The organism is Lentzea miocenica, assembly GCF_033949945.1.
Taxonomy (GTDB): domain Bacteria; phylum Actinomycetota; class Actinomycetes; order Mycobacteriales; family Pseudonocardiaceae; genus Lentzea; species Lentzea miocenica.
On the sequence record NZ_JAXAVW010000011.1, the window covers coordinates 57672 to 113637 of the forward strand.

The window sequence follows — 55966 nt, forward strand, 5'->3', positions numbered from 1 at the left end:
GACCGTCGCCTCGGTGAAGCAGTTCAAGGGCTGCGGCAAGAACTGGGGCTACATCTACGTCTGGGACTCGTGGAAGGCAAGTCACGGCAACTTCATCGCCGCCGTCACCATCACCAGGGGTGACGGCGGCATCGACGAGAACAGCGGCTCACGCGGACAGCAGGAGGTGTGGTCCAACGGCGCGAACACGCTGCAGTTCTGCACCATGGCGTATGGCACGGTGTCCGGCGGGGGTGCGGGCTTCACCAACGAGGTCTGCTGACGTGAGGAGGCGGAGGGCGGTCGCCGCAAGATCGCCCTCCGCGGGCCTGTCAGTCGCGGTCCAGCACCGAGTCCTTCGACGTCTCGCGCATGAACCCGTACACCAGCAACGAGATCAGCACGCACCCGGCGACGTAGTAGAAGAACACCGACTCCATACCGGCCTGCTTGAACCACAACGCCACGTACTCGGCAGTGCCACCGAAGATCGCCACGGTCAGCGCGTACGGCAGGCCCACCCCGAGAGCTCGGATGTTCGTCGGGAACAGCTCTGCCTTCACGATCGCGTTGATCGACGTGTAGCCGGTGACGATCACCAGCCCGCCGAGCATCAGCAGGAACGCCGGGAACGCCTCGGAGGTCTTCGCCAGAGTCGACAGCAGCGGCACCGTGGCCAGCGTGCCAAGCACCCCGAACCCGAGCAGCAGCGGACGGCGGCCGATCCGGTCGGACAGCGCGCCCGCGACCGGTTGCAGCACCACGAACACCAGCAGCGCGGCGAAGTTGATCCAGCTGACCGTCGCGGCGTCGATCTTGCTGGTGTTCACCATGAACTTCTGCAGGTAGGTCGTGAACGTGTAGAACGCGACCGTGCCACCCAGCGTCAGGCCGACCACGAGCAGGCATTCCTTGGGGTGCTTCAGCAACGCCCTGAAGGTGCCCTTCTCCGGGTTCTCCTTCTGCTTCTCGAAGTTCTCCGACTCGTCCATCCCGCGGCGCAGCCACATCACGATGATCGCGCCGGTCGCCCCGATGACGAACGCGATCCGCCAGCCCCACTCCATCATCTCGGTCCTGGAGAGGAACTGCTGCAACACGATCTGCACGCCCAGCGCCACCAGCTGACCGGCCGTCAGCGTCACGTACTGGAAACTGGAGTAGAAACCGCGGCGCGCGGGAGAGGCCACTTCGGACAGATAGGTCGCCGACGTCGCGTACTCACCGCCGACCGACAGCCCCTGCAGCAGCCGCGCGAGCACCAGCAACACCGGCGCCGCAACACCGATCGTCGCGTACGACGGCGTCAACGCGATGATCAGCGAACCGAAAGCCATCAACGTGACCGACAACGTCAGCGCGGCGCGGCGGCCGTGCCGGTCGGCGTAGCGGCCGAGCAGCCAGCCGCCCAGCGGTCGCATGAGGAAGCCGACGGCGAACACGGCCGCGGTGTTGAGCAGCTGCGCGGTCTGGTCACCCTTCGGGAAGAACGCGGCCGCGAAGTAGATGCTGAACGCGGTGTACGCGTACCAGTCGTACCACTCGATCAAGTTCCCGACTGATCCGCGCAGCACGTTCGCCACCACTCGGCGTTCGGCGCGTTTCTCCTGAACCACTGTCATGCCCGACACCATCTCGGCGCGACGACACCCCTCACAACCTGGGCAGAGGCATCTTTACAGTCACTTAGGCGCGTCGCCACGCGCAGGAAACAGTCGTCATGGCCGATACTGCTCGAATGCGGGTGCTGCTGGTCGAAGACGACGACGGCGTCGCGGACGCCCTGGTGGAGGCACTGCGGGCGAACGGGCACCGGCCTTCCCGCGTGCGCCGGGGCGCCGACGCGTTGATCGCCCACCGCGACGCCGACGTGGTGCTGCTGGACCTCGGCCTGCCCGACCAGGACGGCCTGGAGGTGCTGCGCAAGCTCCGCAAGATCGACCCGGTGCCTGTGCTCGTGCTGACCGCTCGTGGCGACGAACGGACCGTCGTGCGCGGGTTGCGGCTGGGCGCGGACGACTACCTGGTCAAGCCGGTGCGGCTGGCCGAACTCCTCGCCAGGATCGACGCGGTGGCGCGCAGGAGTGCGGCGCGGTCGCAGGAGCCGGACGACGTCGTGCGGGTGTCCGATGTGGAGATCGACCTGCAGAGCCGTCAGGTCGTGGTCGGCGGGCGCGAGATCTCGTTGACCACCAAGGAGTTCGACGTGCTGGCGGTGCTCGCGCGCAGGCCTGGCACGGCGGTCAGCCGGCAGCAGCTGATGGACGAGGTGTGGGGCAACGCGTTCGTGGCGGTGTCACGGACGCTTGACGTGCATCTCACGCAGTTGCGCGCCAAGCTCGACCGGCCGGGGCTGCTGCACACGATCCGCGGTTTCGGCTACCGGCTCGGTGAATAGATGCGGCAACGGCTTCTGTTGGTGCTGCTGCTCTTCTCACTGTCGGCTGTCACCGCGTTCGCCTTCCCACTGCTGATGAGCACCGCGTCCGAGCGCACCCAGCAGTTCGTGATCAGCCGCACGGCCGACATGGACCGCTTCGCCACCCTGCCCGCCGACGTCGTGGTGTCGGAGGCGTTGCGGCACAACGAGGTCTACGGCGAGGAGGTCGTGGTCGTCAACGCGGCGGGCGAGCCCGTCGTCGAGGCCGGCATGAAGATCGCCGAGGTGTCCGCGCAGATCGACGCCGCGCTGCGCAACCAGCCCGCCGCGCCCGTGCCGACCGTGATGCCCTGGAGCGGCGGCGACGTCCTGTTCGCCCGCCCCGTCGGCACCGGCACCAAGGTGGCGGGCGCCGTGGTCATGCGAGCCTCGACGCGGGTCGCCGCTCTGGACGTGGCACGGCGGTGGGCGATCGTGCTGGCAGGTGCTCTGCTGGCGGCCTGCGCGTGCGTCCTGCTCGCCCTGGTCGTCGCCCGCTGGCTGCTGCGCCCCCTCAAGGAACTCGACCGGGGCGTCCGTGCGGTCGCCGAGGGCCAACGGCGCACGCACGTCGCCGACACCGCGGGACCGGCCGAACTGCGGGCGTTGTCGGAGTCGTTCAACCGCATGTCCGACGCCGTGGCCGAAGCCGCCGACCAGCAACGACGCCTGATCGCCGACGCCTCGCACCAGCTGCGCAACCCGATGGCGGCACTGCGTCTTCGAGTGGACATGCTGCCGCAGAACGGTTCCCTGCTCACCGAGGTCGAACGCCTGGAGTCGCTGCTGGACGGGCTTCTGGCTTTGGCCTCAGCCGAGAGCACCGCCACCGAACGCGCGGCGGGCGGCGTGGAACCCGAACTCGCGGATCTCCAGGTCGTGGCGCACGACCGCGTCGACGCGTGGCGAGCCGCCGCCAGCTCGGCGGGCGTGACCATCACCGTCGACGACTGGACGCCGGGCCTGGTGCGATGCGCCGTGTCGGACCTGGCCCAGGTGCTGGACGTGTTGCTGGACAACGCCATCAAGTACGGCGGCTCCGAGATCACGGTGATCTGCGACCGGGCGACGCTGACCGTGCGGGACAACGGCCCAGGTCTGTCCAAAAAGGATATCGACCGCGCCACCGAACGGTTCTGGCGCGGCGACGACTCACAACGCGGGACCGGCCTGGGGCTGGCGATCGCGGACCGGATCGTCACGGCGCACGACGGCACGCTGACGTTGCACACGGACGGCGGCCTGGTGGTGACGGTGGAACTGCCGAGGGAGCCGCTGCTGTGAAACGACGAACGTTCGTGGTAGGCCTTCTCGCGCTGACCGCCTGCAGCGGTCCCGAACCCAGCGGCACCATCAAGATCGCCGGCGGCGAACCCGGCGGCTTCTACAACGACTTCGCCGCCCTGCTCTCCCGCCTCTCCCCCAGCCCGCTGACCATCACCCCGATCCAGACCGGCGGCAGCGCCGACAACCTCAAACACCTCCGCGAAGGCACCGCCGACATCGGCCTGACCCTGAGCGACAGCGCCCACATGGAGTCCGGCCTCGTAGCGCTGGGCCGCGTCTACGAGAACTATTTACAGCTCGTCGTGCTGGCCTCCTCGCCCTACCGCTCCGCCGCCGACCTCATCGGCAAACCGGTGTCCCTCGGCGCCGCCGGATCCGGTGCCGCGCTCCAAGGTGAACGCCTCGCGCTGGGCGTGCAGGAAGAGCACTATCCGCTGCGCAACGCCGTCGACGCCCTGAAAGCAGGCGAGATCGCCGCACTGCTGTGGTCCGGCGGCGTCCCCACCCCCGAACTCGACAAGGCGAGCGGCATCAGGCTGCTGCCGCTCGACACCTTCCTGCCGCGCCTGCGCCAGGACTACGGCAAGGTCTACGAACGCGTCGACGTCCGCATGGGCGTGTACGGCTCGCCGGTCGACGTCCCGACGATCGGCACGCCGAACCTGCTGGTGTGCCGGCCGGACCTCAGCGACGACTACGCGAGCGCCGTGGTGCGGCTGCTGGTCGCCAAGGCCGCGGAACTCGTGCCGGAGCAGGCCCTCGGCACGCAGTATCTCGACGTGCGCAGTCTCATCGACACGGGCAAAGTGCCACTGCACCCAGGCGCCGCAACGGAATACCGGAGGCTCCACGGATGATCATCACGATGGCGTCGATCTCCTTGGACGGGTTCATGGAAGGGCCCGATCACGACATCAGCTGGCACCTCGTCGACGACGAGATGCACGAGTACTTCAACACCGAGCTCGCGCGGATGAGCCGGTTCATCGACGGCCGCCGCAACCACGAGACGATGCTCGAAGCGTGGCCGCACACCGACGACCACCCGGAGTGGCCGAAACCCATGCACGACTTCGGCCGGATCTGGCGGGAGATGCCCAAGATCGTCTACTCGCGGACGCTGGAGACAACGGCGTGGAACACCACCGTCAAGCGCGAGATCGACCCGGACGAGCTGAGGGCGCTGCCCGGCGACAGCATGGCCGGCGGCGCGCAGCTGGTCGGGTCGTTCTTCGAGCACGACCTGATCGACGAGGTCCGGCTCTACCTGAACCCGGTCGCGATCGGCGGGGGCACGCCGTTCTTCACAAAGCCGATCGCCCTGGCACTCAAGAGCACCAGGGCGTTCGGAACGGGTGTGGTCGAGCTGATCTACGGCAGGCGCTGACCGAGCAACAGAGCCGCGGCGGCCGCGAACATCGCTGTCATCGTGCCGAGCAACAGCCACGGTTTCGACGCGTCCGCCTGCTTCTTCTCGTAGCCGATCTGCTCGCCGAGCGTGTCGTAGACCCGGCGCAGCTCCTCGGCCGACGCCGCCTTGAAGAACTCGCCGCCGGAGATCTTCGCGATCTCCTTCATCGCGTCGTCGTCGACCGGCACGGACTGCTGCCGGCCCTCGATGTCGACCACGCCGTCCTCGGTGCCGAACGAGATCGTGGAGATCGGGATCCCGGCCTTCTTGGAGTCCTCGGCCACGTCGAACGCCTTCCGGGTGCCGACCGTCTCCTTGCCGTCCGTCATCAGCACGATGCGGGCGGGCGGCGGTCCCTCGGCGCCACCGACGACCTTGCCGAACGAGTCGATCGACGCGATCGCGGCCGCCAGCGCGTCACCGGTCGCGGTCGACTGGGCGAGCTTGAGCCCGTCGATCGACTGCGTGACCGCGGCCCGGTCGGTCGTCGGCGCGACCAGCACGGTGGCCGAGCCGGCGAACGAGATCAGGCCCAGGTTGATGCCCGGTGTGAGGCCCTCGGCGAACGACTTGGCGGCCACCTGCGCGGCCTCCAGCCGTGACGGCTTCACGTCCGTCGCCTTCATCGACAGCGACACGTCGACCACGAGCATCACCGTCGCCCTGTTGCGCGGCACCCGCTGCTCGGACGTCGGGCCGGCCAGCGCCACGGTCAGCAACGCCAGGGCGGCCAGCAGGAACGCCGCCGGAACGTGCCGCGACCAGCGTTCCCGCTTGGGCGCGACCTTCTCCAGCAGCTCCAGGTTCGTGAACCGCAGCACCCTCTTGCGCCGCATCCGTTGCGCCACCACGTAACCAGCGGCCAGCAGCGCGACGGCGACCAGCAGCAGGAACCACCACGGGGCGACGAAGTTCGAGAAGCTCACGCGACACCCCCAGACCAGCGGCGCTTGCGCGCCACCACGAAACGAACCGTGTCCGCGATCCAGTCCGAGTCGGTCCGCAGCACCAGGTGCCCGGCGCCCGCGCGCCGCAGCCCCGACGCCACCTCGGCCCGGTGTTCCGCGGCCGCCGCGTTGAACTCCTTGCGCAGCAACGCGGACGCGGTCACCTCGCGCTGCCGCCCGGTCTCCGGGTCGGACAGCACGACGGTGCCGACCTCCGGCAGGTCGACGTCACGCGGGTCGACGACCTCGATGGCCACGAGCTCGTGCCGTGCGGACAGGGCACGCAACGGCCGCTGCCACTCCACGCCGCCGAGGAAGTCCGAGACCACCACGATCAGTCCACGCCGGCGCGGCGGGCGGCGCAGCTGCTCCAGCAGTGCGGCCAGGTCACCGCGCGTGCCCTCGGCGGCGCGCGGGATCTCGGCGATCTTGCGGATCATCCCGCGGGCGTGGGCGAGTCCACCGCGGGCCGGGATCCGCAGGTTGTCCGCGCCCGTCGACACGGCCGCGCCGATGCGGTTGCCGCCGCCGCGCGTCAGGTGTGCGACCGCCGCCGTGGCGGCGATGACCAGGTCGCGCTTCTCGCAGGCCGCGGTGCCGAAGTCGAGTGACGGCGACAGGTCGATCGCCATCCACGTCTCCAGCTCGCGGTCGGCGACCGTCTCCCGGATGTGCGGCACGGTGGTGCGGGCGGTGACCGCCCAGTCCATCCGCCGCACGTCGTCGCCGGGCTGGTAGGCCCGCGCCTCACCCGGCTCGGAACCCGGCCCCGGCACCAGGCCGAGGTGGTTGCCCTGCAACAGGCCGTCGAGGCGCCGCCGGACGTCGAGCTCCAGCATGCGCAGCGCGGCCTCCATGCGGACGCCGGACAGCACGGGCGGCGCCCACGACGGGCGCTCCTCGGCGGTCTTGTCCCTGCTCACTGCCTACCAGCCGGAACCGGCTGCTGCGGGCGGGCCGACACCTGCGGCAACGGCACGATCTGCAGCACGCGGGTGATGATGTGGTCGATCGGCACACCGTCGGCCAGCGCGTCGTACGAGAGCACCAGGCGGTGTCGCAGCACGTCCGGAACGACGTCCACGACGTCCTGCGGCAGCACGTAGTCACGGCCGCGCACGAGCGCGAGGCCACGCGCGGCGGCGATGATGCCCAGCGACGCACGCGGCGAGGCACCGTAGGCGACCCAGCCGGCGACGTCGGTGAGGCCGTGCTCGCCCGGCGCGCGGGTGGCGATCACCAGGCGCACCACGTAGTCGACCAACGCGTGGTGGACGAAGACGCGCGACGCCACGCCCTGCAGGCGCACCAGTTCCTCGGGCGAGAGGACCTGGCTCGGCACCGGCGCCTCGACGCCCATGCGGTAGACGATCTCGCGCTCTTCCTCGGCGGTCGGGTACTCGACCTGGATCTTGAACAGGAACCTGTCGCGCTGCGCTTCCGGCAGCGGGTACACGCCCTCGTTCTCGATCGGGTTCTGCGTCGCCAGCACCAGGAACGGGTTCGGCATCGGGAACGTCCTGCCACCGATGGACACGTGCCGTTCGGCCATGACCTCGAGCATCGCCGACTGCACCTTGGCGGGCGCGCGGTTGATCTCGTCGGCCAGCACGAAGTTCGCGACGACCGGGCCGAGCTCGGTGTCGAAAGCCTCGCTGGACTGGCGGTAGATGCGGGTGCCGAGGATGTCGGCGGGCACCAGGTCCGGCGTGAACTGCACGCGCGAGAACGAGCCGCCCACAACGCGGGCGAACGTCTCGACGGCGAGCGTCTTCGCGACACCCGGCACACCTTCGAGCAGCAGATGGCCCTTGGCCAGCAGACCCACGAGCATCCGCTCGACGAGCCGGTCCTGGCCGACGATCACCCGCTTCACCTCGAACACGGTGCGTTCGAGCAGCTGGGCGTCACGAGCCGGGGTGACGGGCGCCGATGCGTTCGGCGTTGCCTCGGCGGCGGGCTCGGTCACGTGCGGGCCTCCATGCAAAACAGGGTTTTACCGATAGTGGAACAGTCTTGCTCGTCGCCTGTTCAACCGCTGTGAAGGGTGTCCAGGTCGGCGGGGGTGTCGACGTCGCGCGCCTCACCGGGCAAAGCGGACACCTCCACCGGGTCGAGCCGCTGGAGAGTCTTGCGCAACGGCAGGTCGCGTGGGTCTTCGGGGAGGGCTTCGCGCAGTTCAGCGGTGTTCCAGACGCCGATCAGCCACTGCGTGCGGTCGTCTTTGAGCACCGCGTTGGCACCCGCTGCCCTGAGCCTCGCGATGGTGTCGCTGGTGAGGCCGGGTTGATCGACGGCGAGGACCGCCACCCAGTCCTCGGTGATCTTCGCGAGACCCGCGGCCAGTCCGGCGAGCGGACCGCCGCCGGGCGGGTCCTCGCGGGCCCAGATGACGTTCGGGAGGTCCTTCTCCGGTCCCACCACGACGATCTGCGCCGCATCATCCACAACGGACAACACGTGGTCGAGCAGGGTCGCTTCCCGATAGGACAGTGCGGCCTTGTCGACGCCGCCGAGCCGCTCGCCCTTGCCGCCGGTGAGGATGATCGCCGCGTAGGTCACTCGCGCCCCCTGATGTGTCCCGCGACGCCTTCCAGGAACAACCGCAGGCCGAAGTCGAAGTCCGCCCCGATGTCCCCGACGTCGAGGACGTCGTCCAGGTCGAACACGCCGGCCTCGATGACCGCGGCGAGCGAGGGCATTTCGCGCGGGTCGACCACCTCGCGCAGCGTCTGCCCGTACTGGTGGTTGAACTGGGCCGGGTTCTCCTCGAAGCCCTGGGACAGTGTGAAGCTCAGCCGCGCCTCCCCCTGCACGAAGGTCGACAGGCCCATCACGACGCCGATCTTCTCCCCCGGCCCCAGCGGCGTGCCTTCGAGGGCGCTGAGAGCACTGTCGAGCCAGGCGAGGTTCTTCGGGCCGACCGGCGGGCCGCTGATCGGGATCTGCAGGAACCACGGGCGCCTGCGGATGGCCGTGAGCACCGCTTTCGCCCAGAACCCGAGCTTGTCGCGCCACTCGCCGTCCGGCAGCGGAGGCGGTTCCTCCATCGCCGAGTCCCACATCAACGCGAGCAGTTCGTCCTTGCTCTTCACGTGCCGGTAGAGGGCCATCGTCGCGTTGCCCAGCTCCTGCGCGACGCGTGCCATGGACACCGCGGCGAGCCCCTCGGCGTCCGCGACCGCGATGGCGGCCCGCGTGATGTCGGCGGCGTCGATGGACGGTTTGCGCCCCCTCTTCATGCCCGTCCAGATCTCATACCTCTAGTCAAACAGATGCGTATGTCATACGCTAATTCAGGTTTTGCGTATGAGGTACGCATAAAGGGGGTTTCCATGATCGTCGAGACAGAGGGCCTGACGAAGAGATACGGCTCGAACACCGTGCTCAGCGGGCTCGACCTGAAAGTCGCCGAAGGCTCGGTGCTCGCGCTGCTCGGCCCGAACGGAGCGGGCAAGACCACCACGATCCGCATCCTGAGCACGCTGACCAGGCCTGATGGCGGTTCCGCGCGGGTCTGCGGGTTCGACGTGGTGCGCGAGGCCGCCGCCGTTCGCGGGGTGATCAGCCTGACCGGGCAGTACGCGGCCGTGGACGAGGAGCAGACGGGCCGCGAGAACCTGGTCATGATCGCGCGGCTGCGCCGGTTCGCCCGTGGTTCCGCCCGCGCCAGGGCCGTTGAGCTGCTGGAACGGTTCGACCTGGTCGACGCGGCGGATCGGCGGGTGCGCACCTACTCCGGTGGCATGCGACGGCGGCTCGACCTGGCGATGAGCCTGGTCGCACGGCCACGACTGCTGTTCCTGGACGAGCCGACGACCGGCCTCGACCCGGTGAGCCGCACGACGATGTGGGACGCGATCGGCGACCTGGTGCGCGACGGCGTGACGATCTTCCTCACCACCCAGTACCTGGAGGAGGCCGACCGCCTCGCCGACCGGATCGTGGTGCTGCACAACGGGGACGTCGTAGCGGACGGCACCGCGGACGCGTTGAAGAACTCGGTCGGCGGCACCCGGCTGGACCTCTCGTTCGGGTCTGCCGAGGACGCTTCGCGCGCACAGGCCGTGGTCGGCGGCGCCGTCGACGAGTTGATGCTGAGCGTGCCGTCCGACGGCAGCGCGACCCATCTGCATCGAGTGCTGGACGACCTGCTGGCGGCACGGGTGAGCGTGTTGCGGGTGTCCACGCACCGGCCGACCTTGGACGACGTCTTCACCTCACTGACGGCGGTGGCCGCATGACCGCGTCGCTGACCATGGCCGGCCGCAGCATCCGGCTGAGCCGCCGCAACCTCGACCTCGTGATCATGGCCATCATGCTGCCGGTGCTGATGATGGCGCTGTTCGTGTACGTCTTCGGCGGCGCGATCGGGCACGTGGAGTCCTATGTGGACTACGTGGTGCCCGGCATCCTGGTGCTGTGCACCGGTTACGGCGCCAGCTCCACCTCCATGGCCGTCGCCGACGACATGAAGAAGGGCGTGATCGACCGCTTCCGCTCCATGCCGGTCAGCAGCTTCGCCGTGCTCACCGGCCACGTCACCGCGTCCGTCGCCCGCAACGCCGTGGCCACGTCCGCCGTCGTGCTGGTCGCCCTGCTGATGGGCTTCCGGCCGTCGGTTTCGATCGTCTCTTGGGTCCTGGCGTTGGGACTGCTGCTGCTCTACGTGCTGGCGCTGTCGTGGCTCGCGGCGGGCTTCGGCGTGATCGCGCGGACCGTCGAGTCCGCCAGCCTGCTGGGCTTCTTCATGCTGTTCATTCCGTACCTCAGCAGCGCTTTCGTGCCCGTCGACACGATGCCCGCGGTGCTGCGGGTGGTCAGCGAGCACCAGCCGATCACGCCGGTCATCGAGACCGTGCGGGCGTTGCTGACCGGGCAGCCCGCCACCTCCGGCTGGCTCGCGCTGGCGTGGTCGGGCGGGCTGCTGGTGGCGGCTTTCGGCTGGGCCACCTGGTTGTTCAGCCGGATCAACCGCCGTTGAGGTGCAGCGCGTCGAGGCGGGTGAGCTCCTCGGGGGTGAGCCGGAGCTCGCCCGCCCTGACGTTCTGCTCCAGGTGTTCCGGGTCGCCGGTGCCGGGGATGACCAGCACGTGCGGCCCTCTGGCGAGCGTCCAGGCCAGCCTGACCTGCGCGGGTGAGGCGTCGTGGGCGTGCGCGATCTCGGTGACCTCGTCGTCCTCCTGCTGGCCGCCGGCCTCCTTCGCGGCCCCGGTGAGCGCGAAGAACGGCACGTACGCGACTCCGCGTTCACCGCACACGCCAACGAACTCGTCCTGCTCCGGGTGATGCCCCAGCCCGTACGAGTTCTGCACGCACACGACCTCCGCGATCCGTTGCGCCTGGTCGAGGTGGTGCGGCCGGACGTTGGACAGCCCGAGGTGCCGGATCAGCCCGTCCTGCTGGAGCCACGCGAGCTGCTCGAAGTGGCCTGAGATGTCGTCCAGCCCGCTGACCCGCAGGTTCACCACGTCGAGGTGGTCGCGGCCGAGCTGCCGCAGGTTCTCCTCGACCTGCCCCCTCAGCTGGGCCGGCGTCGCGAGCGGCAGCCACTCCCCCTGCGGCGTGCGGCTCGGGCCGACCTTGGTGACGATCACCAGGTCCCGCGGGTACGGCGAGAGCGCGCTGTTGATCAGCTCGTTCGCGGACCTCGTGGCGGAGAAGTAGAACGCGGCGGTGTCGATGTGGTTGACGCCGAGTTCGACCGCCCTCTGAAGCACCTCGATCGCCTGCGCGCGGTCCCGCGGTTCGGCCTTCGGGTCCAGCGCGGCTCCCAGCTGCGGCAGACGCATCGCGCCGAAGCCGATCCGGTTCACGGTCAGGTCACCCAGTCGCCACGTCATTCCCGCCACTGTGCCAGCCTTGGCGGCGTGGATCTGTTCACCGTCGACGAAGCCAAGGCCGAACTCGCCCGGCTCCTGCCGGTCCTGGACGAGATCGTCCGCCTGCGCGCCGACGCGGCCGAACTCGCCGCCGGTTCCTCGTCGCTGGGCGGCCTGCCGGAGTTCAAGGCCGCGCAGGCCCGGCTGGACGAGCTGATGGAGTCCGTCCAGCAGACCGGTGCCGAGCTGAAGGGCTTCGCGCCGTTGCTGGTCGACTTCCCGTCGTCGATGGACGGTGTCTCGGTGCTGTTGTGCTGGCTGGAGGGCGATCGCGAACTCGGCTGGTACCACCGGGCCGATCTGGGGTTCGCGGGCCGTCGTCCGCTCTGAGGCGCGCGGAAACCCGCGACGGACAAGATCGTCACAGTTCCCACGTCTCGATCTTGTCACGGTGACCGGATCCGTCCGTTGTACGTCCTGGTCGTGCCTGTCCGCCCGCCCCGGTTCCGGCGAGGCTGGTGGTCATGAAGCGAGCATTGATCGTCATCGACGTGCAGGAGTCGTTCCGCCAGCGCCCCAACTGGGCGGAGACGTCCAACCCGGACATCGTCGGCAAGGTGAACCAGCTGGTCGACATGTCCCGTGACGCCGGCGACCTCGTGGTGTGGGTGCTGCACTCCGAGCCCGGTACCGGCGGCGTGTTCGACCCCGCGCTCGGGCACGTGCGGCTGATCGACGGCCTCAAGCCGCTGGACGACGAGCAGATCCTGACCAAGACGTCGCACAACGCGTTCACCACGACGAACCTGCAGCAGACGCTGACCCAGCACGGCGTGCGCGAGCTGCTGATCAGCGGCATCAGGACCGAGCAGTGCTGCGAGACGACCACCCGCGTCGGCTCGGACCTCGGGTTCGACATGACGTTCGTGACGGACGCGACCGCCACCACGCCGTTGCCGCACTGGCAGACCGGCAAGGTGCTCGGCGTCGAGGAGATCATCGAGCGCACGGAGTACGTGCTGGCGGGCCGGTTCGCGCGGATCTCGGATGTCGCTACGCTGACCGGATCGTGACCAGAGTCGTCTTCCTGCTCGTACCTGGAGTGCACCTGCTCGACCTCGCGGGGCCGGCGCAGGTGTTCTCCAGCGCGGCCGACCTCGTGGACGGCTACGAGCTGTCCTACGTGGGCGACTCGGACTCCGTGCTCAGCCATCAGGGCGTGCCGCTGGGCACGTCGCCGTCGTTGCCCTCTCTAGACGTGCACGACCTCGTGTTCGTGCCGGGCTGGCGTTCGCCGAAAATCGTCGGAACCGGCCCGCTGAGCACACGCGCGTTGGAGTGGTTGCGCACGCACCACGCCAGCGGCGGCACGGTGGCGAGTGTGTGTGCCGGTGCAGAGATTTTGGGGCGTGCCGGTCTGCTCGATGGCCGCCGTTGCACCACACACCACGAACTGCAGGACGAACTGGCACGCCGCTACCCAGCCGCACGAGTCGTGCGCGATGTCCTGTTCGTGGAAGACAACCGCGTCGTGACGTCCGCCGGCATCGCAAGCGGCATCGACCTGGCGCTGCATCTGGTGGCCGTGCGCCACGGCCCGTTGGTCGCCGCCGCCATCGCACGCACGATGGTCGTCTACGCGCGCAGGAACGGTGACGACCAACAAGCCAGCGTGCTGCTGCGACACCGCTCGCACATCAACGAAACCGTGCACCGCATCCAAGACGTCATCGAGTCGCGCCTGACGGACCGCCTGTCGCTGGCCGAACTCGCCGTGGCCGCCGGGTGCAGCGAACGAACCGTGACGCGCCTGTTCGGCCGTGCCACGGGCATGACGCCGTTGAAGTACCAGCAAGCGCTGCGAGTCGAACGCGCCGAACACCTGATCGGCCAAGGCGCCACCGTCGAGACGGCAGCGCGCAACGTCGGCTTCGAAGACGCCAGAATGCTGCGCCGCCTGCGTTCCCGCTGAGCCGCACGCGTGCGGCCGTCCACACCCGACTTCAGCGCCCTTGCACACCCGATGACGAGGCTTAAGCTGGCCCGCGTGACGACTCTGGCGAACCGCCCCAACACCGCGTTGCTCGTGATCGACGTGCAGAACGGCGTGGTGAACCACGCCCACAACCGCGACGAGGTCGTCGCCAACGTGGCGACCCTCGTCGACAAGGCCCGCGCGGCCGGCGTCGACGTCGTGTGGGTGCAGCACAGCAACCCCGAGCACATGCCGAAGGAGTCCGACGGCTGGCAGTTCGTGCCCGAGCTCAAGCTCGCGGACGGCGAACCGGTGGTGCACAAGATCTACGCCGACTCGTTCGAGGCGACCGACCTGGAGGAAGTGCTGGCGGGCAAGGGCATCGGCAGCCTCGTGGTGTCCGGCGCGCAGACCGACGAGTGCATCCGCTCGACCCTGCACGGCGCGATCGTGCGCGGCTACGACGCCAAGCTGGTGAGCGACGCACACACCACCGAGGACCTGTCCGAGTGGGGCGCGCCCACCCCGGACAAGGTCATCGCGCACACGAACCTCTATTGGGAGAACCACACGGCGCCGGGCCGCTCGGCGGGCGTGGTGAAGACCGAGGACGCGTTCAAGCCCGCGTGAGCGGGTGCCGGCTCGGCACGTGGTCGAGCTGCCCGAGTGCGGCGGCGGCGAACTCCTCGCCGCCGCACGTCACCCCGCCACCCGGTTGATCTCGTCGCTGCGCAACAACCTCGGCGCGTGCGCACCCTTGGCCAGCGCCACCATCGCGCGGCCGAGGTGCTCGGTGGTCGTGACGAACTTCGGCGCCACCTTCTTCAGCACCGGGAAGAGCCACGCGGACCACGAGTAGAGGTACCGGTAGATCCGGGTGCGCGACGTGATCCCGTGCCGCGGCTGGATGAACCCAGGCCGCACCACGAACACCGGCCGGTCCAGCGCCAGCAACTCGTTCTCCGTGCGCCCCTTCACCCGCGCCCACATGGTGTTGCTCTCGGCGTTGGCTCCTTCGCCCGATACGTACACATACGTGCCACCAACAACACGCGCCGCCTCAAGCGCGTAGTCGTGCGTCACGGGCGTGTACTCGGCCTCGCTCAAACCCGCGGACGTCACACCCATGCAGTAGAAGCACGCATCGGCGTCGGCCAACTCGCCCGCAATCGCGGACAGGTCACCGAAGTCGGCGTGCAGGACGTGCCGCAGCTTGGGGTCGCTGACGGACAGCGGCGACCGCCCCACCGTCACGACCGATGTCACGGCGGGGTCCGGCAGGCTCTCCCGCAGCGCACCCTGACCGACCATTCCGGACGCACCGAAAATCACTACCTTCACGCCGCCAACCTAGTCGCGGGCGCTGAGGGCCGCCGTCACCCGTTCGACCTCCCCCGTCGCGAGCAAGTCGAGCAACGCACCGCGCAACAACGCGAGGTCGCGCGTGCGCTGTACAAGCCCCGCTGATGTCTCACGCACATCCGCGGGCTGTGAGGCTTTGAGCACCTCCAGCCAGTCCTCCACCGTCGCGCGCGCGAACCCCGCCCACGGCCCGTCAGGCTCCACGAGAGAGCGTGCGTACGCCTCCAGCCACAACGTCAGCAACGGCCGATGTGCCGGCGCGGCCAGCCACTCCCACAACCGCGCCACCATCCCCGGCCCGGCCCCGATGTCGGCGAGCAGCGCCAGTTCGTCCGCACGAGCCCGCGCCAGCAACGCCCGCACCAGCCCGTCCTTGCTGCCGAACAGGTAGAGCAGCACGCGCGTGCTCGACCCGATCGCCGCCGCCAACGGCCGCAACGACACGTCGGCCAGCCCGTGCGTGAGCACGTACCGGTAGGCGGCTTCCAGCAGTTCGGTCTCCCGTGCGGACGGCATGGCACTATTGTCGCATTACTGAAACAGTCGTGTCAGTGGAGGCAACCATGCGGATCCGCCCCCTCGACCAGCCCGGTGACCTGGGCTGGGTCGTGCAGGCCCACGGCGAGCTCTACGCCGCCGAACACGGCTGGGACACGAGTTTCGAGGCCATGGTCGCCAAGATCGTCGGTGACTACGCGGCGGACCACGACCCGGCGAGAGAGAGTGCGTGGATCGCCGAACTCGACGGCCAACGCGTCGGATGCGTGTTCTGCGTTCGTGAGGACGACACAACTGCGAAGTTGCGTGTGCTGCTTGTGCACCCGGACGCGCGTGGCCACGGCGCCGGCAACAAGCTCGTCAGCACGTGCGTCGAGTTCGCCCAGAGTGCGGACTACGAACGCATGGTGTTGTGGACGGTCGAAGGTCTCGCGTCCGCCAGGAAGATCTACGAGGCGCACGGGTTCGAGCTCCGGGAGGAAACCCCGCAGCACAACTTCGGCCACGACGTGACCGGCCAGCTCTGGGCGCGAGGCCTTTGAACTGCGGATTTCATGATGACCGCACAGTCCCGCAATCGCCGGCCGACACCTTTCCCCCAGCAACACCCAAGAGAGGGGAACGAGCATGAAGGTGGCAACCACCGCGATCGTCGGCGTACTCGCCGCGGCGTTCGCCGGCACCCTGGCCATGGGCACCGCCCAGGCCGCGCCGGGGCAGTACCGGATCGAGGTCCGGACCTGCAACGTGGACAAGGCCGGCACGGACTCCCGCGTCGAGGTGCGCCTGAACGGCACCACCTCGTCCGACTGGATCAACCTCGACAACCCCGGCGACGACCGCGAGCGCGGCAAGACCGACGTCTACGACTTCACGCTGTCCGAGGTCGGTCCGCTCACGTCGTTCGACATCGCGTTCGACAACAAGGGCGACAGCTCGCACTGGTGCCTGGAAGAGGTCGTCGTCCGCGGCCCGCAGGGCGTGACGATCCACCCGCGCCACAACTGGCTGCGCAGCGCCACCACCAAGGCGAACCCGCTCCGTCTCGGCGCCGCCTGAGCACTGCCCCGGTGGTCCGCTCAAGCGGGCCACCGGGCTCTCGCCGTGATGACATGCTGGACGCCATGTCGGACGAGTGGGTGCGCAACGAGGTTTCGGGAAGTGTTGCCGGCCCGGTGACTCAGGTCGGCGCGGTGCACATCCACGCGGCGCCGGCACCTCCCGAGCCACTCGTCGACCTGGCAGTGCGAATCACGAACCTCGTCAGCGACGACAACAAGAAGACGAACACCCTGCTCGAAATCGTCAGGGAGATCTTCGAGGCCGACCCCAAACGCGCTGCGCAGGTCCTCGCACTCGCACCGGACGTCGCCGAGGACGCGGAGGTCATCGTGACGATGGCCGTCATGATCGCCCCTCGCGATCCAGAACGCGCGAGCCGAATGGCCGAGCCGTACCTGGACGAGCGCACCGACGACGATCTCTGGTTGTTCGCCGTGCTTGCCCTCGCGCTGTCCGGTACTTCTCCCGACCGCACCGCTCTCCTCGTGCGCAAGATCGTCGAAGAGGGGCCGCCATCCGACACCGACACCCTGGCCTGGCTCGCGGCCGCCCGTCATCCCGACGATCCGCGAGACTTCGCGCGACTGGCCGACCTCGCCGAGCGCGCCGCACTGAAGTTCACCGATGAGCACGTGCGGGGCCGAGCACCGTGCCGCGTCGCGGAGAAGCTGGCCACCGTCGACCTGGACCGCGCCATCGCCACTCTCAGGAAGGTCTCTGCCGATTACTGGGCCTCCGCCTGCATCTCGTCCGGAGATTTCCAAAGCCTGAACCGCGACTACGCGCTCGTCCTGTTCGACCACCACTACCGGGCCCTCCGCGTCAGCGACAGCAATCTGGACCACCAGCGCGAGAACCTCGCCGTCGCGGCAGCCGCCGTGGACCTGTACCGGGCCGAGGCAATAGCGGCCAGGATCTGCAAACCCGCTCAGCGGGTCGCCGCTCTCACCTCCATGGCCCAGCAGATCGCCGCGACCGACCGTGGTCAGGCGCTGCGATGGCTGGAGGACGCGATGCTCGCCGCGGACGCCGACCGGGCCAGCTCACCCCAGTCGTATGAACTGCTCGGCGTGATCTCGGGCGCTTCAGCGAACCTGGATCCGGCGCTGAGCAGGCGAACCGCTCGCATCGTCTTCGACGCGGCTTCGGAGCACCGCGCGTTGGGGGACCTGATCAACTTCGCCAACTGGCTGGCGGAAGCTGACCCTGCCATGGCGTTGCAGCTCATCGACCGGGTACTCGCGCGGGGCAAGGCGTACACGTCCTCCGCCGAGACCACCCTCCTGCGAGTGGCCCGCTCGTTTGCCGAGATTGATCCGGCGACGGCCATGAAGACGCTGGACCGAGTCGAGATCGAACCAGACGACGATTGGAGGCGCATCGAGGTCGTTCACATTCTGATCAAGATCGCCACCAACCTGGCGATCTGGGATCCCGCCGACGCGAAAGCTGTGCTGAACCGGGCGCAACGGGAGCTGCGCGCCGTCCGGCCAGGCGCATACCCCTACCAGGCATGGCAGGGCCTTGCCGCAGCGTTGGTTCGGCTCGACCCGAGCGTGCTGGAGCGGCTGGCCGGTCAGATGTCCGGCCAGGACGACGTGGTCAGTGCGATGGCGATCGGTGTGGTCAGAGCATCCGAGTCACGTACGGCATGATGCCGCCGTACCGCACGGGCGAAATCCGCACCACAGCACCGGAATGCGGCGCCTCGACCATCATCCCGCCGCCCAGGTACAACGCCACGTGCGTGCCGCCGCCCGGACCCCAGAAGATCATGTCGCCCGGCGCCATCTGCGACAGCGGCACCTTGCGGCCGGAGTTGTACTGGTAGCCGCTGTAGTGCGGCAAATACACGCCCGCGCCCGCGAAGGCGTACATCATCAGGCCGGAGCAGTCGAAGCCGATCTTGCGGAAGTCGCCGTACGAGTCGGCCACGCCACCGTCGCGCACGCCGTACGTCGGGCCGTTGTAGTTGCCGCCGCCCCACGCGTAGATGACGCCGCGTTGTGCCAACGCGCGGTTGATGACGGTCTGCACGCGGTTGCCGGACGGGGCCGGAGCGGCGGCAGGGGCGGGACGGCGAGGGGCCGGTGCGGCCGCGGCCGCGGCGGCTGCCGCTTCGGCGGCGGCACGGCGGGCGTTCTCTTCTTCTTCGCGCTTCTTCGCGTCGACCCACTGGTCGTACTGCTGGCGTTGCGCTTCCAGTCCGTTGACCTGGCCGCGCGCGGCGTTCAGTTCGCGTTCGACGGCGTCCTTGTCGGACTGGAGCTGCGTGGTCGCGGCGGCCTGCGCGGTGTGCGCGTCCACGGCGACCTGCTGGGCCTGTTCTGCGACCTTCTTGGCCTCGTCGGCGGCCGCCTGCTTGGCCTCGGCCCTGTTCAGCGCGGCGCGGGCGGCGGAGTCGAGGTTCGCGGCGGTGCCCTGGTCGCGGGTCACCTGGTCCAGCCGGTTCAGGCTGGACGACGACACCGCCTCCAGCATCTGGGCGCGGGCCAGCAGGTCCTCGGGCGACTTGGCGCCGATGTACGCGGAGAACGAACCGACGGTGGTGCCCTGTGCGTACGAGGCCGCGGCGAACTCGTCGAGCTCGCGGCGACTCCGTTCGACGGCAGCGGAAGCAGCGTCGGCCTCGACGCGCGCCGCGGCGGCCTCACGACGGGCGGCTTCGGCCTCCGAGATCGCGGTTTCGAGGTCCACACGGGCCTTGTTGGCGAGCTCGCGTTTGTACGAGACCTCGTCCATCAGCTCCTGCAGGCGTGACTCCGCCTGCGTCAGCCGGCCCGTCAGCTCGCCCACGCGGGCCGCCTTCGCGTCTGCCTCTGCCCGCGACGCCGAGATCTCGGCGTCGCTCGGGTTCGGCGGAGGCGGCGGCACAGCGTTGGCCGTCCCCGTGAGGACAGCGGACATCAGCACCACCACGGCGGAGAATCGTGTCAACACCGGACATCACCTCCGACCGCATTAGACCAATCAGACTCATTCGGCGCATCCGGAACTAACGCACCGTCAGCCACACGTGTCACAGTGGAACACGCGTGGTAGTCCTTTTGGGATGATCGAAGTCCGGCGTGTCGCCGGGATGGCCTAGTGCCGTGGCTCAGTTGACGCCGCGGTCCCTGCCCGCCCAGTACGGCTCGCGGAGCTTGAACTTCTGGATCTTGCCGGTCGCCGTGCGCGGGATCGAGTCGCGGAACTCGATCGACGTCGGCGCCTTGTACCCGGCGAGCCGCTCCTTGCAGTGCTTGATCAGCTCGGCCTCCGTGACCTCCGCCGACGTCACGACCAACGCCTTGATCGTTTCACCCCACTTCTCGTGGGGCACGCCGATGACCGCCACCTCGGCGACGGCCGGGTGCGAGAACAGGCAGTCCTCGACCTCGATGGACGAGACGTTCTCGCCGCCGGTGATGATCACGTCCTTCTTGCGGTCCGAGATCGTCAGGTAGCCGTCGTCGTCGAAGTAGCCGCCGTCGCCGGTGCGGAACCAGCCGTCCTCGATGGCGTCCGCGGTGGACTCCGGGTTCTCCCAGTAGCCCTCCATGACCACGTTCGACCGCGCGAGCACCTCACCGGTGTCGGAGATCCGGAGCTGTGCGCCCAACGCCGGCGCGCCCGCCCGTGACTGCTTCTTCGCCTTCTCCTCACCGGAAGGTCCTGGCTGGGCCCGGTTGAAGGTGAGCAGCGGTGCCGTCTCGGTCAGGCCGTAGATCTGCAGGAACTCCCACCCGAGCTCCTCGGTCACCCGCTGGATCGTGCGCGAGGGCGGCGGCGCACCAGCGCACACGATCCGTACGCGGTCACGGCCGGGGATCTCGCCGTCCCACTCAGCGGCGGCGTCCAGCACGGCGTTCCACACGGCAGGTGCGCCACACATCAGCGTCACGCCGTGGTCGCGCACACGGCGGAGGATCTCGGTGCCGTCCACCTTGCGCAGCACCACTTGCGGCACACCCAGACCGGCCAGACCGAACGGCATTCCCCAGCCGTTGCAGTGGAACATCGGCAGGACGTGCATGTAGACATCGCCCTCCCACGCACGTGTGTGCATGGCGAACGTGACGGCGTTCAGCCAGATGTTGCGGTGCGTCAGCTGCACGCCCTTAGGGCGCGCGGTGGTGCCGGACGTGTAGTTGATGGTCGCCGTCGCGTCCTCCGAGGGCGCGCTCCACGGCCGTGGCTCCACATCGAACCGAAGGAGCGACTCCGACTCCTCGCCCAGCGTGAACCGGTGCCGCGCCGTCACGTCGTCCAGCGACAGTTCCGGATCGACGAACAACGCCGACGCACCGCTGTGCTCGACGATGAACTTCACCTCGTCGGGCCGCAGGCGGAAGTTCACCGGCACGCAGATGCGCCCGCTGCCGGGCAGCGCGTGCAGCAGTTCCAGCATCCGCGCCGAGTTGTGGCTGACGACGGCGACCCGCTCGCCCTCGCCGATGCCCAGAGCGTCGAACCCCGCCTGCCACGCGCGCACGCGGGTCGCCATCTCCGCGTACGTCGTGGTGTCGACCGGTTTGGCCGGCTGGTCGGGTTCGTCGATGGTCGCGGTCGTCGCCCCGAACGCGAACGACGCCCGGTCCAGGAAGTCCGTGGTGATCAGCGGTACGCGCATGGACCGACCCTACGACCAGGTGCTCGGATCTCCCCAGGACGAGAATCGGCCTCCCCCGGATGGAGGAACGGCGCTGAGGTCGGGCAGCACCTCGCCGACGGGTTCGTGCAGCACAACGGCCGCCAACGAGTCGTACGGCGTCGGTTCGGCGTTGCAGATGATCACCTCGGCGCCGGCGCGGGCGGCCAGCGGCACGAGCCCGGAGGCGGGTTGTACCGAGAGCGACGTACCGGCTACCAGAAGCACATCGCAGTCCAGAGCCGCGAGCCGGGCGCGCCGCAGGATCTCGGCGTCGAGCTCCTGCCCGAACGAGATCGTGGCGGACTTGAGGATTCCCCGGCAGCGCGGGCAGTCCGGCTCCGGCTCACCGTCGGCGACCCGCTTCAGCGCGTCCCGCATCGGGCCCGTGGCACCACATCCGAGGCACACCGTCGCGTGCAACGTGCCGTGCAGTTCCAGCACGCGATGCGGATCGGAGCCGGCTTTCTGGTGCAGGCCGTCGATGTTCTGGGTGACGACGGTGCGCAACCGGCCGGACCGTTCCAGTTCCACCAACGCCCTGTGCGCCGCGTTGGGCTTGGCCGTCCACACGGGACTGTCCAGCCGCGTCCGCCAGGCGAGCCTGCGCAGTTCGGGATCGGTCAGATAGGCGTCCAGGGAAGCGGCCTTGCCCGCGTCGGCGTCGCGGGTCCACAGCCCGTCCGGTCCCCGGAAGTCCGGGATGCCCGAATCGGTGGAGACTCCAGCGCCCGTCAGCACCGTGATCCGGTGCGCGGACGCGACCAGGGCCCGTGCCGCTTTGCACGCGTCGGAGGGCATCGGTTCACACTAGCCCGGTGCGCAGTGCAGTGGGAGCCGCGATCGCGGCAGTGGGCCTCGTCACTTCCATCGCCGGGACTTTCCTTCCCTGGCTGAAATCCGGATCGACCACGAGGGACAGTTACGAAGTGCTTTCGCTGCGTGATCTCGCCGGGTTGGACGGGGTGGCGGGCAGCGTCGTGACGTCGATCTGGGTGGGTCTGACACCCCTCGCCATGATCGCGGTGGCCTTGTTCGTGGTCCGATTTCGTCGGTTTGCCGCATGCGTTGGACTTCTCTTTGGCACGATCAGTGGAACCGTGGCGCTACTAGCCGCAGTCCAAGGGGATAGCAAGGGTGCATTGGTCGGAATCAGCATCGCCGGACCAGTGACGACTCTTGCCGGTGCCGTACTGACGATCGTGGGGGCGATCACGGTGCTCACCGCCAAAAGGCGCAGCGCAGTGATACTTCCAGGAGGGAATCCGTGAGCTACCCAGGTGGTGGCGGCGGCCAGTGGCAGCCGCAGAACAACCCGTACGGGCAGCAGCCCCAGCAGGGCGGCTACCCGCAGCAACAGGGCGGCTACCAGCAGGGCGGGCCGCAGGGTTACCCGCAGCAGCAGCCGGGCGGATACCCGCAGCAGGGTGGCTACCCGCAGACCGGACCGCAGGGCTTCCCCCAGCAGGGCTACCCGCAGACCGGACCCCAGGGCTTTCCGCAGCAGGGCTTCGAGCAGCAGCCGTTCGGCTACGCCCCGATGGGCGGCGAGCCGCCGAAGAAGAAGCGCACCGGCCTGGTCGTCACGGCCGTGGTCGCCGTGCTGCTCCTCATCGGTGGCGGTGTCACGTTCTTCGCGCTGAAGAAGTCCGACCCGGCGGCGAACGCGGGCCAGGACACCCCTGCCGTCGCGGCGAAGAACCTCATCGAGCAGCTCGGCAGCGGTGACGTCGTCGGCATCATGGCGTCGCTGGCGCCGGCCGAGGCCGCGTTGTCGAAGGACTACATGGACTCGATGACGAAGGAGATGAAGCGTCTCGAGATCCTGAAGCCCGACGCCGACCCGAACAAGATGTCGGGCGTCGAGTTCAAGAGCGAGAACATCAAGTTCGACGAGGCCAAGGCCGAGAAGATCAACGATCACCTCACCATCAACAAGCTGGTCGAGGGCAAGATCACGGTCACCTCGGACATCTCGAAGGTCCCGCTGACCGACAAGCTGATGGACGCGATCGGCGACAAGGTCAGCCTGACCAAGTCCGAGACGAAGACCTGGGACATCACCGCCGAGGTCCAGAAGCGCGGCACCCCGATCGGCATCGCGTCGATCAAGGTCGGCGACAAGTGGTACCCGAGCGCCTTCTACACGATCGCCAACGTCGGTCTGGAGGAGGAGAAGCTCAAGTGGCCGCAGCAGGGCTTCGCGCCGCAGGGGGCAGGCTCCGCGGAGGCCGCGGCGAAGGAGCTCGTCAACGCCGCGCTGGACGGCGACCTGAAGAAGGTCATCTCGCTGCTGCCGCCGGACGAGGCCGGTGTGCTGCAGGACCTCGGCCCGCTGCTGCTGGAGCAGGCGGGCACGATGAAGCCGACCGGCGCCAAGCTGAACGCGCTGGAGACCGACGTCAAGGACGTCACCGGCGGCAAGCTGGTCACGGTCAAGAAGCTGTCGGTGACCGCCGAGGGCGAGACCGTCACCATCACTCGTGAGGGTGACTGCTACGCGGCCGACGTGCCCGGCCAGGGTTCGCAGAAGCTGTGCGCGGACGAGATCACGCAGCTCCTGCAGCAGCAGGGCAAGAGCAAGATCCCGACCGCGGCGGTCGAGGTCATCGGCCGGGTGGCGGCGTCGGTCATGAAGACCGGTGTCGGCGTGGTCTCCACCGAGGTCGACGGCAAGTGGTACGTGAGCCCGATCCGCTCGTACTACGAGCTGGCGCTGACGGTGTTCCGCGGCTTCGAACCCAAGGACGTCGACGCGCTGATCGAGCTGCTCAAGAAGTAGTTTCCGCACGTCAAACGGCCCTGTCACCGCGCAACAGCGCGGTGACAGGGCCGTGGCAGTTCACGGCTCGACTCTCCGGGTCATGGACACTCAGGTTCTGATCATCGGCGCCGGCCCGACCGGCCTCACCCTCGCACTCGACCTCTCCCGCCGCGGCGTGCCGTTCCGCATCGTCGACGCCTCGCCCGCGCCGTTCGCCGGCTCGCGCGGCAAGGGCCTGCAACCGCGCAGCATGGAGGTCTTCCACGACCTCGGCGTCATCGAGCCCGTTCTGGCGTCCGGCCGGTTCCACATGACCATGCGCGCCTACAACGGCCGCGAGGTGCTGAAGGAGTGGGACGTCCACGAGGGTCGCCACCCCACGGTCGAACGCCCGTACGCGAGCACCATGCTCATCCCGCAGTTCCGGGTCGAACAGATCCTGCGGGACGCGCTGCCGGCCGGGACCGTCGAGTACGGCACGCCGCTGACGTCGTTCTTCCAGGACGACGACGGCATCACCGCGGTGGTCGGCTCGGAAACCGTGCGGGTGAAGTACCTCGTCGGCTGCGACGGCGGGAAATCGTTCGTGCGCAAGCATCTCGGCGTGCGGTTCGTCGGCGAGACCCACGAGGACCAGCGGATGCTCGTCGGTGACGTCCGGGTCTCCGGGCTGGACCGCGATCACTGGCACAGCTGGGGAGGCCGCGCCGACCAGTGGCTGGCCCTGTGCCCGTTGCCCGGCACCGACCTCTTCCAGTTCCAGGCGACCGGCGCCGGCGAACCCTCTTTCGAGCTGTACCGGCAGATCGTCCGCGAACGCACCGGCCTGGACGACGTCGTGCTGCGCGACGCGGCGTGGATGTCGTTGTACCGCACCAACATCCGCATGGTGGACAGGTTCCGGGTCGGCCGGGTGTTCCTCGCGGGCGACGCGGCGCACGTGCACTCCCCCGCCGGGGCGCAGGGCATGAACACCGGCATCCAGGACGCCTACAACCTGGGCTGGAAGCTCGCGATGGAGACGTTGCTCGACACCTACGAGTCCGAGCGCAAGCCCGTCGCGGAGTGGCTGCTCGGGATGACGACCGCGATCATGATGTCCGGCGACCCGTTCGAACGTCGGGGAGACGAGACGCTGCAGCTCTCGTTGTCGTACCGGACCGAGGACGGGCCGGGGCTGCGGGCGGGTGACCGGATGCCCGACGGGCTCACCGACCAGGGCCGTGTGTTCGACCTGCTGCGCGGACCCGGCTTCGTGACGCTTGACTTCCCTGACGGCCCGGTGCTGGTCCGCCCGGACGGCTACGTCGCCGCGATCGGCCGGTCAGCGATCGACGCCTACTTCGGCGCGAATCCGGTCACGCAACTGCACCACCATCGGGTCGCTGCTCGGACAGCCGCGTAGCCTCTGTGCCTCGTCCAGGGCGTTCCCGGCACTCGTCGGGTCGCCCTGGGCGAGCAGCCAGTCCGCGTACCACTCCAGCACCATCGCGCGGGCGGGCCCGTCCGCGCTCTGCTTGACGGTGTCCAGCGCTTTCTCGTGCTCCTCGCCCGCCTGGTGCAGCCGTCCGAGGCGGGTGAGCGCCAGCCCGAGTCCGGCGTGGACAGTCGCCTTGAACTGGCTCGCTGGCGAGCCCTCCGTGCCGGTGAGGGCCTGCTGGTAGAGCTTGACCGCTTCTTCGAAGTCGCCGTCGAAGTACGCCACCTCGCCGTGGGCCTGCGCGATCCGCGCCCGGTCCAGTTCGAGCTGCGGCGGCGGCACCAGCTCCAGGTCGGCACGGGCCCCGGCCAGATCTCCCAGCCTGAGCTTGATCCGCGCGGTCTGCATCAGCACCGACATCGGCACCAGCACGGTCTCCGGCTCGCCCAGTTCGGCGGCCACCTGCCTGGCCTCGGAGACGGCCTGGAACCCCTCGGCGAACGCACCGCGGTTCATCAGCACCATGACCAGGCACGACAGCCCGAACACCACGGCCCACCGATCGCCCACCGCCCGGAACCCGTCCAGCGCCTCCCGGTAGGCCGCCTCCGCCCGCGGCGCCGCGCCGTCGCTGAACTCGCCCGCCACCACGCCCCGGATGAGCGCGGAGAAAGCCCGCATCCACTCGTCCCGCGACTGCTCCAGCCGATCCGCGAGCCGCGTGAGCCGAAGCCCCAGCTCGGCCTCACCCCACACCGTCCCGCTGGTCAGCATCAACGCGCACAGCGCCGTGGGCACGTCCTCCTGCCAGAGCCGTTCGGCCGCGGCGAGGGCGTTCGACGTGCCGAGCGAGGCCAGCACCTGCGACAACGGGTCGCCCGGCGTGAGCGGCGCCCACCGGCGGATCTCCTCGAACCGCTTGGTCATCACCAGCCAGTGCCACGTGCGGGCGGCCATCATCCGGCGAGCGAGCCCCACATCGTTCGTGATCGCCCACGCCTGCGCCGCGTCGAGGTTGGCACGTTCCGCGTCGAAAACCCTGAGCGCGTCCAACTGCCGCGGCCCACGCAACAACGGTTCGTTCAGCTCGGCCAACGCCACGTAGTAGGCCGCGTGCCTCGCAGAGTCCGCCTCCCCTTGCTCCAGCGCGTACTCACGAACGGTCTCCAGCAGCCGGTACCGCTCCCCCGTCCGCACGACCAGCGACTTCTCGACGAGCGCCGACAGCAGGTCCTCGGTGTCCCAGAGATCCTGATCTTGTCGGGGGTCCTGAGTACGTTGAAACGCAGGGGTTCCCAGCAAGGGGGTACCCCTGCGCGAGCCTGCCCCGCACACGGAATGCACCGCCGCGGCCGTCGCCCCGCCCACGAAAACGGCCAGCCGCGCCAGCAGCGCCCGCTCGGCGTCGTCCAGCAGCTCCCAGCTCCAGTCGATCACCGCCCGCAGCGTCCGATGCCGCGCCGGCCCGGTCCGCGCACCCCGGTCCAGCAGCCGCAGCCGGCTGTCCACCCGCGCCTCGAGCTGCGCCGCCGACAACGACCGGGCCCGCGCCGCCGCCAGCTCGACCGCGAGCGGAATCCCGTCCAGCGCAGCACAAACCCGCCGCACCACATCACCGTCGAACGCCACACCGACCCGCGCGGCGAACAACCGCACCGCGTGATCCAGGTCCAGTGGCGCCACCGGGAACACGACCTCGCCGGGAATCCCCAGCGGCTCCCGCGAGGTGGCCAGCACGGACGCGGAAGGCGCCGAAGCCAGCAACCGCTCGCACAAAGAAGCCGCGGCCGACACCACGTGCTCGCAGTTGTCCAGCACCACCAACGACGACCCCAACCGCGAGAACACCGGTGTCGCCAACGGATTCGGTCCCAGCGCGGCATCCAGAGCGGCCAGCGGATCAGCGGCGGAGTCCAGCTCGACGAACCACGCCTCGGGTACCGCGGCCGCACAGGTCAGCGCCAGGCGGGTCTTCCCCACCCCGCCGAACCCGGTCAACGTCACCAACCGGTTGTCCCGCAACAACTCGGCCAACCGGGCCAGATCCGCATCGCGCCCGACGAACGACCCCACCACCGCCGGCAGGTTCCCGCGAGCCGAACGCTCCCGCAACACCGTCAGGTGAGCGGAAGCCAGCGCCTCCCCGGGATCCACGCCCAGCTCGTCGGCCAACGCGCCCCGGACCCGTTCGAAAACGCCCAACGCGTCCGACCGGCGACCAGCCGCGTGCAGGGCCAGCATCAACCGCGCCTGCACGTCCTCCCGCAACGGATGCGCGGACGCCAAAGCCTCCAGCCCGGCCAGATCGTCGCGCAACAACGCCAGCCGCACCGCCTCGTCCACCGCGAACGGCGCGTCCTCGAACGCCGCCGCGCGCCACAACGCCGCGTCGCGCGTCCGCGAGAACTCCTCGACGTCGGTCGAGGCCTCCAGCCGATATCCCAACGCGTGCGACGAGATCGCCGAAGCACCCACCGTCCGCCGCAGCCGGGACACCAGCGACTGCAGGGAAGCAGGCCCGTCGACAGGTGGTTCGTCAGCCCACAGATCCGCGATCAACCGCTCGGCGGCGACCACCCGGCCGGGCTCCATCGCCAGCCGGATCAGCAACCACCGCAGCCGTTTCCCGCGCACCTCGACCGGCGCGCCGTCGACGAGGACCTGAAGCGGCCCGAGAACGTTGACACGCATCAAGCCCGCCGCACGCCCACCACGACAGCAGCCGCCACCAGCACGACCCCGACGACTCCGGCCCACAGCACGGACAGCGAGAACTGGTTGTGCCCCAACGCGTCCAGCACCCATCCGAGCGGAGTACCCCGCCCGAGCGGATACGTGAGCACCACGACCGAGAACACCGCGAGCACTGTCCGGCCGACGGAGTCGAACACCGGCCGCGCGAACATCAATCCCACGCCGACGCCAAGCAACGCACACACAGTATGCGCGACGAGTCCGACAAAAAATTCGCCGGCCGTGTACGGGTGCGGATTGGTGACCACCGGCCACACCGCCGCCAGCAACGCCATCGCCAGCGCGATCATCACCGCGACCAGAGCGGCCGCCGTCAGCACCCGCGACCACCCGCCGGCCGACACCACGGTGATCTCGCGCCGCACCACGTCCTCGGACGTCGCCACCACCACAGCCATCCAGGCCGTGATCGGGTAGAGCAACGCCGAAGAGCCCGAGTAAGCCTCCAACGGCTGCCCGGCGTCACTGGAGAACAACATCCCCATCACGCCGAGGAACACCAGCAGGGGCGCCAAATATCGTTGCCCCCGAAAGACATCAGCCGCGAGGTACCGCATCAAGGAGATCACCGCACGCTCCGCACCGAACACCCGAGCCGCAACGCCTCGGCCAGCACATGATCGCTCCGGTCCGGCGCCACCACCACCCGAGCCGACGACCCGCGCGACAACACGGACCGCACCCCGTCCAACGCCTCCAACGCGTCCAGCCCCACCACCCGGCTGAGCTCGATCGTCACGTGCCCACCGGCAAGATCCACCCGAGTGGCCGACGCCAGATGCCCTTCGTGATCGGACACCAGCGCCGTCCGTCCCTCCAGCAACGACACCAACTCCTCCGACGCCGTGGGATCAAGCCCCGTCCACGGCTCGTCGAGCACCAGCACGTCCGAAGCCAGGAACGCCTGCGCCAGCGCGACCTTCTGCGCGTTCCCCTTGGACAGCTCCGACATCGGCGCCGTCATCGACCCGACGAACCCCAGCCGCTCCAGCACGTCGTTGGCCTGAGCGCGCCGAATCCGGCCCATGTGCGCCAAGTAGGACGAAGCAGACATCTTGACGTCAGACGGAAACCGCTCCGGCACGTAGCCGACCGACGCGGGCCGGACCACGCGCCCGGAGGAGGGCTTGAGAACCCCGGCGGCGATCTTGAGCAGCGTCGACTTGCCGGTGCCGTTGGCGCCGGTCAGCACGGTCAGCCCGGTGACTTCCAGCGTCAGGTCGCGCAGCACCCACGGCCCGCGCCCGTAACGCTTGGAGACCTGATCGAGGAGCACCACGCCAAGATAGCCACGCGCGGCCTCACGCGGCGTAAAGCGCGCACAGCCGGCTCGACGCAGCGCCCACCCCCTGCTGAACGCGCCGAAAACTGTCAGACCCGGCTGAGATGATGTGGAGTGGGGACCTCGCGTCCCCCCAAGGGGGCCTCCGCTCGTTTTTCGGGCGAGGTCCTCCACATTGGCGCGCGTTCGGAATCCAGCCTCATGCCCCTGACGGCCGCGACACCCACGCCGGAGCAGGCGAGCGTGAACGGGATCGATCGACAGCAGCCAGATCACGAGCCTCGCCTCAACGCACCGGCCCTGGCCGGCGCCGAGGAGCAAGATGGCCCCTCATGACACTGGCACCGCTCGCCACCGCCTGCATCTGGCTCGGCATGGTCGTGGCGATCTCGATCGAGGCGCCGCTGAAGTTCCGCGCGCCCGGCATCACCCTGCCGCTGGGTCTCGGCATCGGCCGGTTGGTGTTCCGCGCCCTGAACGCGGCGGAGATCGTGCTCGCCGCCGCCACCGCGGTCACGTTCGCGCTCGCCCCACGCCCGCTCGCCGCCACGATTCTGCTCATCGCGCTCGCGCTCACCCTGGCCGTCCAGGTGACAGCGCTGCGGCCCCGGCTGGAAGCCAGGGCCGCGACCATCATCTCGGGCGAAACCCCGCCCGAGTCCAGCACGCACCTCGTCTACATCGCCCTCGAAGGCCTCAAGGTGCTGATGCTGATCACGTTCGCGGTCATCCTGCTGAGCTGATCAGCTCCGCCAGCTCGGCAGGCCGCGACAGGAACGGCGAGTGCGACCCCGGCAGCTCCAGCGCACCGCTCGCCCGCAGCCGATCCGCGAACACCGCCGGGAAGATCGCGTCCTCCGAGCACACGATCGACGTGGCCGGCACCGTCTGCCAGGCCGCCGCCGTCACCGGCTCCTCGAACACCCGTGCGCTCTGCGGCCGCATCCGCCCGACAGCCCACGAGGCCAACTCGTCCGGCACGTCCGCGAACAGCAACTCCCGCGGCAATGCGTCCAGCATCTTGGTCCCCGGCTCGTACCAAGGACCGCCCAAGACCCCGACAACGCTCTCGCCCGGCTCCAGCATGTGCGCGGCCAGGTACACCAGCCGGACAACCGACGGAACGGAAGCCGCGACTTCCCCCACCGGCACACCGGCGTACGAATGCGCCACCACGGTCACCGGACCGTCCAGCGCCACCAACGCCTCACGCACCACGGCAGCGTCATCGCGCATGCCGAACGCGGGCGACCCCGACGCGCTCGGCAGGTCGACCACCGACGGGGTCCAGCCGCGCGACCTCAGTTCGGGAACGAGGTGGTCCCAGCACCACGACCCGTGCCAGGCGCCGTGCACGAGCAACAGGTTCCCGCGGTCCATCAAGATCTCCTCATCATCGGTGTGGACGTACGCTAACCAGGCAAGATCAGCTGCGAACAGCAGCGAGAGTCCGTCGTTCTGTCGGGAGAGTCCGAGCTTGAACCCGCTCGAGCACGTCCTGTCGACGCTGAGCGTGAACTGGGCCGTCGCGACGCCCCTGCACGCGGGCGGGCGGTGGGCGCTGCACTTCGCCGGGTGGCTGGACCTGCGGGTGGAGGTGGTCGTCCAGGGCCGCGTGCACCTCACGGTCGGGAACGAGAGCTTCTGGGCCGAGCGGGGCGACTGCTACGTCATCGCCGGACGGCGGCCGTACCGCATCGCCGCGGATCCGGACACGCCGTCGGTGTTCGCGGCAACGGTCTACGACTACGAGAACGGCACGCCCCACAACACCGCGTACGCCGGCGAGGGGCACGACACGACGTTGCTCGGCGCGGGCTTCACCTGCGAACAGGAAACCGCGCGGCTGCTCGAAGTCCTGCCGCCGGTCATCCACGTGCAGGCCCACACCGGCACGGCCGAGGCGACCATCGAGCTCATCAGGACCGAGATCGACGGCGGCAAGATGATCCTCGACCGCCTCTCCCAGGTGTTGCTGCTCCAGGTCCTGCGCGACCACGCGCTCAACCCCGAGCTGCACCCCCAGCTCGGGCCGGCGCTCAAGGCGTTGCACGACAACCTCCAGCACCCGTGGACGGTCAGCGAGCTGGCGGGCACGGTCGCGATGTCGCGGTCCACGTTCTTCCTGCGGTTCAAGGAGACCGTGGGCATGACGCCGCTCGACTACCTGCTCCGCCTGCGCATGCACGCGGCGACCCGCAGGCTCCGGGACACCACCGACACGGTCGCCTCGATCGCCGCCGCGGTCGGCTACCGGACCGACAGCGCGTTCAGCGCCGCCTTCAAGAGGTTCACGGGCAGGTCACCGGGCGAGTACCGGACCGATCAGTGACTTAGGGCGACCTTGCTTGAAGCGGCTTACAGGACAAGCGTACTGTTTGGGGTCGAGGGGCAGCGGTCAACCGCTTGAGGAAGACTCTCCCCGTACCCCGAACTGACCACCGCGCTGTCACCAGATGGAGTTGCACGTGACTGCACCAGCTAGCAAGGACAGCTTCGGCGCCCGCAGCACGCTCAACGTCGGCGACGCCTCGTACGAGGTGTTCCGGCTGAGCGCCGTGGAGGGCGCCGAGCGTCTGCCGTTCAGCCTGAAGATCCTGCTGGAGAACCTGCTGCGGACCGAGGACGGCGCGAACATCACCGCCGACCACGTGCGCGCTCTCGCTTCCTGGGACCCGGCCGCCGAGCCGAACACCGAGATCCAGTTCACGCCCGCCCGCGTCGTGATGCAGGACTTCACCGGTGTGCCCTGTGTCGTCGACCTCGCCACCATGCGCGAGGCCGTGACCCAGCTGGGCGGCGACGCCGAGAAGGTGAACCCGCTCGCTCCCGCCGAGCTCGTGATCGACCACTCGGTCATCGCCGACATCTTCGGCCGCCCGGACGCGTTCGAGCTGAACGTGGACCTGGAGTACCAGCGCAACAAGGAGCGCTACCAGTTCCTGCGCTGGGGCCAGACCGCGTTCGACGAGTTCAAGGTCGTCCCGCCCGGCACCGGCATCGTGCACCAGGTCAACATCGAGCACCTGGCCCGCGTCGTCATGGTCCGCAACGGCCAGGCGTACCCGGACACCCTGGTGGGCACCGACTCGCACACCACGATGGTCAACGGCATCGGCGTGCTGGGCTGGGGCGTCGGCGGCATCGAGGCCGAGGCCGCGATGCTCGGCCAGCCGGTCTCCATGCTGATCCCGCGCGTCGTGGGCTTCAAGCTCTCCGGTGAGCTGCCCGCGGGCGCCACCGCCACCGACCTGGTGCTCACGATCACCGAGATGCTGCGCAAGCAGGGCGTCGTCGGCAAGTTCGTCGAGTTCTACGGTGAGGGCGTCAGCGCGGTGCCGCTGGCGAACCGCGCCACGATCGGCAACATGTCGCCGGAGTTCGGCTCCACGGTCGGCATCTTCCCGATCGACGGCGAGACCATCGACTACCTGCGCCTGACCGGCCGTTCCGAGGAGCAGATCGCGCTCGTCGAGGCCTACGCCAAGGAGCAGGGCCTCTGGCACGACCCGTCCCGCGAGGCCGTGTACTCCGAGACGCTGGAGCTGGACCTGGCGACGGTCGTCCCGTCCATCGCCGGCCCGAAGCGCCCGCAGGACCGCATCGAGCTGACCAACGCCAAGGAGTCGTTCCGCCAGGCTCTGGGCGCCTACGTCGCGCACACCGAGTCCCCGGCGCTGTCCGGTGTGGACGAGGCCGTCGACGAGTCCTTCCCCGCGAGCGACCCCGCGGCCATCCACGAGGGTCAGAACGGTTCCGGCGCGCCGAAGGTGTTCCAGTCCGCCGCCGAGGGTGCCACCGGCCGCGTGTCGAACCCGATCAAGGTCACCCTCGACGGGGCCGAGTTCGAGCTGGACCACGGCGCCGTCGCGATCGCCGCGATCACGTCGTGCACCAACACCTCGAACCCGTCCGTGATGCTGGGTGCCGCCCTGCTGGCCAAGAAGGCAGTCGAGCGCGGTCTCGAGCGCAAGCCGTGGGTCAAGACGACCCTGGCGCCGGGCTCGAAGGTCGTCATGGACTACTACGAGCGCGCCGGCCTCATGCCGTACCTGGAGAAGCTCGGCTTCCACCTGGTCGGCTACGGCTGCACCACGTGCATCGGCAACTCGGGCCCGCTGCAGGAGGAGATCTCGGCGGGCGTGCAGGAAGGCGACCTCGCGGTCGTCTCGGTGCTGTCCGGCAACCGCAACTTCGAGGGCCGGATCAACCCTGACATCAAGATGAACTACCTCGCGTCGCCGCCGCTCGTCGTGGCGTACGCGCTGGCCGGTTCGATGGACAAGGACATCACCACCGAGCCGCTCGCGTTCGACCCGGACGGCAAGCCGGTGTACCTCTCCGAGATCTGGCCGACCCCGGCCGAGATCGCCGAGGTCATCTCGACCTCGATCTCCGCGGAGGGCTTCACCAAGGGCTACACCAACGTGTTCTCCGGCGACGAGCGCTGGCAGTCGCTGCCCACGCCGACCGGCAACACGTTCGAGTGGGACGCCGAGTCCACCTACGTGCGCAAGCCCCCGTACTTCGAGGGCATGGAGATGGAGCCGAAGCCGGTCACCGACATCTCGGGTGCCCGCGTCCTCGCGCTGCTGGGTGACTCGGTCACCACGGACCACATCTCCCCCGCCGGTTCGATCAAGGCCGACTCGCCCGCCGGCAAGTACCTGACCGACCACGGCGTGGACCGCAAGGACTTCAACTCCTACGGCTCCCGCCGCGGCAACCACGAGGTGATGATCCGCGGCACGTTCGCGAACATCCGCCTGCGCAACCTGCTGCTCGACGACGTCCAGGGCGGCTTCACCCGCAACTTCCTGGCCGACGACGCCCCGCAGACGACGATCTACGACGCCTCGGTCGCCTACGCGGAGGCCGGCGTCCCGCTGGTCGTCCTCGCGGGCAAGGAGTACGGCTCGGGTTCGTCGCGCGACTGGGCGGCCAAGGGCACCTCGCTGCTCGGCGTCCGCGCCGTCATCGCCGAGTCCTACGAGCGCATCCACCGCTCGAACCTGATCGGCATGGGCGTCATGCCGCTGCAGTTCCCGGCCGGCGAGAACGCAGCGTCGCTGGGCCTGGACGGCACCGAGACGTTCGACTTCACCGGCGTCACGGAGCTGAACAACGGCACCACGCCGTCGACGGTCCACGTGTCCGCCACGAAGGCCGACGGCTCCAAGGTCGAGTTCGACGCGGTCGTCCGCATCGACACGCCCGGTGAGGCCGACTACTACCGCAACGGCGGCATCATGCAGTACGTGCTGCGCAAGATGGTCCGCAGCTAGTCCAAGGCAACGCGAAAGGGCCGCTCACCGGTTTCGGTGGGCGGCCCTTTGCCATTGGATCTACGATTCCCCGCACCTCATCGGCTGGAGGAATCATGAGCCCCGGCATCCTCGGCGACCTCAACTGGCTGGCCGTCATCGTCGCCACGATCGTCTACTTCGGACTGGGTGCGCTCTGGTACGCCGAGTTCCTGTTCGGCAAGGCGTGGCAGAAAGCCATGGGCTGGGACGGCAACGCGCCCGAGGGCGCGGGTGCCGTCATCTACCTCGTCCCGCTCGTCACGTGCTTCGTGGCCACGCTCGCGACGGCGATGCTGGCCGCGGCGACCGGCACCGACACCGTCGGTGAGGGCGTCGTGCTCGCGATCGTCGTCGGCATCGGCGTGTCCGCGTCCGTCCTGGCGGTCACCGGGATGTTCGACGCGACCAAACCCGCCGCGATGACCAGCGTCGCTATCAGCGCCGGATACCACTTCGCCGGTTTGCTGCTGGCCAGCGTCATCCTCGCGCTCTGGCGATAGCGATGTATTGGCCACCACTATGTCCGGGCCCGAACCACCGGTAACAGTGACCGCGCACCCCGCGATGCCAAGGCATCCTGATCACCGCGGGAGACCCTCATGAGCTTGACCGTGCTCGGCCACCTGAACTGGTTAGCCATCATCGTGGCCACAATCGCGTACTTCGCACTAGGTGCGTTGTGGTACGCCGAATTCGCCTTCGGCAAGGCCTGGCAACGGGCCGCCGGCTGGGACCTCAACCCACCGGAGAACGCGGGTGCCGGCATCTACGCCGTCCCGCTCGTCACCTGCTTCGCCGCCACCCTCGCCACCGCCATGGTCGGAGCCGCGTCCGGGACGGACAACATCATGGAAGGCATCCTGCTCGGCCTGGTCGTCGGCATCGGCATCGCGCTGCCGGTCATGTTCGTGACCGGTACCTATGACATGACGAAGCCCGCGCCCATGACCTTCGCGGCCATCGGCGCGGGCTATCACATCGTCGGCCTCGCGCTCGCGGGAGCGATCCTGGGCCAGTGGATCTAGTGAGTCAGTGGATCTAGTGGTGCGCTGCCTTGTGCAGCTCACGCAGGGCACGCACGGACGAGACGGCGTACTCGCGGTCCACGGCCTGCACGGCCATGACCGAGATGTACTCGTCCTCCGGCAGCTCCAGGCGGGCCCAAGCGGCGCCGTCCGGGAAGCTCACCGAGAGCACGTCGTTCCACTCGAAGTGGTGCGACGTCACGACGTTGCGCACGTCGACACCTGAGGCATCGGCGGTGACGCGCGGACGGGTCAGCAGCAGCACGCCGCCCGCCAGCAGGAAGCCCAGGACGATCATCGCGACCTGGTCGGAGGTCCGGAAGATCACGCCGGTCGGGGTGTTGCCCAGCAGCAACCCGACCACGGTGAACACGGCGACCAGGCCGATCGCGCACGCCCACGCGACGCGGCGGATCTTCTTGGGGCGCAACACGATCGCGTTCGCTTCCGCGGTCATCACGCGAAACCTCGCTCGGTCCACGGCTGACGCAGGCCGCGCAGCACCAGTGCCGTGTCGATCGCGGCGACGGTCGCCTCGTAACCCTTGTCCTCCACCGAGTCCGGCAACCCGGCGCGCGCCAGTGCCTGCTCCTCGGTGTTGACCGTCAGCACGCCGTTGCCGACCGGCGTCGACTCGTCGAGCGCGACGCGCGTGAGCCCGTCGGTCACCGAGTCGCACACGTACTCGAAGTGCGGGGTGCCACCGCGGATCACCACGCCCAGCGCGACGACGGCGTCGTGGTGGCGCGCGAGTTCCTGCACCACAACGGGAAGCTCGATCGCCCCCGCCACGCGCACGACGGTCGTGTCGACGCAGCCCGCGTCCTGCGCCGCCTTGAGCGCGCGGTCGAGGAGCTGGTCGGTGATCTTGCTGTTCCAGCGCGTCGCGGCGATCGCGACGCTCAGGCCCTTGCCGTCGAGCGGGGTCTGTTCTGGACGGCCCTCGCCGCTCATTCCTGGTCCTCCGTAGCGGAAACGACGGTCTCGTACTGCTCCAGCTGGTGCAGTTCATGACCCATCCGGTCGCGCTTGGTGCGCAGGTACCGCAGGTTCTCCGGGTTCGGGGAGATCGGCAGCGGCACCCGGTCCAGCACACGGAGACCGTAGCCAGCCTCGAGTCCCACGCGTTTCGCGGGGTTGTTCGTCAGCAGCCGCATGGACTTGATGCCGAGGTCCACCAGGATCTGCGCGCCCGTGCCGTAGTCGCGCGCGTCGGCGGGCAGGCCCTGCACCAGGTTCGCGTCCACGGTGTCCGCGCCCTGGTCCTGCAGCTGGTAGGCCTGCAGCTTGTGCATCAGGCCGATGCCGCGGCCCTCGTGGCCGCGCATGTACAGCACGACGCCACGTCCTTGTGCCGCAACGGCTTCCAGCGCCGCGTCGAGCTGTGGGCCGCAGTCACAGCGCAACGAGCCGAGCACGTCGCCGGTGAGGCACTCGGAGTGCACGCGCACCAGCACGTCCTCGCCGTCGCCGATCTCGCCGTACACCATCGCGACGTGCTCGATGCCGTCGAGCAGGCTGTCGTAGCCGTAGGCGGTGAACACGCCGTGCGCGGTCGGGATGCGGGCCTCGGCGGCGCGTTCGACCTGGGTCTCGACCCGGCGGCGGTACGCGATGAGGTCGGCGATCGTGATGATCGCGAGGTCGTGGTCCGCGGCGAACACTTCGAGCTCGTCGCGGCGGGCCATGTCGCCCTCGTCCTTCTGCGACACGATCTCGCAGAGCACACCCGCGGGCGACAACCCGGCCAGACGGGCCAGGTCGATGGCGGCCTCGGTGTGACCAGGACGGCGCAGCACGCCGCCTGCCTTGGCGCGCAACGGCACGACGTGGCCAGGACGGTTGAAGTCGCTGGCCTTCGAGGTCGGGTCGGCGAGCAGCCGGATCGTGCGGGCGCGGTCCGCGGCCGAGATACCGGTGCTGACGCCCTCCCGCGCATCGACCGTGACCGTGTACGCGGTGCCGCGCACGTCCTGGTTCGTGTGGAACATCGGCGGCAGGTCGAGGCGGTCGCAGTCCGACTCGGTGAGCGGCACGCAGATGTAGCCGGACGTGTAGCGCACCATGAACGCGAGCAGCTCCGGCGTCGCCTTCTCGGCGGCGAAGATCAGGTCGCCCTCGTTCTCGCGGTCCTCGTCGTCCACCACGACGACGGGCCGCCCGGCGGCGATGTCCTTGATCGCCCGCTCGATCTCAGCGAAGTCGGTGCTCACTGGGCCTCCTCGCCCGCGATGGCCCGCAGGTGCGGGATCGCCAGTCGTTCAACGTACTTGGCCAGCACGTCGACCTCCAGGTTCACCACGGAGCCCGGCGTGCGGTGCCCCAGGGTGGTGAGGTCGAGCGTGGTCGGGATCAGGCTCACGGAGAACTGGTCCTCGGACACGCTCACGACCGTCAGCGAGACGCCGTCGACCGTGATCGAGCCCTTCTCCACGACGTAGCGCGCGAGGGTCGGAGGCAGTCCGATGTGGACGATCTCCCAGTGCTCGGCCTTCTCCCGCGCGAGGATCAGGCCGGTGCCGTCGACGTGGCCCTGCACGATGTGGCCGCCGAGGCGCTGGCCGACCGCGGCCGCGCGCTCCAGGTTGACCTTGTCGCCCTCCGCGATCTTCGCGAGGCTGCTGCGCACGAGGGTCTCGCGCATCACGTCAGCGGTGAAGGTGTTGTTCTCGACCTCCACGACGGTGAGGCAGACGCCGTTCACCGCGATGGAGTCGCCGTGCTTGGCGTCGCTGGTCACGATGGGCCCGGCGATGCGGATCCGTGCCGCGTCCGGCAGGTCCTGCGTCGCGACCACGTGGCCGAGTTCCTCGACGATCCCGGTGAACACCGCTCCTCCTAAGTTTGCGGAACCGCGCTGATCCGCAAGTCCGGTCCGCTCATGGTGACGTCTTCGACGGTCAACCGGACAGCGTCCGTGATGGTTGACACGCCCGCGTCCAGCACCGCCGCGGGACCGTTCCCGAGCAGCGTTGGCGCGATGTAGGCGAGCACGCGGTCGATCCTCCCAGCACGCCAGAACGCACCAGCCACAGTTGCACCACCCTCCAGCAGCACGTCCACCACGCCACGGGCCGCGAGTGCGGCGAGGACGTCGTCCGGGTCGTGCGTGCGCAGGTGTAGCGCGGTGTGCTGGAGTTTGGCTCCATCCGGCAGGTCGCTCATGCCCACGACCACCGGCAACGGCTGGCGGGGCAGCGGCATTCCGTCGGCGTCCCTGGCCGTCAGCGCCGGGTCGTCCTTCCGGACGGTGTTGGCCCCGACGATGATCGCGTCCAGCTTGGCGCGCAGGTGGTGGACCTCCTTGCGGGAGGTCTCCGAGCTGATCCACTGGCTGGTGCCGTCCGGTGCCGCGATCCGCCCGTCGAGCGACGCCGCGTACTTCCACGTGACGTGCGGACGCCCCGTGCGCGCGTAGTGCAGCCACGCCCTGAGGGGCCCGTTGCTGACTTCCGTTGCGAGCAGGCCGCTCTCGACGGTGATGCCGGCCTTTTCCAGGCGTGCCCCGCCGCCCGCCGCCCTGGGGTTCGGGTCGGTGACGGCGTGGATGACGTGCTTGATGCCGGCTTCTTGGAGCGCTTCGGTGCACGGCGGCGTACGGCCGTAGTGCGAACACGGCTCAAGGGTGACCACGGCCGTGCCGCCCTGTGCCTTCGTGCCCGCTTCCTTGAGTGCCATTACCTCGGCGTGCGGACCACCGATCGGCTGGGTGGCACCGAACCCGACGGCTTTGCCGCTCGCGTCCAGGATGACGCACCCGACGGGCGGGTTGGGGCTGGTGGTGCCCCGCACCCGCTCGCTCTCCGCGATGGCGAGCACCATCGCGTCCTCGGGCGTCACGGGGTACCGGCTGCCTGGGCCCGGGCTGCCTCGGCGCGCAGTGCCTCGACGGCCTTGCCGGGGTCGGCCGCGTCGTACACGGCGGACCCGGCGACGAAGCAGTCCACTCCGGCCTGCGCGGCCTGTTCGATCGTGTCGGCGTTGATGCCGCCGTCGATCTCCACGATCAGCTTGAGGTGCCCGGTGTCGACCAGGTGACGTGCCTGGCGCACCTTCTCGAGCACGTCGGCCATGAACTTCTGCCCGCCGAAGCCCGGCTCGACCGACATCACCAGCAGGGTGTCGTAGTGCTTGAGCACGTCGACGTAGGGCTCCAGCGGCGTACCGGGCTTGACGCTCAGGCCGGCTTTCGCGCCCGCGGCACGGAGGTTCCTGGCGAGCTTGATCGGGTCCCGCGCCGCCTCGACGTGCACGGTGACGTTGTACGCGCCCGCCTCGGCGTACTCGATGGCCCAGCGGTCCGGGTCCTCGATCATCAGGTGGCAGTCGATCGGGATGTCGGTCACCTTGAGCAGCGACTTCACCACCGGCAGCCCGAGGGTCAGGTTCGGCACGAAGTGGTTGTCCATGACGTCGACGTGGATCCAGTCCGACGTGGGCACCGAGGCGAGCTCGTCGGCGAGGCGCGCGAAGTCGGCGGACAGGATGCTGGGGGCGATCATCGGCGTGTGGACCACAAGGGTGAAGTCTAGGTGTCCAGCAGGTCGAGCAGCCTGCCGGGAGCCTCGTCAGTGACCACCACGACACCCGCCATGGTGAGCGTCGAGACGTGGGTGTTCCACATCGGGTGACGCCGCTTGTCCGCGTTCGCCTGGGGCATGACGACGACCTTGCAGTTCTCGGCGCCGATGGCCTCGTTGAGAGCGGTCAGCGCCTGGTTGTCGCCGATGCCCAGCGCCAGTTTGGCCACGGAGTTCGCGCTGGCCGGGGCGAAGATGAACGCGTCCGGCGTGGGGTAGGGCTTGGGCTGGCTCGGCATCCTGGGGTTCCAGCGGATCTCCAGGTCCGTGAGTGCCTGCAGCTCGTCGAGCTCGCCGGCCTCTTCGAACCACGGGACGACCGTCGGCGTGAGCGTGATGGCCAGGCGCCAGCCGCGTTGCGCGGCCGGTTCCGCCAGCTCCGTGCGGAACCAGTTCTCGACGCCGCCGCAGCCGCTTGCGACCAGTCCGAGCAGCCCACGTGTCATGCGGACGATCTTAGGTCGGGCGGTCCGGACCCTCTGCCGTCACCCGAACCAGTGAACCCCGAGGCCCATACACCCCTTTACGAGCCGACGGGGCCCGAACCTGTCGGACCCCGTCGCTAGCGTCCTTCACGAGCGCTCAAACAGGGCGTCGCAGCACCGCGCAGAACATCGCGTCGGTGCCGTGCAGATGAGGCCAGAGCTGAACGTGCGGTCCTTCCCCGAGGTCCGGAACTCCCGGGAAGAACTCCCGCGCGTCCAGCACTTCCACCTCGGTCCGCCGCGCGACGTCCGTCACCACCCCGACGGTCTCAGAGAGATGAGGTGAGCACACGACATAAGCAACGACGCCGCCAGGACGCACCAGTCGCAACGCCTCGGTGAGCAGCTCGCGCTGCAGCTTCGTGAGCGTGCCGACGTCGGCGGGCTGGCGCCTCCACCGCGCCTCCGGGCGCCTGCGCAGGGCACCGAGACCGGTGCAGGGCGCGTCGACCAGTACCCGGTCGAACGCCCCTTCGACGAAGTCGGTCTCGAGGCCGTCGGCCACGTGCACGGTCACCGGCAGGCCTGAGGTGAGCTTGCGCACGAGCTCGGCGCGGTGGGGCGCCTTCTCGACGGCGATCAGCTCGCCACCCTCGATGCCGACCAGTGCGGCCAGCAGAGCGGCCTTGCCGCCAGGGCCGGCGCAGAGGTCCAGCCAGCGGTCGTCAGTGCCTCCGTTGTCACCGCCCTCTTCGTCACCACTCAGGAGAGGGGCGCGGGTCAGGGCCAGGGCGCAGAGCTGGCTGCCCTCGTCCTGGACGTTGGCGAGGTGTTCCCGGACGGGCTCGAGATCGCCCGGGTCGCCCGCCCCCGCCTCCAGGTGCACGCCGTAGGGCGAGTACGGCGCCACGTCGCCGCCGGTGATGGCGGCGAGCTCGTCGGCGCTCACCTCGCCGGGACGTGCCACCAGGTGCACGGCCGGCCTGGCGTCGTCGGCTTCCAGGGCGCGCTTCAGCGACTCCTCGCGGCTGCCGAGGGCTTCCGCGAACGCCTGCGCGATCCAGCGCGGGTGGGCGTGGGTGAAGGCCAGGTTGCCGATCGGGTCGGTGTCCGGGTCGGGCGCGAGCTCGTCGACCCAGGCCGCCTCGTCCTGCTCCGCGACCCGGCGCAGGACGGCGTTGACGAAGCCCGCGATCCCGGATCCGAGCTCGGCCCGGACGAGGTCGACGGTCGAGGCGACCGCCGCGTGTGCCGGAATGCGGGTGCGCAGCAGCTGATACGCACCGAGCCGCAACGCGTCGAGCGCCGAGCCGTCCACTTCGGACAGCGGGCGGTCGGAGCACGCCTCGATGACGGCGTCGAGCAGGCCTTGCGCTCGTGCCGAACCGTAGGTGAGCTCGGTGGCCAGGGCCGCATCACGGCCGGTGATGCGGCGGTCGCGCAGCATCTGCGGCAGCACGAGGTTCGCGTAGGCGTCGCGTTGCCGCACGGCGCGCAGTGTCTCCAGCGCGGCGAGGCGTGCCGGGTCCTCCACGGGCGGCCGGGTGGGTCCGGTGCGCCGGCGCGGCGGGTGCGGTCGTTGCGGGCGGGAAGGCTTGGAGGCTCCTCGCGAGTGGCCGGTCATGAGCTGTACTCCCCTGCTCCGGCGCGTACAACGCGCGCCGAGTTGGTGCCGGCCTGCATGTCGGAGCACGTCATGCGATGCGCTCCCCTGCTTCGATGCGCACGCCGCGGGCCCAGTCGGTGGCGCCCATGCGCTTCTTGCCCTGCGCCTGGACCTCGCCGAGGGCCACGGCGGTGGTCGCCGTGCCCACGAGCACGCGCTTGCGTTCGACGAGGATCTCGCCGGCCGGCAGCGTCATGTCGTCCACGGGTGTCACGGGGCCGAGCTTGAGCCGCTCACCCCGGAACTCGGCCCACGCGCCGGGCTCCGGCGTCACGGCGCGCGCCAGGCGGTCGATCGCCACGGCGGGCGTGGAGAAGTCGAGGCGTGCGTCCTCGACGGAGATCTTGGCGGCGTAGGTGACGCCGTCAGCGGGCTGGTCGACGGCGCGCAGCGTGCCGTCCTCGATGCCGTCCACAGTGGACAGGAGGAGGTGGGCGCCGGACTCGGACAGCCGGGTCAGCAGGTCGCCGGAGGTGTCGCGCTCGCGCACCTTCTCGGTCACCACGCCGAACACCGGGCCTGCGTCGAGTTCCTTGACGATGCGGAAGGTCGAGGCGCCGGTGATGTCGTCGCCGTTGCGCACGGAGGCCTGGACCGGCGCGGCGCCGCGCCACGCGGGCAGCACGGAGAAGTGGAGGTTGACCCAGCCGAACTTCGGGACGTCGAGCGTCCGCTGCGGCAGCAGGTTGCCGTAGGCGACGACCGGGCAGAGGTCGGGTTCCAGCGCGCGCAGGCGGTCCAGGAATTCTGGGTCCCCGGCCTTGGCGGGCGTGAGCACCTCGATGCCGTGCTCGTCGGCGAGCGCGCCGACGGGCGAGCGCTCCAGCTTGCGGCCTCGGCCGGAGGGGGCGTCTGGGCGGGTGACCACGGCGACGACGTCGTGGCGGGGGGAGTCGATCAGGGCGCGCAGCGAGGGAAGTGCGACCTCGGGCGTACCGGCGAACACGAGTCGCATGGTCAGCTGGACCTGCCGAAGAGTGGGTGCGGGCTCTGCTTCAAGGTGGGGACCGTACCGTCGAACCACTCGGCCTGCCGGATCTCCCTCATGGCCACCTTGCGCGTTTCGGCGTCGAGGCGGTCGAGGAACAGCACACCGTCGAGGTGGTCCGTCTCGTGCTGGATGCAGCGGGCCAGCGTCTCGGTGCCTTCGACCTCGACGGGCTCACCGTGCATGTTCCAGCCCTTGGCCACGACGTGCAGGTGGCGCTTGCAGTCCCACGACATGCCGGGGATGGACAGGCAGCCCTCGGGCCCGTCCTGCATCTCCTCGCCGACCACGTCCCACGTCGGGTTGACGAGGTGTCCCGCGAAGCCGTCGCAGTGGTAGGTGAACACGCGCAGCCCAACGCCCAGCTGGGGCGCGGCGAGTCCCGCTCCGCCCGCGTCCTGCATCGAGTCCCACAGGTCCTTGACGAGGGTGCGCAGTTCCTTGTCGAAGTCGATGACCTCGACAGCGGCGGTGCGCAGCACCGGGTCGCCGAACAGGCGGATGGGTTGGACGGTCAACGCGGTGCTCCTCGTGGTGGACTGGGTGCCAGTCTACGAGGAGTGCGGTCAGTGCTCGGACGCGCTGCCGAGGAAGATCACGCTCACCAGCGCCACGAGGAAGTGGCCGGTGAACCGCAGGCCCGTCAGCACGGGGCGCAGCAGCGCGTGGAAGTCGAAGTGGGCGGCCGGGGCGCGGGTCACACTGTGCGTCGTCATGCCATGAACTGTGCCGTTCGCGCAGGTCAGCCCACATCGGCTCGGAGTATCGACCCTGCGTCCGCCCGAGGTAGGAAGATCGGGTGCAACACTCGGCCGGAAGGTGGACACCTCCAGGTCATGAGGCTGATGCGACCGAGCTGGGAGGGGGCGGCCGCCGTGCCCGACGACGCCCTGTCGGACGCCGAACTGTGGGCACGGGGTGACGAGCAGGCGTTCGGCGAGCTCTTCGACCGTTACGCCGAGGCGGTGTGGAACCACGCCTACCGCCTGACCGCGTCCTGGTCGACGGCGGAGGACCTGACGTCGGCGACGTTCATGACGGCCTGGCGCCGCCGCGCCCAGATGACCCTCGTGCGGGACAGCGCGCTGCCGTGGCTGTTCACCGTCGCGGGCAATCTGGCGCGCTCCGAGTTCCGCCGCAAGGAGAGATTCACCCGGCTGCTGCTCCGCGTGCCCCGCAACGACGTCCAGCGCGACCACGCGGACGATGTCGTGTCGTCCCTCGACCACGAAGCCCGGCTCAGCCAGGTGCTGCAGGCCGTCGAACGCCTCCCCCGCGCCGAACGGGAAGCCGTGGAACTCGTCCTGCTGGGCGAACTGAGCGCCGCGGAAGCCGCGGAGGCCCTGGGCGTGGCCGAGGTGAGCGTCCGCTCCCGCATCTCCCGTGCCCGCACCCGCCTGCGCAAGGTGCTCGCCGACGACACCCTGGAGGTGGAGTGATGACGATCGAACTGCCACCCCGTCGCGCACTGCCCGCGGACGTCAAGGACCGCATGCGCCCGGTCTTCACCGAGACCCGGACCCGTCGTAACCACACCCCGCTGGCCGTGGCCGCCGGCGTCACGCTCCTCATCGTGGGCGGTCTGGTCGTCACGCGGCCGGCAGCCGACGAGGCCGACCCCGGCCGCGAACGGGTTGTCGCTCCTTCGAGCCAGGACGTGGCCCGCTGCCGCGCCGCGATCGACGACCAGGGCTGGTCGTCCACCGAGATGGTCGTTTTCGGGCTGCGCAAGGTCCTCGTCGGCGAGGACGGGCGCTTCTGCGAGCTCACCCTCTCCCGTGCCGGCGTCGCGCCGCCGGGCTTCCAGCCGACCCGGTTGGAGGCGGGCTCGGTCACTTACCGGTCCAGCAACGTCATCGCTGGTGTGCCTCCGCTCGGCACGCGAACGGTCATGGCCCGCGAGAACGTCGCCGGAGTCCCCCAACGCTCTTCCAGCGGCATCGCCACAACCGACTTCTTCATCGTGCACACGTCAGCCACGATGCTGACCAACGAGCTGGTCTTCGACGACCAGGCTGTCCCCGTCCAGAGGTTCACGTCAGGGTCCGAGGACAGAATCACGGACAGTTTCGAGAGTGGCGACCATGACCCGTGGGCACCCGTGAACGTCCTCGCCAGGTGCGTCGACAACGCCTTCAACAACAACAGTGCGACCGTCGACGAGCTTCGAGGATGGGAGCCGCTCCTGGCCGCGGGCCTCGATCGGCGTCGCGGGATGCTGATCGCCCACCGCGGACATCAGGAGTCGGCGACCTGTGCGGTCTCAGAGCCACATCAGAACGGCCTGTCGCTGATCCGCGCGGCACCCGCGGACCCGGACGCCACCCTGATCGTCGACAGCTACCGAACCGAGTCCGAAGTCTTCCTCGCCGCGCGCACCACCCGCTCCGCACGCACCGTCGAGGTGTCGGCCTCAGGCACCACCACCGTGACCGCGGAGGTCACCGACGGCCAGTTCCTCGCCACGCTGAACTTCACCGGCGGCCAGCCGTTCTCACTCAGGAACGTGCACGTCGTGGCCCGAAACGCCGCAAATGAGGTCGTCTTCGAAGGTTCCATCGGCTGATCATGTCCCCATGACCTGGATCGCACCCGAAGTCGAACCTGCCGACGAACCACTGCTCGGCGCCGAACGCCCGATGCTGGAGGCGTGGCTCGACCGCCATCGAGCCACCTTCCTGGCCAACTGCGCCGGGCTGACCGGCGCACAGCTCGCCACGGCGTCCACCCCGCCGTCGAACCTGACCCTGCTGGGCCTGATCCGCCACCTGACCGACGTGGAGCGGGTCTGGTTCCGCAAGCGTCTGGCGGGCGAGGACGTCAACGGCCGCTACAGCTTGCCCGGCACCTCGGGCGGCGCCTTCGAGGATCTCGACCCGGCCCGCGCCGAGGCCGAGTACGCCGCCCTCCTCGCCGAAATGGCCGAGTCCCGCATGGCGGTCGCCACGCGGGACCTCGACGACATCTTCGTGCACGAGCGGGTGGGCGAGATCTCGGTGCGCTGGCTCTACATCCACCTGATCGAGGAGTACGCGCAGCACAACGGCCACGCCGACCTCATCCGCGAACGCGTCGACGGACGCACCAACAACTAGATCAACCCACCTTCACCACGCGGGCCGCGCCTCCGCCGCGCCGCGTCGGCTCGGCGACCGCGCGCCAGCGGCCGTCCGAGGCTCGTTCGACGGCCGTGGCGGCGCCGATCTCGGCGTTCTGGCTGAACTTGTGTCCGATGGCCTGCAGGCCCGCGGTGGTCGCGGCGGCGATGAACTCCGCCTCGGCCGGGGTGGTGGCCGCGTTGCGCTGGGAGGCGCGTGGGGCGGCCACGGCGTCACGCAGGGACATCTTGCGGTCCAGGCGTGCGGTCAGGATCTGCGTGACGGTGGTGATGATGGTGGAGCCGCCAGGCGAGCCCACGGCGAGGAGGACCTTGCCGTGGTCCACGACGATGGTCGGGGCCATGGACGAGCGCGGGCGCTTGCCGGGGCCCGGCAGGTTCGGGTGCGGGACGCCGGCGGTGGGGGCCACGAACTCGAAGTCGGTGAGCTCGTTGTTGAGCAGGAAGCCCCGGCCGGGGACGACGATGCCGCTGCCGCCCTCCGCCTCGATGGTGAGGGTGTAGGCGACCACGTTGCCCCAGCGGTCGGCCGTGGTGAGGTGGGTGGTGCGCTCGGCGTCCTCGCGCAGTGCCGAGAGGCCGGCGGTGGCCTCGCACGCCTTGGGGTTGCGCGGGTCGGCGGCCGGTTGCGGTGCGGGCAGCACGGCGTCGGGCTTGATCAGGCACGCGCGGCTGTCGGCGAACTTCTGCGAGAGCAGGCCGTCGGTCGGCACGCGGGAGAAGGCGGGGTCGCCCACCCAGCGCAGCCGGTCGGCGAACGAGAGCTTCGTCGACTCGATGAAGCGGTGCAGGTACTCGACGTCGGAGACCTTCGCGAGGTCGGTCGACTCGAGGATGTTCAGCGCCTCGCCGACGGTCGTGCCGCCGGAGGACGGGGCCGCCATGCCGTAGACGTCGAGGCCGCGGTAGCGCGTGTGCGTGGGGTCGCGGCGTTCGACCTGGTAGCGGGCCAGGTCGGAGATCTCCATGGCGCCGGAGCGGACGTTGCGGGTCGAGCCCGGCACGACCGGCGGTTTCTGCACGGTCTTGACCAGGTCACGGCCGACCGCGCCGCCGTACAGCGAGGCCAGCTCCGTGCGGGCCAGTTCGCGGTAGGTGTCGGCGAGCTGCGGGTTGCGGAACGTGCTGCCCACGGCGGGCGGCTGGCCACCCGGCAGGTAGAGGTCGCGGGTCGAGGTGAAGTCGGCGAAGCGCGCGGCGTTGTTCGTGATCTGCGAGTTGAACGTCTTGTCGACGACGAAACCGCGCCGTGCCAACGCTTCCGCGGGCGCCATGGCCTCGCGCAGGTTCAGCGTGCCCCACTTGCGCAGCGCCTGCTGCCACGTCTTGGGCGTGCCGGGCACGCCGACGGACAGGCCGCTGGTCATCGCCTCGGCGAACGGGAGCGGCGTGCCGTTCTCCACGAACAGCTGGTCGGTCGCGGAGCGCGGCGCGGTCTCCCGGCCGTCCAGAGTGGACACTCGACCGGTGCGGGCGTCGTAGTGGACGAAGAAGCCGCCACCGCCGATGCCGGCGCTGAACGGGTCAGTCACGCCCAGCGCGGCGGCTGTGGCGACGGCGGCGTCGACCGCGTTGCCACCGCGGCGGAGCACGTCGATGCCGATCTGGGAGGCGTCGGGGTCGACGCTGGAGACGGCACCGCCCCAGCCGACCTGCTCGGGCACCCGAGGTGGTGGTTCCGCCGCCTCCGCGTGAGCGGGAGCGACCAGTACGACGGAGAGCGTCAGTGCGGCAACCGTTCGCAACATGCGGAAACTTCTACTCCGTTGCGACCAGATGGCAACCTTCCTTGATGAAGGCCTAAGGTGCGGATGTGTCGATCGATCTTGACCGGTTGCGAACGGATTTCGCGAACATCCCCCTCGACGAGTCGGACCGCGAGGAGGTGCTGCACTTCCTCCTGCGCGAACGCCGGGACGGCGACGCGGACCTGCTGCGCCATCTGCTGGCCGCCGAGACAGCGGCCCACCACGAGGGCTGGGGCCTGAGCGAGTCGATGGTCCTGGCCGCGCTGCTGCTGGCCGAGTGCGGCCGCGAGGAGGACGTCTGGACCCTGTGGGAGGCCAAGAACGCCTCGTTCGACACGATGGCGGGCATCGACGGCTTCCTGTTGTTCCCGGCGGGCATCGCGGGCACGACGGCGCACGTCATCGCGAACGAGAACCACCCGGAACGCGGCGACCTCATGACCTACCTGAGCGAGTACCTCGAGTACGAGAAGCTGACCGACGACGACATCCGCGAGCACATCGCCGGCCTCCGCTCCCACTACGCCCAGCCTTAGCGGACCAGCCCTAGAGGACCTCGAGCGGATCGAGCTTGATCCGCACCAGCTCCTGCTCCTTGCGGGCCGTCCGCACGGCCTGCGCCTCGGCGAGCACGGCGGCCAGCTGCCGCCCCTCACTCCGCGCGACCCGGACCAGCGCCCGTTCCCTGGTCTCGTCGTCACCCAGCGGCACCGGCCCGAGAACCTCACCGGTCGGCGGCAGCCGCAGCTCGTCGAGCAGGGCGTTCACCGCGTCCGGGGTGCCGTCGACGGTCGCCATCCGCACCGCGGGCGGAAACCCGAGCTCGGTCCGCGCGGCCAGCTCGGTGGAGGCGTGCCACACCGGGTCCCAGCGGACCAGCGCCTGCACCGGCGTGAGCGACGAGTCCGCGATGACGACCACCCGCCCGTTGCCCGGCCGCACCAGCCCGGCGGCGGTCATCCAGCGCCGGAGTGCCTCCTCGGACGCCCTGAGGTCCGCCCGCCCCAGCAACGCCCACCCGTCGAGCAACAACACCGCGCCGTAGCCACCCTCGGCCACCGGCTCGGCGCCCGGTGTCGCCACCACCAGGGAAGGCCTGCCCGGCACCTTGGTCAACACCTCGTCGGCCCCGCTGGTCCGCACCGGAAACCCGGGGAACGCCCGCCCCAGCTCCTCCGCCGTGCGCCGAGCCCCGATGATCTGCCCCCGCAGCCGGCGCGACCCGCACGTAGGACAGCGGAACCCGGCCTCCGTGGCCGCACACCACCGGCAGTACGCGGGCTTGGGCGAGCCGTCCTCCATCCCGCCGGGCAAAGCCAGCGGACCCGCACAACGCCGGCACCGAGCCGGACCACGGCACTGCGCGCAGGCGAGCGCGGGCACGTAACCCCGACGCGGAACCTGAATGAGCACCGGCGAGTCGGTGAGCGCGAACCGGGCCGCGTCAAAGGCGATGGACGGAAGACGCGCGGTACGGGCCGCCGAGTCCTTGACGTCCTGCCACTCGTTGTCGCCGACCGACACCACACGCGGGGCGATCGCTCGAAGCGTCTCGCGCGACGCCACGATCTCGTGTGCCCATCCGGTCTCGACGAGCAACTGCGCCTCAGCAGTACGGGCAAAACCACCGATCAGCAGCGCGGCACCGGACATGTGCGCACGCTGCACCAGCACATCGCGCACGTTCGGATACGGCGACCGCTGCTCGACGTGAAGGTCGTCACCGTCGTCCCACACGACCAGCAGTCCGGGGTCCTTGATGGGAGCGAAGGCCGTCGCCCGCGTGCCGACCACAACTCGGGCCACGCCCCGGCGCACCGCCAGCCAGCGCTTGTAGCGTTCGGACGGTCCCAGGTCGGCCGACAGCGTCACCACGCCTTCGATGAGACCGCCGCACGCCTCGGCGACCCGCGCGAGGTCGCGATGATCGGGGACGACGATGATCACGCCCTTGCCGGTGGAGGCGACCGCGGCCGCCGCCTCGGCCAGGCGAGCGGGCCAGTCCTCGGACGGCAGGGCCTGCCAGACGGCGTGGGCGGGGCGGCCTTCGCGCAGGGCTTCCAGGTACTTGGGCCCGCGCGGGTAGCGCGACCAGGCGTCGGCGGGGACGGGCGGCAACTGGGAGCGCTCGGGCAAGACCGCGTGGGCGGCGTCCGATGCCTTGTCCTCCGCAGGTACCTCCGCCGGTGCGGCGGAAGCGTCCGCGGGCGTTTCGGTCGCCGCGGGCTCCACCGGCTCGGCGTCGGGCGAGTGCTTCCCCACCCAGGCCGGGACCTGGGGCAGCGGTGGCGGTTCGGGGGACGCGGCTGCTTCCGCTCTGGCGTGGCGGGGCGGGATGGCCAGGCGCAACACGTCCATCATGTTGCCCGCGTACCTGTCGGCGACGGCGCGGGCCAGGGCGGCGATCTCCGGGGTCAGCACCGGTTCCGGGGAGACGACCTTCTCGATGAAGGCCAGCTTCTTCCCGTATTCGGAGCTTTCCGCCCGCTCCAGCAGGTAGCCGTCGACCAGCTGGCCCGCGAAGCGGACCCGGACCCGGCAGCCGGGCACGGCGGCCGAGTCCAGTTCGGACGGTACCGAGTAGTCGAAGGGGCGGTCCAGGTGGGCCAGCGGCACGTCCACCACGATCCGGGCGACCGGCAGCGACGCCGCGGGGACTCGTTCCCCTCGTCTTGCTCCGGTCTTCGCGCTCATGCCTCCTGGTGTATCAGACAGCCCCGACAGTCACGCGTCGCGGCTCACCGAACCGGCCGGACATCAGCCGGAGATCGACTCGTGGCCGTTCTCGATGTGACCGCACAGACGGCGGCGGAACTTCGGCTCCTCCTCCACCGTCACGGTCAGGTCGTACCAGCCGGAGTTCATGACGGTCAGCCACGGGATGACGTGCCGATGCCCCGGCCTCACCACGTACCGCCGCCTCCCCAGCACGAACGTCAGACGCGACGAACCGGAGTTCTCGAACGTCAGAGTCAGCACACGGCTGTATCCGCGCACCGACGACGACACGCGCGCACGGTCGGAGGACGAGCCCGCGAACTCACGGCGGAAGCCGTTGGGACCCAGCAACACCAGGTCGTGGTCACCGGCGACCTCAAGAGACGCGGAAGAGGCAACGTCGAAGTGCTGCGGCACCGCGAACTGCCCCGAGTACGGGTACAGCGCGAGGTGCGCGGAGGCCGATCCGGAGTTGGACATCTCCAACCGTGAGCCGCGCAACGACGCGTCAGGCTGGTACGGCAGAGCGCGCGCACGCCGTCGTCCAGCCTCCTGCTCGGGCATCTTCTGCGAGGACGGGGGCGCGGGACGCCACCGCGGCGAAGCGGGCGGCACCGGGGCCGGCTCGCCGACCTCGGGCCACGTGCGGCGCCGCTCGAAGTCGAACGTCGAGGTCAGGTCGCCCGCCACGGTCCGGCGCCAGGTGGAGATCTCCTCCGAGCGAACCCCGGTCCACCGCTCGAGGAACTGCGTCATCGACGTGTGGTCGAACACCTGCGAGTTCACGTACCCGCCGACGGACCACGGCGAGACGACCGTCATCGGCACACGCGCACCCAGGCCCAACGGCCGGTCACCCACGTATTCGTCAGTCACCGACAACGGCGGGCGCGGCGGCGGGACGTGGTCGTAGAAGCCGTCGTTCTCGTCGTAGGTGATGAACAGGACCGTCGACTCCCACACGTCCTGGTTGGAGGCCAACGCGTCCAGCACCTGGTAGGTGATCGAGGCGGACGCGGCGGGCGACGACGCGCCGGGGTGTTCGGAGTCCACGGAGGAAGGCACGAGGTACGACACCGCAGGCAGCCGGCCGCCCTCGACGTCCGCCCGGAACGCCTCGCCCAGACCTCCCGGCTTCACCCGGTGCAGTCCCCTGTCGTACAAGGACTTCTCCGCGGCGGACAGCTTCGACAGGTCGATCGATCCGATCAGAGCCGGGTCCCCGGTCCCGTACAGCTTGTCCAGCGACTTGAACCCGGCCGGCAGCACCTTGCGCGCGATCTCCTTGAACCGCACGTAGAACTCCAGGTTGTTGTCCTGGAAGTTGTCCCACTCCTGATAGACGCGCCACGACTTCCCCGCTGCCTCAAGGCGTTCGGGGTAGGTCTTCCACGTGTACCCGGCGTGCGTGTCTTCGCTGTACGCCGCGTTGCCGGTCGCACGACCACCAGAGGGCTCAAAGCCGGTGTACCCGGACACCCAGTAGTTCCGGTTCGGCGAGGTAGAGGACGGCACCGAACAGTGGTACGCGTCGCACAGCGTGAAGGTGTCCGCCAGCTCGTAGTGGAACGGGATGTCCTGCCGCGTGTAGAACGCCATCGTCGCCGCGGTCTTCGCCGGCACCCAGTTGTCGTTCCACCCTCCGCGCAACGCCGAGTGCCCGCCGTTCCAGCTGTGGTCCAGGTCGCCGATGTAGTGGACGTCACGCCCGGAGGCCGCCTCACGCACCGGGAACGGCAGCACGCCGGACTGGTTGAACACCCCACGCAACGCATTCCGGTCGGAGAACCCGCGCACGCCACGAAGAGTTCCGTAGTAGTGGTCGAACGAACGGTTCTCCTGCATCAACAGCACGACGTGCTTGATGGCGCGCAACCCTCCCGCGCGGGGCTCACGGGCCAACGCGGCGTACACCGACGGCGGCAGCAGCGTGCCCGCACCAGCAGCAGCGACGGCAGCCATGAACCCACGACGAGAGAGCGACATGACACGAGTTTCTAGCCTCCGGACGTGTCGCGGAACCGACCCTCGCATGAACAAAGGCCCCGGATGACCGGGGCCTTCGTTCACACTCACAGTCAGGCAGCGGCGATCGCCGCTGCCACGCTCGCATGCGCGTCGAGCAGCCCCTTGCCGCACTGAGCGGCAGCCGGGAGCACCTTTGCCTTCAGGTGCAGCAGCACCTGCGCAGGCGTCAGCAACAACTTGCCGTGCTGCACCCGTGCGTGCTGCATCAGCGCCACGACACCGGCGACGTGCGGGGTCGCCATGCTCGTGCCCTGGTAGTGCTTGTAGATCGACGCGGCCGGCACCGTCGGGCCGTTGTTCATCGTCGACAGCACACCGTTCGCGACCAGCGGCGACGTCTCGCCACCCGGCGCGCAGATCTCGATCGTCGCACCGAAGTTCGAGTACGACGCGCGGTTGGCCTGACGGTCCGTGGCACCCGTGGTGATCACGCCCGCGCAGTTGGCGGGAGTGGCTCCCGCGGCGTTGACGGCGCTGTTGCCGGCGGCCACCACGACGGTGGCGCGGTAGGTGTTGCGTGCCGTGTTGATCGCGTTCTGCAACGTCGCGGGGCAGGCCGCCGAGGGACCGCCGAGCGACAGGTTCAACACCTTGGCCGGGTTCGGGTTGGCCGGAACGCCGGGAACAGCGCCACCCGCGGCCCACACGATGCCCGCCGCGATGTCGGCCAACGTGCCGCCGCACGTGCCGAGAACACGCACGGGCACGACCTTGGCCAACGGCGCGACGCCCGTGCCACCGGTCGCGTTGTTGCGCAACGCCGCCACCGTGCCTGCGACGTGCAGGCCGTGCCAGCTCGACGGCCGTGCCGCCGTACCGGGGCCGCACTGGTTCGCCAGCCGCCAGTCGCCCTGGTCGGCCGGGTTCGCGTCGCGGCCGGTGCCGTCCTTGGCGTAGCCCGCGTTGCTGATGAAGTCGTAGCCACCGACGTAGTTGGCGGACATGTCGGGGTGCGCGGTGCGGCCCGTGTCGATCACGGCGATCCGCTGGCCCAGTCCGGACGGCCCGAGGTCCCACGCCTGCGACAGCTTGATGCCGCCGGTGGCCTCCCAGTAGTGCCACTGCTGCGGCCACAGCGGGTCGTTCGGCACGGCGGTCGTCTCCAGCACGATGTTCGGCTCGGCGTACTCGACGTCACCGCGCGCCGTCAGCACCCGGATCGACTCGGCGGCGTCGCGGGAGGCGAGCACCTCGGCGCCGTCCGTGGCGTCGGCGACCGCCCTCGTCCGCGACTGCTCCAGCGCGTCGCCTCGCGACGCACCCTCGCGGAACTTGACGATGATCTCCTGTTCGTCTGGCTCCTGCTGGGCCGCCGCGGTCAGCGGCGTGACCGTCAGCGCCATCACGACGCCGAGCAGGGCTGCCATGCCGGTTCTCATGGTCTTCCTCCCCTTCACGACGGACTCCCCGTCGACGACCAGAAGGAGAGACCCGCGTGGTTGTGGCCCGGATGCGGTCGCCACAACCGATCCACAACAGCGCCCGCGTACCCACGTGCACAACGTCTTCAAGGGGGAACGACATGCTCCAGCTCGTCCTCGTGGCCGCACTGGCCGCATCAGGAACCACCGCCGCTCCGGATCCCGCGACAACCGCGCGGATCGAGGCCGGCAGGCTCGTCATCACCGGGGCGCCTGCCCGCGCCAGCCAGATCCACGTCTCCGGCACCACCATCAGCGATGCCGGCACGATGCGGGCCGGTACCGGGTGCACGCGCTTGTCGGCCTCACGCGTCCAGTGCGCGCAAGTGCAGAAGGTCGTCATCTACCTCGGAAGTCGCGACGACACGGTCCTCTACGACAGCGCGGTGCCCACCGAACAGCACGGCGGTGACGGCAACGACTCGCTGCACGGCGGTTCCGGCGCGGACGTGTTGCAGGGCGGCGACGGCAACGACACCATCACCGGCGGACTGGGCCCTGACCAGCTGTTCGGCGGGGACGGCGACGACGTGCTGGACGAGCCGCAGGCAGACGCGGGTGGCAACTTCCTGCAGGGCGGCTACGGCAACGACAAGATCGACGGCGCCAAGCTGAACATGCGCGACAAGGCCGACTTCAGCGACCACACCGAGGGCATGACGATCGACCTCGCGGCGGGCATCGCGTCCAGGCCGGGCGAGGCCGACGAGCTCAAGAACGTCCAGGACGTCTACGGCACCCAGGGCGACGACGTGCTCAGCGGCAACGCCTGGCCCAACAAGATGTACGGCCTCGGCGGCACCGACACCTGCACGGCGGGTCAGTACGACCTGTGCGTTCAGTGAGTTCGCCCTGCTGATGTATCAGGGCCGGTCATGAGAACTCCGCTCGTGCGTGGACCAACTGAACGTCCGCCTGCTCGGACCCCTTGAAGTCACCGGGCCAGGCGGCGTGCTGCGCCTCGCCGGCACGCGCCAGCGCTCCCTCCTGGCGCTGCTGGCGTTGCGCGCACCCTCGGTGCTCCCCGCAACGCGTCTCATCGACGCGTTGTGGGGCACCGAGCCCCCACCTACCGCGTTGCGCACGCTGCACAGCCACATCGCGCGCGTCCGTTCGGCACTGGCCGCGATCGGGCTCACCGACGTCCTGGTCACCACAAGCGCGGGCTATGCGTTGCGTATCGATCCTTCGCACGTAGACGTCACACGCTTCGAGCGCGCCCCCTCGCCCCGTGCGGCACTCACACTCTGGCGCGGCGATCCTCTCTCCGACTGCGACGTCTTCGAGTGGGCGTCCGCCGAGATCACCCGGCTGCACGAAGCACGCCTCTC

General features: G+C 69.5%; 59 protein-coding genes (2 of these 59 only partly in view). 28 read left to right on the forward strand and 31 right to left on the reverse strand.

The window, feature by feature from the left end:
• Nucleotides 1–262 carry the 3' portion of a hypothetical protein gene (locus tag SK803_RS14765; protein WP_319966546.1) on the forward strand. It extends 143 nt beyond the left edge of the window, so 262 of the gene's 405 nt are visible here — the last part of the coding sequence; its start codon lies beyond the left edge, outside the window; it ends in the stop codon at nt 260–262.
• 49 nt (nt 263–311) lie between these two features.
• Here SK803_RS14765 and SK803_RS14770 read toward each other — a convergent pair whose 3' ends face one another.
• Entirely contained in the window at nt 312–1601 is a 1290-nt protein-coding gene (locus SK803_RS14770; protein ID WP_319966547.1) for an MFS transporter, read from the reverse strand.
• A 116-nt stretch (nt 1602–1717) separates the two neighbouring features.
• On the opposite strand from SK803_RS14770, the gene SK803_RS14775 reads away from it, so the two are divergent.
• Genes SK803_RS14775 through SK803_RS14790 form a run of 4 tightly spaced genes read left to right on the forward strand, consistent with a single transcriptional unit; the run spans nt 1718 to nt 5072 of the window.
• Nucleotides 1718–2377, forward strand: coding sequence for a response regulator transcription factor (locus SK803_RS14775; protein WP_319966548.1), 660 nt, complete (start codon nt 1718–1720; stop codon nt 2375–2377).
• Nucleotides 2378–3682 (forward strand): sensor histidine kinase, encoded by a 1305-nt coding sequence (locus SK803_RS14780; RefSeq protein WP_319966549.1) that lies wholly within the window; start codon nt 2378–2380, stop codon nt 3680–3682.
• A complete protein-coding gene (locus SK803_RS14785; RefSeq protein WP_319966550.1) occupies nt 3679–4542 on the forward strand; it encodes a TAXI family TRAP transporter solute-binding subunit in 864 nt (287 codons plus the stop codon). The genes SK803_RS14780 and SK803_RS14785 overlap by 4 nt, the downstream gene beginning before the upstream one ends.
• Nucleotides 4539–5072: a dihydrofolate reductase family protein gene (locus SK803_RS14790; protein ID WP_319966551.1), complete on the forward strand. Its 534-nt coding sequence runs from the start codon at nt 4539–4541 to the stop codon at nt 5070–5072. The genes SK803_RS14785 and SK803_RS14790 overlap by 4 nt, the downstream gene beginning before the upstream one ends.
• Here the strand turns inward: SK803_RS14790 and SK803_RS14795 are convergent.
• The 5 genes from SK803_RS14795 to SK803_RS14815 form a co-directional block, all read right to left on the reverse strand.
• On the reverse strand, nt 5057–6022 hold the full coding sequence (locus tag SK803_RS14795; protein ID WP_319966552.1) for a VWA domain-containing protein: 966 nt from the start codon (nt 6020–6022) through the stop codon (nt 5057–5059). The genes SK803_RS14790 and SK803_RS14795 overlap by 16 nt on opposite strands.
• A complete protein-coding gene (locus SK803_RS14800; RefSeq protein ID WP_319966720.1) occupies nt 6019–6900 on the reverse strand; it encodes a DUF58 domain-containing protein in 882 nt (293 codons plus the stop codon). The genes SK803_RS14795 and SK803_RS14800 overlap by 4 nt, the downstream gene beginning before the upstream one ends.
• 62 nt (nt 6901–6962) lie before the next feature.
• Complete coding sequence (locus SK803_RS14805) at nt 6963–8012, reverse strand: AAA family ATPase (protein WP_319966553.1); 1050 nt, start codon at nt 8010–8012, stop codon at nt 6963–6965.
• Nucleotides 8013–8074: 62 nt separating this feature from the next.
• Entirely contained in the window at nt 8075–8605 is a 531-nt protein-coding gene (mobA, locus tag SK803_RS14810; protein ID WP_319966554.1) for a molybdenum cofactor guanylyltransferase, read from the reverse strand.
• Nucleotides 8602–9285: a TetR/AcrR family transcriptional regulator gene (locus SK803_RS14815; protein WP_319966555.1), complete on the reverse strand. Its 684-nt coding sequence runs from the start codon at nt 9283–9285 to the stop codon at nt 8602–8604. The genes mobA and SK803_RS14815 overlap by 4 nt, the downstream gene beginning before the upstream one ends.
• 93 nt (nt 9286–9378) lie before the next feature.
• Between SK803_RS14815 and SK803_RS14820 the strand changes: the two genes are divergently transcribed.
• Nucleotides 9379–10287: an ATP-binding cassette domain-containing protein gene (locus SK803_RS14820; protein WP_319966556.1), complete on the forward strand. Its 909-nt coding sequence runs from the start codon at nt 9379–9381 to the stop codon at nt 10285–10287.
• Nucleotides 10284–11027: an ABC transporter permease gene (locus tag SK803_RS14825; protein ID WP_319966557.1), complete on the forward strand. Its 744-nt coding sequence runs from the start codon at nt 10284–10286 to the stop codon at nt 11025–11027. The genes SK803_RS14820 and SK803_RS14825 overlap by 4 nt, the downstream gene beginning before the upstream one ends.
• On the opposite strand, the gene SK803_RS14830 is transcribed toward SK803_RS14825, so the two are convergent.
• A complete protein-coding gene (locus tag SK803_RS14830) occupies nt 11014–11886 on the reverse strand; it encodes an oxidoreductase (protein ID WP_319966558.1) in 873 nt (290 codons plus the stop codon). The genes SK803_RS14825 and SK803_RS14830 overlap by 14 nt on opposite strands.
• Nucleotides 11887–11913: 27 nt before the next feature.
• Here SK803_RS14830 and SK803_RS14835 point away from each other — a divergent pair, with 27 nt between their 5' ends.
• The 4 genes from SK803_RS14835 (at nt 11914) to SK803_RS14850 (ending at nt 14470) form a co-directional block, all read left to right on the forward strand.
• The gene (locus SK803_RS14835; RefSeq protein ID WP_319966559.1) at nt 11914–12255 is read left to right on the forward strand and encodes a DUF2203 domain-containing protein; all 342 of its coding nucleotides are present in this window, start codon (nt 11914–11916) and stop codon (nt 12253–12255) included.
• A gap of 134 nt (nt 12256–12389) precedes the next feature.
• The gene (locus SK803_RS14840) at nt 12390–12938 is read left to right on the forward strand and encodes a cysteine hydrolase family protein (RefSeq protein WP_319966560.1); all 549 of its coding nucleotides are present in this window, start codon (nt 12390–12392) and stop codon (nt 12936–12938) included.
• Nucleotides 12935–13837 carry a GlxA family transcriptional regulator gene (locus tag SK803_RS14845; protein ID WP_319966561.1) on the forward strand — a complete coding sequence of 301 codons (903 nt, stop codon included), beginning with the start codon at nt 12935–12937 and terminating at the stop codon, nt 13835–13837. Before SK803_RS14840 ends, SK803_RS14845 begins: the two co-directional genes overlap by 4 nt.
• A gap of 75 nt (nt 13838–13912) precedes the next feature.
• Nucleotides 13913–14470, forward strand: a complete 558-nt coding sequence (locus SK803_RS14850; RefSeq protein ID WP_319966562.1) for an isochorismatase family protein — start codon at nt 13913–13915, stop codon at nt 14468–14470.
• A gap of 69 nt (nt 14471–14539) precedes the next feature.
• On the opposite strand, the gene SK803_RS14855 is transcribed toward SK803_RS14850, so the two are convergent.
• The gene (locus SK803_RS14855; protein ID WP_319966563.1) at nt 14540–15181 is read right to left on the reverse strand and encodes a Rossmann-fold NAD(P)-binding domain-containing protein; all 642 of its coding nucleotides are present in this window, start codon (nt 15179–15181) and stop codon (nt 14540–14542) included.
• A gap of 9 nt (nt 15182–15190) precedes the next feature.
• The gene (locus SK803_RS14860) at nt 15191–15718 is read right to left on the reverse strand and encodes a TetR/AcrR family transcriptional regulator (protein ID WP_319966564.1); all 528 of its coding nucleotides are present in this window, start codon (nt 15716–15718) and stop codon (nt 15191–15193) included.
• A gap of 47 nt (nt 15719–15765) precedes the next feature.
• Between SK803_RS14860 and SK803_RS14865 the strand changes: the two genes are divergently transcribed.
• From SK803_RS14865 to SK803_RS14875, 3 genes are all read left to right on the forward strand, one after another.
• On the forward strand, nt 15766–16242 hold the full coding sequence (locus SK803_RS14865) for a GNAT family N-acetyltransferase (protein ID WP_319966565.1): 477 nt from the start codon (nt 15766–15768) through the stop codon (nt 16240–16242).
• Nucleotides 16243–16327: 85 nt separating this feature from the next.
• The gene (locus tag SK803_RS14870; RefSeq protein ID WP_319966566.1) at nt 16328–16759 is read left to right on the forward strand and encodes a PLAT/LH2 domain-containing protein; all 432 of its coding nucleotides are present in this window, start codon (nt 16328–16330) and stop codon (nt 16757–16759) included.
• A gap of 65 nt (nt 16760–16824) precedes the next feature.
• The gene (locus SK803_RS14875) at nt 16825–18417 is read left to right on the forward strand and encodes a nuclear hormone receptor family protein (protein ID WP_319966567.1); all 1593 of its coding nucleotides are present in this window, start codon (nt 16825–16827) and stop codon (nt 18415–18417) included.
• Here SK803_RS14875 and SK803_RS14880 read toward each other — a convergent pair.
• The 3 genes from SK803_RS14880 to SK803_RS14890 form a co-directional block, all read right to left on the reverse strand.
• Nucleotides 18389–19702 (reverse strand): NlpC/P60 family protein, encoded by a 1314-nt coding sequence (locus SK803_RS14880; protein ID WP_319966568.1) that lies wholly within the window; start codon nt 19700–19702, stop codon nt 18389–18391. The genes SK803_RS14875 and SK803_RS14880 overlap by 29 nt on opposite strands.
• A 157-nt stretch (nt 19703–19859) precedes the next feature.
• Nucleotides 19860–21374, reverse strand: a complete 1515-nt coding sequence (locus SK803_RS14885; RefSeq protein ID WP_319966569.1) for a class I adenylate-forming enzyme family protein — start codon at nt 21372–21374, stop codon at nt 19860–19862.
• A 9-nt stretch (nt 21375–21383) separates the two neighbouring features.
• Nucleotides 21384–22193 carry an SIR2 family NAD-dependent protein deacylase gene (locus SK803_RS14890; protein WP_319966570.1) on the reverse strand — a complete coding sequence of 270 codons (810 nt, stop codon included), beginning with the start codon at nt 22191–22193 and terminating at the stop codon, nt 21384–21386.
• 17 nt (nt 22194–22210) lie between these two features.
• Here SK803_RS14890 and SK803_RS14895 point away from each other — a divergent pair, with 17 nt between their 5' ends.
• From SK803_RS14895 to SK803_RS14905, 3 genes are all read left to right on the forward strand, one after another.
• Nucleotides 22211–22663 (forward strand): hypothetical protein, encoded by a 453-nt coding sequence (locus SK803_RS14895; RefSeq protein WP_319966571.1) that lies wholly within the window; start codon nt 22211–22213, stop codon nt 22661–22663.
• Entirely contained in the window at nt 22660–24174 is a 1515-nt protein-coding gene (locus SK803_RS14900; RefSeq protein WP_319966572.1) for a flagellar basal body protein FliL, read from the forward strand. Before SK803_RS14895 ends, SK803_RS14900 begins: the two co-directional genes overlap by 4 nt.
• Nucleotides 24175–24256: 82 nt before the next feature.
• Complete coding sequence (locus tag SK803_RS14905) at nt 24257–25561, forward strand: FAD-dependent monooxygenase (RefSeq protein WP_319966573.1); 1305 nt, start codon at nt 24257–24259, stop codon at nt 25559–25561.
• Here SK803_RS14905 and SK803_RS14910 read toward each other — a convergent pair.
• The 3 genes from SK803_RS14910 to SK803_RS14920 are packed head-to-tail and all read right to left on the reverse strand — an operon-like array spanning nt 25481 to nt 29606.
• Nucleotides 25481–28267: a BTAD domain-containing putative transcriptional regulator gene (locus SK803_RS14910; protein ID WP_319966574.1), complete on the reverse strand. Its 2787-nt coding sequence runs from the start codon at nt 28265–28267 to the stop codon at nt 25481–25483. The two genes, SK803_RS14905 and SK803_RS14910, sit on opposite strands and share 81 nt — an antisense overlap.
• The gene (locus SK803_RS14915) at nt 28267–28899 is read right to left on the reverse strand and encodes a hypothetical protein (RefSeq protein WP_319966575.1); all 633 of its coding nucleotides are present in this window, start codon (nt 28897–28899) and stop codon (nt 28267–28269) included. The genes SK803_RS14910 and SK803_RS14915 overlap by 1 nt, the downstream gene beginning before the upstream one ends.
• Complete coding sequence (locus SK803_RS14920) at nt 28896–29606, reverse strand: ATP-binding cassette domain-containing protein (protein ID WP_319966576.1); 711 nt, start codon at nt 29604–29606, stop codon at nt 28896–28898. Before SK803_RS14920 ends, SK803_RS14915 begins: the two co-directional genes overlap by 4 nt.
• A 338-nt stretch (nt 29607–29944) precedes the next feature.
• Here SK803_RS14920 and SK803_RS14925 point away from each other — a divergent pair, with 338 nt between their 5' ends.
• On the forward strand, nt 29945–30355 hold the full coding sequence (locus SK803_RS14925; protein WP_319966577.1) for a hypothetical protein: 411 nt from the start codon (nt 29945–29947) through the stop codon (nt 30353–30355).
• Here the strand turns inward: SK803_RS14925 and SK803_RS14930 are convergent.
• A complete protein-coding gene (locus SK803_RS14930) occupies nt 30339–30992 on the reverse strand; it encodes an alpha/beta fold hydrolase (RefSeq protein ID WP_319966578.1) in 654 nt (217 codons plus the stop codon). The genes SK803_RS14925 and SK803_RS14930 overlap by 17 nt on opposite strands.
• A gap of 97 nt (nt 30993–31089) precedes the next feature.
• On the opposite strand from SK803_RS14930, the gene SK803_RS14935 reads away from it, so the two are divergent.
• The 4 genes from SK803_RS14935 to SK803_RS14950 all read left to right on the forward strand — a co-directional run bounded on the left by SK803_RS14935 (nt 31090) and on the right by SK803_RS14950 (nt 35943).
• A complete protein-coding gene (locus tag SK803_RS14935) occupies nt 31090–31944 on the forward strand; it encodes an AraC family transcriptional regulator (protein ID WP_319966579.1) in 855 nt (284 codons plus the stop codon).
• Nucleotides 31945–32080: 136 nt separating this feature from the next.
• Entirely contained in the window at nt 32081–34897 is a 2817-nt protein-coding gene (locus SK803_RS14940) for an aconitate hydratase (RefSeq protein WP_319966580.1), read from the forward strand.
• A 95-nt stretch (nt 34898–34992) separates the two neighbouring features.
• Entirely contained in the window at nt 34993–35418 is a 426-nt protein-coding gene (locus SK803_RS14945; RefSeq protein WP_319966581.1) for a DUF1761 domain-containing protein, read from the forward strand.
• A gap of 111 nt (nt 35419–35529) precedes the next feature.
• Nucleotides 35530–35943 (forward strand): DUF1761 domain-containing protein, encoded by a 414-nt coding sequence (locus SK803_RS14950; protein ID WP_319966721.1) that lies wholly within the window; start codon nt 35530–35532, stop codon nt 35941–35943.
• A 13-nt stretch (nt 35944–35956) separates the two neighbouring features.
• Here the strand turns inward: SK803_RS14950 and SK803_RS14955 are convergent, their stop codons facing one another.
• From SK803_RS14955 to SK803_RS15005, 11 genes are all read right to left on the reverse strand, one after another.
• On the reverse strand, nt 35957–36400 hold the full coding sequence (locus SK803_RS14955) for a PH domain-containing protein (protein WP_319966582.1): 444 nt from the start codon (nt 36398–36400) through the stop codon (nt 35957–35959).
• Complete coding sequence (gene ribH, locus SK803_RS14960; protein WP_319966583.1) at nt 36400–36897, reverse strand: 6,7-dimethyl-8-ribityllumazine synthase; 498 nt, start codon at nt 36895–36897, stop codon at nt 36400–36402. The genes SK803_RS14955 and ribH overlap by 1 nt, the downstream gene beginning before the upstream one ends.
• Complete coding sequence (locus tag SK803_RS14965; RefSeq protein WP_319966584.1) at nt 36894–38156, reverse strand: bifunctional 3,4-dihydroxy-2-butanone-4-phosphate synthase/GTP cyclohydrolase II; 1263 nt, start codon at nt 38154–38156, stop codon at nt 36894–36896. The genes ribH and SK803_RS14965 overlap by 4 nt, the downstream gene beginning before the upstream one ends.
• Complete coding sequence (locus SK803_RS14970; protein ID WP_319966585.1) at nt 38153–38773, reverse strand: riboflavin synthase; 621 nt, start codon at nt 38771–38773, stop codon at nt 38153–38155. Before SK803_RS14970 ends, SK803_RS14965 begins: the two co-directional genes overlap by 4 nt.
• An 8-nt stretch (nt 38774–38781) precedes the next feature.
• The gene (gene ribD / locus SK803_RS14975) at nt 38782–39765 is read right to left on the reverse strand and encodes a bifunctional diaminohydroxyphosphoribosylaminopyrimidine deaminase/5-amino-6-(5-phosphoribosylamino)uracil reductase RibD (protein WP_319966722.1); all 984 of its coding nucleotides are present in this window, start codon (nt 39763–39765) and stop codon (nt 38782–38784) included.
• A gap of 14 nt (nt 39766–39779) precedes the next feature.
• Complete coding sequence (gene rpe / locus SK803_RS14980) at nt 39780–40445, reverse strand: ribulose-phosphate 3-epimerase (RefSeq protein ID WP_319966586.1); 666 nt, start codon at nt 40443–40445, stop codon at nt 39780–39782.
• A gap of 26 nt (nt 40446–40471) precedes the next feature.
• The gene (locus SK803_RS14985; protein WP_319966587.1) at nt 40472–40969 is read right to left on the reverse strand and encodes a flavoprotein; all 498 of its coding nucleotides are present in this window, start codon (nt 40967–40969) and stop codon (nt 40472–40474) included.
• Between the two features lie 136 nt (nt 40970–41105).
• Complete coding sequence (locus SK803_RS14990; protein ID WP_319966588.1) at nt 41106–42572, reverse strand: RsmB/NOP family class I SAM-dependent RNA methyltransferase; 1467 nt, start codon at nt 42570–42572, stop codon at nt 41106–41108.
• Between the two features lie 70 nt (nt 42573–42642).
• On the reverse strand, nt 42643–43569 hold the full coding sequence (gene fmt, locus SK803_RS14995; RefSeq protein WP_319966589.1) for a methionyl-tRNA formyltransferase: 927 nt from the start codon (nt 43567–43569) through the stop codon (nt 42643–42645).
• A 2-nt stretch (nt 43570–43571) separates the two neighbouring features.
• On the reverse strand, nt 43572–44120 hold the full coding sequence (def, locus tag SK803_RS15000; protein WP_319966590.1) for a peptide deformylase: 549 nt from the start codon (nt 44118–44120) through the stop codon (nt 43572–43574).
• A 48-nt stretch (nt 44121–44168) separates the two neighbouring features.
• Complete coding sequence (locus SK803_RS15005) at nt 44169–44318, reverse strand: hypothetical protein (protein WP_319966591.1); 150 nt, start codon at nt 44316–44318, stop codon at nt 44169–44171.
• Between the two features lie 120 nt (nt 44319–44438).
• Here SK803_RS15005 and SK803_RS15010 point away from each other — a divergent pair, with 120 nt between their 5' ends.
• The 3 genes from SK803_RS15010 to SK803_RS15020 are packed head-to-tail and all read left to right on the forward strand — an operon-like array spanning nt 44439 to nt 46697.
• Complete coding sequence (locus SK803_RS15010; protein ID WP_406601535.1) at nt 44439–45041, forward strand: RNA polymerase sigma factor; 603 nt, start codon at nt 44439–44441, stop codon at nt 45039–45041.
• Nucleotides 45041–46168, forward strand: coding sequence for a hypothetical protein (locus SK803_RS15015; RefSeq protein WP_319966592.1), 1128 nt, complete (start codon nt 45041–45043; stop codon nt 46166–46168). Before SK803_RS15010 ends, SK803_RS15015 begins: the two co-directional genes overlap by 1 nt.
• Nucleotides 46169–46178: 10 nt before the next feature.
• Nucleotides 46179–46697: a DinB family protein gene (locus SK803_RS15020; protein WP_319966593.1), complete on the forward strand. Its 519-nt coding sequence runs from the start codon at nt 46179–46181 to the stop codon at nt 46695–46697.
• 1 nt (nt 46698) lies between these two features.
• Here SK803_RS15020 and ggt read toward each other — a convergent pair whose 3' ends face one another.
• Nucleotides 46699–48468 carry a gamma-glutamyltransferase gene (ggt, locus tag SK803_RS15025; protein WP_319966594.1) on the reverse strand — a complete coding sequence of 590 codons (1770 nt, stop codon included), beginning with the start codon at nt 48466–48468 and terminating at the stop codon, nt 46699–46701.
• Between the two features lie 65 nt (nt 48469–48533).
• On the opposite strand from ggt, the gene SK803_RS15030 reads away from it, so the two are divergent.
• Nucleotides 48534–49004, forward strand: a complete 471-nt coding sequence (locus SK803_RS15030; protein ID WP_319966595.1) for a hypothetical protein — start codon at nt 48534–48536, stop codon at nt 49002–49004.
• Between the two features lie 10 nt (nt 49005–49014).
• Here SK803_RS15030 and SK803_RS15035 read toward each other — a convergent pair whose 3' ends face one another.
• The 3 genes from SK803_RS15035 to SK803_RS15045 all read right to left on the reverse strand — a co-directional run bounded on the left by SK803_RS15035 (nt 49015) and on the right by SK803_RS15045 (nt 54593).
• Nucleotides 49015–51162, reverse strand: a complete 2148-nt coding sequence (locus SK803_RS15035; RefSeq protein ID WP_319966596.1) for a primosomal protein N' — start codon at nt 51160–51162, stop codon at nt 49015–49017.
• Between the two features lie 63 nt (nt 51163–51225).
• On the reverse strand, nt 51226–53172 hold the full coding sequence (locus SK803_RS15040) for a phosphocholine-specific phospholipase C (RefSeq protein ID WP_319966597.1): 1947 nt from the start codon (nt 53170–53172) through the stop codon (nt 51226–51228).
• Between the two features lie 92 nt (nt 53173–53264).
• Nucleotides 53265–54593, reverse strand: a complete 1329-nt coding sequence (locus SK803_RS15045; protein ID WP_319966598.1) for a S8 family serine peptidase — start codon at nt 54591–54593, stop codon at nt 53265–53267.
• Nucleotides 54594–54736: 143 nt separating this feature from the next.
• Here SK803_RS15045 and SK803_RS15050 point away from each other — a divergent pair, with 143 nt between their 5' ends.
• Both SK803_RS15050 and SK803_RS15055 read left to right on the forward strand, forming a co-directional pair.
• On the forward strand, nt 54737–55480 hold the full coding sequence (locus SK803_RS15050) for a calcium-binding protein (RefSeq protein WP_319966599.1): 744 nt from the start codon (nt 54737–54739) through the stop codon (nt 55478–55480).
• Nucleotides 55481–55529: 49 nt separating this feature from the next.
• Nucleotides 55530–55966: the 5' end (the start) of an AfsR/SARP family transcriptional regulator gene (locus SK803_RS15055; protein WP_319966600.1), read on the forward strand. 2089 nt of this gene lie beyond the right edge of the window; 437 of the gene's 2526 nt are visible here — the first part of the coding sequence; its start codon is at nt 55530–55532; the stop codon falls past the right edge of the window.

What these genes read in the sequence shown, in the direction of transcription:
- SK803_RS14770 (WP_319966547.1), bottom strand. Translation starts at nt 1,601, where the DNA reads ATGACAGTGGTTCAGGAGAAACGCGCCGAACGCCGAGTGGTGGCGAAC.
- SK803_RS14775 (WP_319966548.1), top strand. Translation starts at nt 1,718, where the DNA reads ATGCGGGTGCTGCTGGTCGAAGACGACGACGGCGTCGCGGACGCCCTG.
- SK803_RS14780 (WP_319966549.1), top strand. Translation starts at nt 2,378, where the DNA reads ATGCGGCAACGGCTTCTGTTGGTGCTGCTGCTCTTCTCACTGTCGGCT.
- SK803_RS14790 (WP_319966551.1), top strand. Translation starts at nt 4,539, where the DNA reads ATGATCATCACGATGGCGTCGATCTCCTTGGACGGGTTCATGGAAGGG.
- SK803_RS14800 (WP_319966720.1), bottom strand. Translation starts at nt 6,900, where the DNA reads ATGGAGGCCGCGCTGCGCATGCTGGAGCTCGACGTCCGGCGGCGCCTC.
- SK803_RS14815 (WP_319966555.1), bottom strand. Translation starts at nt 9,285, where the DNA reads ATGAAGAGGGGGCGCAAACCGTCCATCGACGCCGCCGACATCACGCGG.
- SK803_RS14820 (WP_319966556.1), top strand. Translation starts at nt 9,379, where the DNA reads ATGATCGTCGAGACAGAGGGCCTGACGAAGAGATACGGCTCGAACACC.
- SK803_RS14825 (WP_319966557.1), top strand. Translation starts at nt 10,284, where the DNA reads ATGACCGCGTCGCTGACCATGGCCGGCCGCAGCATCCGGCTGAGCCGC.
- SK803_RS14830 (WP_319966558.1), bottom strand. Translation starts at nt 11,886, where the DNA reads ATGACGTGGCGACTGGGTGACCTGACCGTGAACCGGATCGGCTTCGGC.
- SK803_RS14840 (WP_319966560.1), top strand. Translation starts at nt 12,390, where the DNA reads ATGAAGCGAGCATTGATCGTCATCGACGTGCAGGAGTCGTTCCGCCAG.
- SK803_RS14860 (WP_319966564.1), bottom strand. Translation starts at nt 15,718, where the DNA reads ATGCCGTCCGCACGGGAGACCGAACTGCTGGAAGCCGCCTACCGGTAC.
- SK803_RS14865 (WP_319966565.1), top strand. Translation starts at nt 15,766, where the DNA reads ATGCGGATCCGCCCCCTCGACCAGCCCGGTGACCTGGGCTGGGTCGTG.
- SK803_RS14870 (WP_319966566.1), top strand. Translation starts at nt 16,328, where the DNA reads ATGAAGGTGGCAACCACCGCGATCGTCGGCGTACTCGCCGCGGCGTTC.
- SK803_RS14875 (WP_319966567.1), top strand. Translation starts at nt 16,825, where the DNA reads ATGTCGGACGAGTGGGTGCGCAACGAGGTTTCGGGAAGTGTTGCCGGC.
- SK803_RS14885 (WP_319966569.1), bottom strand. Translation starts at nt 21,374, where the DNA reads ATGCGCGTACCGCTGATCACCACGGACTTCCTGGACCGGGCGTCGTTC.
- SK803_RS14890 (WP_319966570.1), bottom strand. Translation starts at nt 22,193, where the DNA reads ATGCCCTCCGACGCGTGCAAAGCGGCACGGGCCCTGGTCGCGTCCGCG.
- SK803_RS14905 (WP_319966573.1), top strand. Translation starts at nt 24,257, where the DNA reads ATGGACACTCAGGTTCTGATCATCGGCGCCGGCCCGACCGGCCTCACC.
- SK803_RS14910 (WP_319966574.1), bottom strand. Translation starts at nt 28,267, where the DNA reads ATGCGTGTCAACGTTCTCGGGCCGCTTCAGGTCCTCGTCGACGGCGCG.
- SK803_RS14925 (WP_319966577.1), top strand. Translation starts at nt 29,945, where the DNA reads ATGACACTGGCACCGCTCGCCACCGCCTGCATCTGGCTCGGCATGGTC.
- SK803_RS14930 (WP_319966578.1), bottom strand. Translation starts at nt 30,992, where the DNA reads ATGGACCGCGGGAACCTGTTGCTCGTGCACGGCGCCTGGCACGGGTCG.
- SK803_RS14945 (WP_319966581.1), top strand. Translation starts at nt 34,993, where the DNA reads ATGAGCCCCGGCATCCTCGGCGACCTCAACTGGCTGGCCGTCATCGTC.
- SK803_RS14955 (WP_319966582.1), bottom strand. Translation starts at nt 36,400, where the DNA reads ATGACCGCGGAAGCGAACGCGATCGTGTTGCGCCCCAAGAAGATCCGC.
- ribH (WP_319966583.1), bottom strand. Translation starts at nt 36,897, where the DNA reads ATGAGCGGCGAGGGCCGTCCAGAACAGACCCCGCTCGACGGCAAGGGC.
- ribD (WP_319966722.1), bottom strand. Translation starts at nt 39,765, where the DNA reads ATGGTGCTCGCCATCGCGGAGAGCGAGCGGGTGCGGGGCACCACCAGC.
- rpe (WP_319966586.1), bottom strand. Translation starts at nt 40,445, where the DNA reads ATGATCGCCCCCAGCATCCTGTCCGCCGACTTCGCGCGCCTCGCCGAC.
- SK803_RS14985 (WP_319966587.1), bottom strand. Translation starts at nt 40,969, where the DNA reads ATGACACGTGGGCTGCTCGGACTGGTCGCAAGCGGCTGCGGCGGCGTC.
- SK803_RS14990 (WP_319966588.1), bottom strand. Translation starts at nt 42,572, where the DNA reads ATGACCGGCCACTCGCGAGGAGCCTCCAAGCCTTCCCGCCCGCAACGA.
- fmt (WP_319966589.1), bottom strand. Translation starts at nt 43,569, where the DNA reads ATGCGACTCGTGTTCGCCGGTACGCCCGAGGTCGCACTTCCCTCGCTG.
- SK803_RS15005 (WP_319966591.1), bottom strand. Translation starts at nt 44,318, where the DNA reads ATGACGACGCACAGTGTGACCCGCGCCCCGGCCGCCCACTTCGACTTC.
- SK803_RS15010 (WP_406601535.1), top strand. Translation starts at nt 44,439, where the DNA reads ATGAGGCTGATGCGACCGAGCTGGGAGGGGGCGGCCGCCGTGCCCGAC.
- SK803_RS15015 (WP_319966592.1), top strand. Translation starts at nt 45,041, where the DNA reads ATGACGATCGAACTGCCACCCCGTCGCGCACTGCCCGCGGACGTCAAG.
- SK803_RS15020 (WP_319966593.1), top strand. Translation starts at nt 46,179, where the DNA reads ATGACCTGGATCGCACCCGAAGTCGAACCTGCCGACGAACCACTGCTC.
- ggt (WP_319966594.1), bottom strand. Translation starts at nt 48,468, where the DNA reads ATGTTGCGAACGGTTGCCGCACTGACGCTCTCCGTCGTACTGGTCGCT.
- SK803_RS15035 (WP_319966596.1), bottom strand. Translation starts at nt 51,162, where the DNA reads ATGAGCGCGAAGACCGGAGCAAGACGAGGGGAACGAGTCCCCGCGGCG.
- SK803_RS15040 (WP_319966597.1), bottom strand. Translation starts at nt 53,172, where the DNA reads ATGTCGCTCTCTCGTCGTGGGTTCATGGCTGCCGTCGCTGCTGCTGGT.
- SK803_RS15045 (WP_319966598.1), bottom strand. Translation starts at nt 54,593, where the DNA reads ATGAGAACCGGCATGGCAGCCCTGCTCGGCGTCGTGATGGCGCTGACG.
- SK803_RS15050 (WP_319966599.1), top strand. Translation starts at nt 54,737, where the DNA reads ATGCTCCAGCTCGTCCTCGTGGCCGCACTGGCCGCATCAGGAACCACC.